This window comes from Streptomyces aurantiogriseus (assembly GCF_014649375.1).
GTDB lineage: Bacteria > Actinomycetota > Actinomycetes > Streptomycetales > Streptomycetaceae > Streptomyces > Streptomyces aurantiogriseus.
Genome location: NZ_BMSX01000015.1, coordinates 170985 through 227652, shown reverse-complemented (window position 1 = coordinate 227652; position 56668 = coordinate 170985). Strand labels below are relative to the sequence as shown.

Below are 56668 nucleotides of genomic sequence, written 5' to 3'. Positions count from 1 at the left end.
TTAACCGCGAAGTCCAAATCGACCGCCCCGGATTCCCCGGCAAACGCACCGACATCCAGATCCAGGCCACCACTCCGCCCACCGAGGGTGGCGACCCGCTGACCGTCGTCATCGAATGCAAAGGGTGTTGGAACAAGGACCTGGCCACCGCGCTGGCCGACCAACTCGTCGGCGACTACCTGCGCACCCCCCGCACCGCAGGCATCTACCTCATCGGGTACTTCGACTGCGACCGCTGGAACCATGACGAGCGAGGGAAGCGACACCGGGCACCACGTGATCACACGATCCTCTCCGTGCAACATGAACAGGATGCACGTGCCCAGGAACAACGCGACCAGCACGGCGCAATCGTCGCGGCGAGAGTCCTCGACTGCCGCCTCCCTGGATCTGGCGAACCGTGGCGTGCCGAGCCCGGCACTCCTGTCGTGTAAGTCTCGGCTCGGTGGCCGATCGGCCACCGAGCGGCCCTTGATCGTGAGATCCGGCCACGCGATTTGGGATCCCATAAATGGTGCGGGACCGCAGTTCGCCCGGGGCAGACAGGAAAGAGCCAAGAAAGACTGGCCAACGAGCGATGGGACATGTCAACGTAGACGACCTTCCCATAAAACTCCAGGTCAGAGAGGTGATCGCCCGTGACCGTGGCTCCCGTGAGCCCCGGATTCTCCACCACCGTCCAGGCCCTGAGGTTGCGCGACTGGCGGCTCGGCCCGGGCCAGCCCACGCTCGTCATGGATCAATTCTCCGCCGACGACTTCCACATGGTTGTGGACGACCGCGCCGACGTGCATGTCAATTCGAAGGATGGCCGTTTCTACTTGGGATGGTTCCCGCTCGGCCGCCCCGGAACCGACGGCGAGGGATGGAAGATTGCCGTCACCGGCACGGCGAAAGTTCCGGGATACAGCATTTTGTTCGACACCGAGACGCCGGCCGATATCGTGGCCGCCGCCGTGACGCGCGTGCTGGGGACCTCCCGGCCCTTGTGAGAGGAAAGTCGAGTCCGTTTCGGGAGACCTGACTCGGCGCCGCACTCCCTGTCCCACCCATCGAACGGCGCGATACTCCGCCGTCTCGTGAACCTGCTTCCCGAACGAAAGGAGACTTTTCGTGCAGCCCTCGGAGATGACCGTCGGTGACCTCATCGACCGCCTTTCCACCTGCGACCGGACCGCGCCCCTGCGGATGGCGATGAACCCGTTCTTCCCCATGGCTCACCGCGCAGCACAGGTCGTCGAAGCCCGGGATGAGGCCGGACGGCCTGTCGTCTACCTGGCCGAAGGGCGGGACGCGGACAGCCAGTTCGGGCATCTGCCGCCCGAGGTAGCCGTCGCCCTGACCTGGCAGGCCCCCGTCCAGGTGCCACCGCGCCGCCCGCGCCGCACCGTCGGCGGCAAGTAGACATGCACCCAGCCCCTGGAGGCGCCCCTGAACCCCAACCCCCCACGCGACGCGTCCACCCCGAACCGTGCCCAGCCCGCGTACTGGGTCGGCCCCAGACACCTGGCCGGTGACGACGGACGTCTCTACGACACCGTCGCCGACACGCTCGCCGACCTCGGCTGGACGAGCCTGGCGATTGTCCGAGGACGCCAGGAACCGGACGAGGCCCCGGAGGATCGGCAGGTCCTGCGCAGCACCGTCCTTCACATGAGCCCCGATACCCTCCGGTGGGCTCAATGGACCCTGGCGGACGAGCCGTTTCGCCTGGGCGAGCTGCCGATTGCGTGGCAGGTCTCCGCCCGCGAGGACGTGACCACTCCGCTTGCGCAGTGGTCCGCCTACTTCACCCCCGACGTCCCGGGCGAGGTCCTCGTCGACTTCCTCCTCGCGCTTGATGCCCGCGACCAGCCCACCACCGGGTTCACCAGGCCTGAGTTGGTCCTCGACGCCGTCACCGCACACGGCTGGCTCCGCGACGTCGACCAGCCCGACGCGGGGGCTACAGACCCGACCTTCACCTCCCACCTCAGCCTCGGCGAGGTGCCGCCCCTCATCCAGGACGCCGACCCCCACGCCCTGACCGTCGAGGCGGACGAGGCGGGACCTGCCGGATGGCAGGCATGGGCAGAGCCTGTCCTGGGTGCGCCCTGCCTGTGGGCCGTGTCCTTCAGCGCCAGCGTGCCGCACGATATCGTCGCCGCCTTCGCTGCCTCCCTCAGCTCCACCGCGCCGGTTCTGCGCCGGGTGCTGCCCGAGAGCACGCGGGACCGACTCCTGCGCGCCCCGGCCGGCTGAGTACCGGCCGACCGTTCGCATACACATGCCCGGCCCTCCCAAAATTCGGGAGAGCCGGGCTTCGTGTTGTGACCACTAGCTTGTGCGCCTCTCGATGGCCGGACATGTCACGGGCGCCCCTGGCCGTTCGCGTGGCCGGGGGCGCCCGTGACATGGGAGGGGGAGCGTCAGCGGGACGCTGTCGCCTTGGCGAGAGCCCTGTCGAGGTTCTGGTCGACGAGGGCGGGTGCGCCGGAGACGATCAACAGAACGTTCCCCGTACGGACCGCGGTCTGCTTGACGACGCTGTCCTGCCCGCCGGCGGAGAAGGTGAGGAGCATGCTCCATCGCTCATCGCCAAGGTGGGGCGCGGACGCCCGATGCGTGGTGACACCAACCGTGCTACTGCCCACCAGGACCTGATACTCCGGGCAGCCGGTCATCGCGTCAAAGATCCGCCCGGTGCCGTCGGAGAGCTTGTCCGAGGTGTCGCTGTACAGCTCCTCGGAGACCTCAGAGTCGCTGTCGCCCGTGTAGGTGAACGACGCCTTCGCCTTGCGGGGGAAGTCCAGCGAGCCCCCGGTGGCCGCCTCGCCGCCGAGTCGGTCGAGGGCGGGGCAGCCGAGGACGGTGACGTCGTCGTGCTGGGCGGTGGGCTCGGGCTTGCGGGTGTAGCTGGTGCCGAGGCCGCTCTCGTCGAGGAGCAGGGTTTGCAGCGCGGCCGACGACAGCGGCGCCGTCTGCCGTTCGCCGTTGGCCGGGTTGCCGGAGCCGGCGGCGGACGATGGGGCGGGCTTCGCTTCGCCGGAGTTGGTGGAGCAGGCGGGCAGGGCGAGGACGGTGACGGTGGTGAGGCCGAGAACGGCGGTGGCGACGCGGACGCGCACGGAGAGACCCCTTGGTGCTTGGTGGCATTTGGGCAGTGCGGGCCCCGTAGGCCCGGTGGGGTCGTAGGGGAGGGGTCAGTGGCCGAGGTGGCGCAGGCAGTCCTCGAACGTCGCGTGCGTTGCGTCCGAGGGGCCGGAGCACCGGTTGAACCAGGCGGTGTCGAGACGTGGTTCGAGCTGCTGGTGCCCGGTGCGGCAGCGCAGCCACACCTGGCCGCGGGTGGAGATGATGAGCCAGTCCCGGTACGTCTCGCACTCGGCGCAGGCAAGGATCTTGTCGTCGAGGACGATCGGCCACGGCCAGGGCATCACCCGGCCCTCGACCTGATCGTGGCTGGGCACCCGCAGCTCCGGTGGCAGGAAATCGTCCACCACGGGCGTCGGCTCAGCGGGCGGCTCCGGGGCGGCGGCCGACTGCGCGAGGTGCGGTGGCATCTGGTTCGCGATCATCCGCGCCTCGAGCTCCGCGTGCCTGCGCAGTATCCCGGCGATTTCTTCCTCCGCGCGGCGGCGCCCTATCCGGTGGAACAACCGTGGTCCTCCTTCGTCTCGTCCTGCACACATGATGATCGTGCCGCAACTGCCTGACCAGCTTCCATTCAAAGAGTCAACAGTCATTGCCTGCGGCTACGAGATCCCGACCGTTCTTGGTCGGGCCGTTGCGCGCGGCGTGTGCCCGGGGCTGCTCCGTGGCCGCCGGGTGCCATGCCGGTGATGTCTGCGGGAAGGCCGGCGGCCCGGCGCAGCCGCCACACGAGTACGTCGCTGACCGACTCAGCGGTGGCCAATTCCCGTTGTCCGGCTGCTTCGGCGAGGAGGACGGCTGGGTCGTGGCCGGCGTTCTCGGCGTCTGCGAGCGTGGCGGCGAGGGCGTACCAGCCGGGCTCGGCCAGGATCCGCTCGGCCAGTTTCGGCAGCGCCTCGCGCAGCGCCGCCGTCTGCCGCTGCTGTAGGGGGCGGTTCAGGTGCCGCCCTCGCTGGTAGAGGGCGCCGAGGGGCTGCGCGGCGGCGGCCTGGTAGGCGGCACGTAGGTGCTCGGCGGCCTGGCGGGCTGCGGCGGCCTGCTGGGCGTGGTTCCTTTTCGCGTGCCAGTGGGCGGCGGCCGTGATCAGGAAGAACAGCATGTCGATCGCCATCGCGGTGGTCGCGCCGTCCTCGCCACGGCCGATCGCGGGACCGCTGCGCACGAGGTCGCGGGCGGCCTGCCGCAGAGCCTGGTTGTGCCCGTGCTCGGCCCGGACGTGGGAGCGGGATGCCCGCTCGAACGCCCAGGCTGCTTCCCGCAGTTCACGGCGGGTGTGGGCGGCGGAGGTCTTCGCCAGCGCGTCCAGGACCTCCCCGGCTGCCGCGATGTACGCGGCGGCCACCGCGTCGTCGCTGTGCTCGACGATCAGCACCGCCTGCCATGCGGCCGAGGCCGTACGCCTTCGGGCGGAGGCCGGGCCGCTCGGCGCAGGCTCCCCTGGCGCGGTGTCCGGGGTGTGGCTGTCGGCGGACCAGCGTTCCCGGATGCGGGGGAGGGACAGGTCCGGCGCGAGCCGGGCGCCGGGGTAGAACACCGGCTCGTCCTGGGCGTTGCGGTCGTCGGGCAGGGCGACCTTATACCCGAGTAGGTCTCCGGATGGGGCGGCCCGCTTGCGGATGAGCAATCCTGCGGCAGCCAGCCGGTCGAAGAACTCCTCCTCACTCTGTGCGCCGGCCACCGCGCGGCGTACGGTCTCGCGCAGTTCCTCACGCGCCGTCCGCTCCCGGCCCTGGCGTTCGGCCTTGTGGCGTTCGGCGCTGGTAGGCCGTTTCGCGGCAGTGCCGTCGCCCTTGTTGAGACGGCGCAGGCCCAACTCCACTTCCAGAGCTCGGGCTTGGGCTTGGACGCGGGCGGCATCGTGGTCCAGGTCGGGCTTGTAGCCGTCCTCCTGGACGAGGGTGGCGACGATGTGGATGTGGTCGTCGGCATGGCGGACGGCCGCCCACCGGCAGCCTGCGCCCTGCTCAGGGTCGTCGACGCCGGCGGCGGCAACCATACGGCGGGCGATGTCGCCCCACTCCTCGTCGCTGAGGATGCGGTCTTCGGCGGCGTTGCGGACGGACAGGTGCCAGACGTGCCTCGTCGGCCGCTCCGCCTCGTCGATGTTTTCCAGGGGCTGGTCGAGGAGTTGCTGGAGCTGCTTGAGGGTGGCGGACTCGTCGCGGCCGGTGTCGGGGGCGTTGTGGTCCCAGGAGGCGACCAGGTGCGGATCGGTGTGTTCCTCGTACTTGCCCGGCCCGTACAGGTAGTAGAGGAGGCCGAGGGTGCGCTGCCCGCGCTTGTGGATCCTGGGGATCACGCTGCTGTCCTAGAACGATTGATCAAGTGGAATCACCGCCTGTCCAGCAGCCGGTCCGTAGCCGCCTGCACGCGGGTCACGGCAAGTTGGACCGCTGCGACGACGGCGTCGACCTCCGTGGGCTGACCACCGGAATTGATGGCACGGGCTACCTGGTTGAGGTTGTTCCCCACGTGACCGAGATGTCGGCGGGCGGCGAAGAGCTCGGCGACCAGTTCGCGATGGCCGGCGATGGCTGCAGCGGTGTTCTCGCGATCATGCGCGGCGGCGAGGCCGCTGCGCGCGAGGAAGGCGGGCAGGCTCGTACGGGCGGCGTTGGCGGCGGCGACGAGGAGGGTCTTCTCGTCGCCGTTCAAGCGGACGCTGCACACGTAATCACGCTTGTTCGCGGGCGGCTTCGGTGAGCGCTTGCGCGAGGTCTTCTTCGCGTCGCGGCGCTTGCGCGGTGACGGCTGCTTCTCCGGCTGCGATCCGCCCTCGGTCGTGGCCTCGTGGACCAGCGCCCCCCGGTGCTGGTCCGCTCCCGCCACCCCTGGGGCGGGTCCGGTCGAAGGCGCCTTCCCCGACGGGGAAGAGTGCCTTGATCGATAACTTGCTCGCCCCGAGACCGAGTTGAGGTCACGATCAGGTTCCGGGGCGTCGCCGTTCTCGTTCGTGTTCGTCATCGGGTGCGGGGCCTCGTGGTGCGGATTCGGTGCTGGATGGCGGCGGCCAGCTCCACGACGTCGGCCGGTCCTGCGAGCACGCGGACGGGGCCGTCGGGCTCGTGCTGGACGAGCCACTGGCCAGTCGGGGTGAGGACCGCGGCGTGCAGGTGCCGTCGGCGGACCAGGACGTCCGCCCAGGCGCCAGCTTCGGCGGTGGTCGGCGCGGACGAGCGCGCCATGAGGGGGTCGATGGTGGTGCCTCCTGGAAACTGGGCGGTGGCCCGGCACTGGGCGGGGCCACCGGTCGCAATAAGGGGCAGTGAGCTGCGGCTTTGCCGGCGTCAGCCACACTCGGGGCAGCGACCGACGTGCTGGCTAAGGGCCTTTGCCATCTGCTGCTTCGCCGACAGCGCATGCTTCGCACTGGCCTTCGCTGCTGGCCTGCCGGCGTGCCGCGTTGAGTGGGCGCTCAGGAAGCCGATCTCCCGCTCAAACTCCTTGCGGATCGTGGTGAAGCGGCGGCAGGTCTTCATCGGGCGGTGCTCCTTGTTGTGTTGGCGGTCGCCTCACTCCGCAGTTGGCGAAGTACGAGGCTGAGTCGGTCGTTCCGGCCGCCCGTCAGGCCCTCGCGCCGAAGGATCTCCCGGAGCTGGACCCTGGTGATCGCTTCGTTGCCGTCGCGTTCCAGGAGGGCGGGGACGTGTGGCAGGACCTGCTGCACGAGCTGGTCCACGGACGCCTGCAGCTCCCGCGACGGGCGCTGCGCCTTTTGGCTGCGGGACCGGCCACCGCGCTTGCCCTTGGGCTTCGCTGTCGGCTTCCGCCGAAGCGGGACTGCATGACTGGGGTCCCCAGCGGGGTCGGTCCCCGTGTTGTTATCTGTCGGTCCCCGGTCCCCGGTGGAGTCGGTCCCCGTCTCGGCGTCGGTCGGTCCCGGGTCCTGTTCGGGGGCCTGAGTAGGCACTTCGTGCGGCTGTTCGCCAGGTCCCTCGCCGCTGCCGAGGGACCTCTCGGTCCCCGTGCCAAACGGTTCGGTCCCCGTTTTTCTGCTCACGGTCCCCACCTCACGGTCCCCGCGCTCGGGGACCGTGCTGACGCCGGGTGCCCGGCCGGTCCCGGGGACCGGTCCCCCCTCTCCCTGCGCGGACCGGTCCCGGGCCGGGCAGGGGTGGGCGTGGGTACCGTTGCTGGGGACCGCGGCTTCCAGTGAGGTGGTCCCGCTGATCGGTTCGGGGACCAGGCCCGCTCTGTTGTAGTGCGGGGACCAGGGAGAGGGCAGGGGCACCGTGGCGAGGGCGAGTGCGTGCCGTCGGGCCGCGAGTTGGTCGAGCAGCTCAGCTCGCTGCGCGGAGTCGGTGCCGACCGAGGCTCGGCCGATCGCCTTCGACAGCCGCCGGGTGAGCCTTCGGCCGCGCCAGCTCGTCCGCTGCTCGGGATTGCGTTCAGCCAGGCGAGCGGCGATGGCGACAGCTCGGGTCGTGGCCCGGTCGCGGGTGATCTGCGCGGCGTCGCGGTCCCGCGCGGCGATGCCGAGGCGGGACAACAGTCGCTCGCGCACCTCCCGCCCCAGCGTGGCGATCAGCCCGTGGGAGGCGGCGCCGGGGGTGCGCAGGCGCAGTTCGATGCCCATGGCGAGGTGCCACAGCATCGCCGCCATGATCGGGCCGACGAACGCCCGGACGGTGCCGCCGATGGGGCCGCTCTCGGCGTAGGCCGGTATCACCTGTACTCCGGTGATGACCCAGACCAGCGTGCCCGGCAGCCCCGGCGCCCCCTGGGTGGCCAGGTTCTGCCGCGCCATCAGGGCGGTCGCGAACAGAGCCAGTTCGGCGGCGGCGAACATGCCGGCCCGCTCGGTGGTGCCGGCCATGTCGAGGTAGTCGGCGGCGAATCGCCAGCTCGTGTCCGCGCTGTAGGCGGTGCAGCCGAGCGCGGCGAGGGCGGCGACCTTGACCGCGGGATTGCCGGAACGTTTCTTCTGGTCGCTGGCTCCCCGGCGGTTGATCACCCAGCCGGTCAGGACCAGGGCCAGGACGGCGACGGGGACGCCTACGGCGAGGAGGACGGGCAGGTCCGGGGCAGCGCCGAAGGACAGGGAGAGGTGGGTCAAGCGGCGGCCTTTCCGAGAGGGGCGTGCGCGGAGGTCGACTGCACCGGGTCCGACACGGGCTGTTCCTGGGTGGGCTGGCCGGTGGCGGGCTGGCTCGTGGTCGGCTTCGACTGCTTCCGCTTCTTCTTCCTCGGGGGCACTCCCAGGGTGAGGTCGCGGTGGAGGACCTTGTGGGCGGCCTGCGTCAGCAGGTCGCGGGCGTGCTTCTGGCTGACCTGCAGGGCAACGGCGAGCCGGTCGGCGCGCCAGCCCCGGGCGTAGGCGTGATCGATGACGACCTGCTGCTCCTTGGCTGTGAGGTGAACGTCGCGGCCGTTGAAGAACGCGATCACGCGGTCGTAGTCGAGCCGCTGGGGCAGCCCGTCGTGCCAGGGGCGGCGTTCGGCCTCGGTGAGCCCGCCCCAGATGCCCTCTTTCAAGACGTTTTCGAGGGCGAAGTTGAGGCAGTCCCGCTTGACCGGGCACACGGCGCACAGCTCCTTGGCGTCGGCGATGGCCTCGTGGTCCCGGGGCAGCGGGAAGAAGGTGGCATTGGCGTCCTCGGGGTCCATGCCGTGGCACACGCCGTGTGCGTGCCAGCTGGTATCGCCGATGCCGCGCAGGCCGGTGTCCGGCGCATTGTGGGTGGTGATGGTGCGCAATTTCTGACTCCGATGTGCTGCCGCGTCGGCCGGTTGGGTCCGGGGGCGGGCGGACGCGGGCGTCGGGGCCGGCTGCGGCGCGGGGCGGGCGCTGCGGCCGGACGGGACGGTGTGCGATGGTGCACCGGGATGGGGTGCACCGAGGGGGTGCGCCGGTCAGGCCATCGCAGGCTGCTGGGCGTGGTGCGCTGCGGCGAGGTCGACGCGGCCGGGGTGCGGGGTGGCGCGGGGCGCAGTGCCGCGTGCGCCGCCGTCGGGGCCGATGCGCCGGCGGCGGCATGGCTCGCCGACCTGTGCGTGGCACCACTCGCAGCGAACCCCGAGGGCGTCGGGCTGGCCCTGGGCGATGGCCGCCTCGCGGGCCGCGCGGGCGGGCCGGTAGGGCGCGAGTTCGGCGCGGACGGCGGGCGGGATGCAGGAGCCGATCTCGCGCAGCCGTGCTTCTAGGTCGGGGCGGACCCGGCCACTGGTGATCTGCCTGTGCGTCGCGGGGGCCGCGGCGCCGGAGGCTACGGCCTGCCGCGTGCCGACCAGCTCGGCCTTCCAGGCGGCGTGGTCGTCAGGGTCGGCGGACGGGGTGGGGTCGGTGTGCCGCTGCAGGCGGTCGCGTCGGTAGGCGCGCCACTTGCGGGCGACGTCCACCGGCAGGATCGGGTACGGCGAGTCGAGGATGTGCCCGCGGGCGACGATGTGGGCGTCCCACCCGTGCACAGTGGCCAGGGGCACGTCGCCGAGCAGCTCGTGCCACTGGGCGATCTGGTCACGGGCCTCGCCCTTGTCGGTGCGGATGAGACGGGGGTCGAGTCGGCCGAGGTAGGCCAGCAGGGCGCCGACTTCGTGTGGGGTCACTGGGGTGCTACTCCGTTCCTGTCGGCTCGTCGAGGGCGGCGAGGAGAGCGGCGGTGTGAGCCTCGGCGCGGGTCATGCCGCCTGCGGGGGCGGGGCCGCTGCCGGGCAGGGCGTAGAGGTTCGGGCGGCCAGGGGTCCGCTCTCGGGCGATCCAGGACCGCCAGTCGGCAGCCCAGGCGCCTGTCGGCCGGGGCTTCCAGGCCGCGCGGTGGGCGCGCCATTTGGCATCGGCGGAGCGCAGGCCGTCCTCGCCGAGGCGGTCAAGGTGACCTTGCTGGCGGGCCCATGCGTTGGTGGCTGGGTCGATCTTCCATTCGCTGGCCGAGGTGACGGCAGTACCACTGCTGTCATTACGGTTCACCTTCGGTTCACTACGGTTCTGGGGGTCGGAATCCGATCCCTCCAAGGGCCGGATTCCGTACCGTCGGGGGGTCGGATTCCGACGCGAGGGGCCGGAATCCGATCCGGTCGGTATCCGGCGGGAGGGGCCGGAATCCGTACCGTCCTTGGGCCAGATTCCGTACTGACGAAGATCCTCGGCCTTCAGTTCGGGCACTGGATCTGCCTCCACTGCCGGCGAGATCTCCGCGGCTGAGCCCTCCTGTTCGGCGGCGTTGACCTTGGCCAGGAACGCTGCGGCGAGGGGCAGGCGGTAGACCGTGGTGCGCTGTGGTCCCTGGAGGTCGTCGCGCTGCTCCAGCTCGCCGCTGGTGATGAGCTTGTCGAGGGCGTCGCGTACCGCGGTCCGGCTCGCGTTCGTGCGCTCGATCAGGCTGGAGAGGGATGCCCAGGCGGCGCACTGCTCGTCGGGCACCCGGTCGGCGATCGACAGCAGGACCAGGCGCGCAGTTCCCCGGCTGGAACTGTGCTCCCACACCCACTCGCGGGCGTCGCTGCTCATCGGCCGCTCCCGGCCGACAGGCGGGAGTCGCGCGTCGGCATGGTGGCCTTGGCGTACTCACGTCCGGGTCGGGGGGATGCGGGAAAGAGGGCGGCTGCCGCGCAGGCCAGGCTGTCGGGCCTTTTGCGCAGGGCAGAGCGCATGCAAGAATCTCCTTCGATGTTGCCACGCTGAGACGCCCCGTGGAAGGGATCAGCGTGGTGATGGTGGCGATATCCGCCCTTGCCGGGGCGGTTTGTGCCGTGAAGCGTTCGGCGTCCGGGAGTTGCACCTCTCGGGCGCCGTCGCTGTATGCGGGCCTACGGGGCCTGAAGCACGCGCATTCCGTTGCTCCTCGTGTTCGTAGTGCCGGGCGGGCGCCCGGAGCGACGACGAACATACGCACGACCCTGCGTCAAGATCCAGACTTGGTTCTTAAACCCTGTAGAAGTCGCGTGGCTGGCGCGAAGTGCGTCGGATCGCTGCCCGCAGCAAGAAGCAGAGCGCATTCTTGTCGGTCGTCGTGCCAGGAAGCCTGGTCGCTGTCTCGATGATCTGTGCGCCCGCTCGTGTCAGCGAGGCTGCGGGCGGGCCCAGAGCATGTTGCCGACCGTCGGGCGGCGCGGTCTGGCCCTCGCCTGGTTACGGCGTCACGGGTCCTCAGTGGCGGTGTCTGCACAGCGCCCCCTCCCCGTCCGTCTGAGCCGCGAAAGCACTGTCTGCGCATTCGCATCAGTCGATGTCGACGCGACGACAATAGACCAGGGAAGATGGGGCGCGTCAACTGGGGAGAATGGAACGCCTGTGTCGGGCGGTGTATCGTTCACGTCAGTCGAAGAGCACCTGTGAGTCATCGAAGGGTGGGCCTGTATGAGCGAAGGAGTGCCGGCGGGGCAGCGCACCCTCGCGGAGAAGCTTGACTACCTCTTCAAGACGGTCCACCCGAAGGGCCGCGGTGAGTACACCTATGAAGAGGTGGCGCAGGCCATCCAGGAGTCGGGGGGGCCTACCATCTCGGCGAGTTACATCTGGACCCTGCGAAAGGGCAAAAAGGACAACCCGACCATGAAGCACCTGGAGGCCCTCGCTGGCTTCTTTGGTGTGGCCCCCGCCTACTTCTTTAATGACGAGTCCTCCGAGCGGATTGCCGAGCAACTTTCATTGCTCGCCTCCATGCGGGACAGCAACGTGCGAGAGATTGCGTTGAGGGCCTCTGGCCTGTCGTCGGAGACCCTCAAGACGATCAAGGGATTCCTTGAGAGGGCTCGCACGCTTGAGGGGCTTCCTGACGATGAGGCGTCCAGTAGGTGAACGGAGGATGGTCGCCGGGCGTTAGGGTGCTGTCCGATGGTGGACGTGGCGCAGGTCACGCTGCGGGGTCCGGCTTTGCAGCGCGTGCGAGCGTCGGCGCGTATTGCCGCCCAATTCAGCCTTGATCAAGTGATGCCGAATCAGGGCATTTCTTGATCGTTATGGGCTTGAGCGTATCTTGAGCATGCTCCTGGCATATTCCCTTGAAGATTGTCGTATCGTTCCTGTGCCGGAATGTTGGATTCCGGTGCCGCCTCTGCCGCGGACATGTACAACGCCACCTGCGGAGCCGAGTTGTCGTTGCGTAGTCGAAGACAGCAGCCGGGCGACGGACGCCAAGAACGCCCGGACATCGGGGATGCACTTGCCTCGATCGACATCCCGGACCCATTCGATGTCCAGGTCTTCTGTGACCGAATCGCGGCGCAGCGCGGTCGTCCGCTCCACCTGCACAGCGTCCCCGGCATCTCCGGCACCGACGCCCCGTGCGGGGTATGGATCGCCACCGAGAAGGCTGACCACGTCTTCCACGAGGCGGCGACCAGCCCGCTACACCAAGAACACATCATCTTGCACGAGCTCGGTCACATGCTCCTGGGCCACCGCTCGATCCTCGACGGCGTTCCGACAGGCGGCGGCGGTTTGTTCCCGGACATTGACCCTGCCACAGTGGTCAGTCTCCTCACCAGGGCCAGCTATGGCACCGAGGACGAGCGGGACGCCGAGCGTCTCGCAGGGCTGATCGCCGGCAAAGCCGCAGCCTCCCGCACCAGCAAGCCTCCGCGCGGCGGTGTCCTCCGGCGCCTGGGCGACGCGCTCAGCGACTCGTAAGAGTGCCCTGGAATGATCGACACACTTCCTGCGGTCCTGTTGTGGCTGGTCACCGCGTGGCGCACCCCGGCCGCATGGCGCAATGCGAGCAAGCGAGTCCTGTGGAGCGCGTTTCTCGCCCTGGCTGTCGCCATGACGCTCAGGGTGTCCTCCGTCGCCGCACCCGTGGACGCCGCCCTCGGGGTCAATAACTTGAGCTCTCTCGGTAAGCATCTTGGCGGCATCGTCGCGGCGCACTCGGTGCTGACCTTCGTTCACAGCATGGCCGAGGAGAAGGCATCCGGTCTTAAGTCCTCCCGCCTCCACCTCGTTGTCCCCAGCGCCGCGGCGGCCATCATCACGGTGCTGTTCTTCGCCACCCCCCAGCCGCACGAAGCGGTTGACCTGCTGACCGAGTACGCCACCGACTGGCGCATCGCTGCTTACGGAGGTGTGTGGACGGCGTACCTCGGGGCGGCACTGTTCAGCGCCTCCCGGCTGTGCTGGCGCTGGGGCCGGCAACCCGGCACCGGCCTCCTCGGGCGTGGCCTGCGTCTCACGGGGATCGGCACGACCATCGGCATCGTCTATGCCGTGCACCGCGTGGCCGCCGTGGTCCTACGATCTCTTGGGCAGAGCCCCCTTCCGGCCAGCATGAGTGAAGCGATCAGCGGTCTGCTGCTCTTCAGCGCGCTGCTCTTCATCGTGACCGGCAGCACTCTGCCCGCCGCCGGACGACTGCTTCGCTGGAGCCGCGAATACCGCGACCTGCTGCAGCTGTACGCGCTCTGGCTCAGCCTCACGGAGGCCGTACCCTCCGTCCGCCTCGACCCGCCACGGCGCAGAACCTCAGAGCTTCTCTACCCCCGCCACGTTCACGACCGGCTGTATCGCCGCACCATCGAGATCCGAGACGCAGTCCTGACCCTCAGCGACCACGCCCCTGGCAGCCTGCGCGACCAGGCCCACGCCCACGTCGCGGCCTCCGGCCTCATCGGCGCCCAAGCCGACATCGCAGCGGAAGCCTGCTGGATCATCGGCGCCCAGAACTCCCGGCAGCGCAACGAGCCCTCGTCCGGCGAACCCCTCCCGCCGGCCAGCGGCGGACGGGACCTGCCCAGCGAAATCCACGCACTCAAACAACTCGCCAGGGCCTACGACTCCGACCTCACCCGCACCTTCGCCGCAGAGCTCGACCTCGCCCAAACGCTGGAGACGACACAGTGACCGAGTCCCGCACGGCCCGCCTCATCACCGACACCCTCGCGCCGGCCAACCTCGTCATCGCGATACTGCTGATCATCGGCTGGCACAGCACGAGCAGCGTCGCAGGGCTCGGCTGGGGCCTGTTGGCCGCCCTGTTCTGCGGCGGTATCCCGTTCGCCGTCATCATGCTCGGCGTCAAGCGCGGTAACTGGACCGACAAGCACGTACGAGTCCGCGAGCAGCGCGCCGTCCCTCTCCTTGCCACGATGGCGTCGGTTCTCATTGGCATCTCACTGCTGGTCGCTCTCCGGGCGCCCCGCGAGGTCTTCGCCCTGGTCGTCGCCATGCTCGTCGGCCTCGTCACCACCATGATCGTGACCGTCTGGTGGAAGGTGTCGGTCCACACCGCCGTGGCCGGTGGTGTAGTCGTGATACTCCTCCTCGCGTACGGCGCGCACGTGGCACCGTTGGTACTCGGCGTCGCGGCCGTGGGCTGGTCCCGCGTCGTGCTCCGTGACCACACTCCCGCCCAGACGGTGGTCGGCGCCCTGCTCGGAGGGCTCGCGGCAGCTGTTGTATTCAGCGCGATGCGCTGACGAACCCTGTTGGGACGCAAGGCGAGTCCACAGGCCCGCACCGCGCCTGAGTCAGAGCTTTTTGCCGTCCCAGTCGAAGACGAGTCGGCTGTGCCGCTTGTCCAAGACGAGCCCCTCGGCGATCCCCCAGACATCCGTCCCGGCGCGGGACTGGGCGTAGACCAGGGCGGCGGCGATGGTGATAGCGCCCAACAGACCCCAGGCCACGGCGGGCGCGGCGTCGGTAAGGAGGGCGGGAACGGGGAGGAGACCTGCGGCCAGAAGGATCACGGCGGTGCGGTGCAGGGAGCGGACCGGGACGAGCCGTGGACGCCGGTGTCCGGCCGGTCAGCGCCGGCCGGATCCGGGGTGCTGCTGGTCGTGCTTGTGGAGCGGGTCGTCGTCCCGGTGGTCACGGCTGTGACCGCCGTGCATGTCCTGGCCGTGCATGCCCTTCATCATGAAGAACATCATCAGCGGGCAGGCGGCCACGAGGGCAAGCCAGACCAGGCTCTCCAACGAGGCGCCGACAATCAGGGCTCCGACGACGACGATCGCGGCGGCAAGCGCGTACATGCCGTAGTTGCGCTGGTTCATCACGAGCCTCCTTCAGCGGAGGGACCGCAGCCGGTGCGGCCGGCTGTCAGGGTTTGGTGAGAGGGCCGGCGTGCAGGGCGTTCAGGCGGCGCCGGTACTCCTTTTCGTCGATCTCCCCGCGGGCGAACCGGTCCCCGAGGACTTGCTCGGGTGTCTGTGGCGCGGCGGGGGTGTGCGTGTGTTCGTGAGGCCGGTTCACAGCGCGGAAGAGCAACACGCCCACTGTGATGATCAGCGCCCAGAACAGGATCATGCTGGCGGACATCGCGAACCAGCCCCATCCGCTGACGTCGTGGCCGTACCAGAACATCGCCATTCACCTGTTTCGGATCGTTCGGCGATCGGGCCCGGGCCCGGGCCCGGCGCCCTTGAGGAGCCTGTGTCCTCATATGCATCGTCCCTCTGCCGGAGGCGGCGCGCTGGGGCCGGATGGTCCCGACCGGGTGGGCCGTTCAGCCCCTACCAGGTAGGGGTAGCCGGGCGGAGGCTGGAAGCAGCGAGCTGGAAGGAGGCGGGCTGCCATGGGTGCCATCGATGTCGTTGTTGTCCTGGCCGCCGCAGGACTGATCGCCGCGCTGGGCTGGTTCTTCTTCGGCCCTCGCCGTGCAGGTGTCGCCCGGGTGGAAGGCGGAGTGCAGCGGGTGAAGGTGACGGTGCGGGGCGGCTACAACCCCAGCCTCATCAAGGTCCGCCAGGGCACGCCCGTGGAGCTGGTCTTCGACCGGCAGGAGTCCGGGGAGTGCACCTCCCGGGTGGTGTTCCCCGAGCTCGAGGTCGGCGCCGGACTGCCCGCCCACACGCGTACTACTGTGCGGCTGGCCCCGGACCGGCCGGGGTCCTTCGGCTTCGCCTGCGGCATGAACATGATCCACGGAACACTGCTCGTTGAACCCGCCGACGGCCCCTCGGCAGCCCCTCCGGCCTCCCTCGACGGCCATGACACCGACGCCGCGCACCCAGCTTCGGCGGGCGGCGAGGAAACGGGGGCCGCCGATGCGGAGGCCACGGATGCCGCCGAGCGGCAGGCGGAGATCAAGGATCTGACCCGCCGGGTTCTGGTGGGCGCGGTGCTCACCGCCCCGGTGCTGTTCGCCGTGATGGCGCACGAGCTCTTCGGCGCCGACTGGGTGCCCGGCTGGATGCTGAACCACTGGCTGCAGCTGGCGCTGATCACGCCGGTGATGTTCTACACGGGTCGGCCTATCCATGTGACGGGCTGGCTGACACTGCGCCACCGCGCCGCCGACATGAACAGCCTCATCACTCTCGGCACCACTGCCGCGTACGGCTACAGCCTCCTGGTCACCCTCGCCCCCGCCCTGCTGCCGGAAGACGTGCGCGAGGTCTACTACGAAGCAGTCGGCGTCATCCTCACCCTGATCCTGATCGGTCGGCTGTTGGAGGCCCGCGCGAAGGCCGGCACCGGCGAGGCCATCCGCGCCCTGCTGGGCCTGCAGGCCCGCACCGCCCGCGTCGTACGCGACGGCAGTGAAACGGAGATCCCCGTCGAGGACGTGGCCGTCGGCGACGAGGTGGTCATCCGGCCCGGCGAGAAGATCCCCGTCGACGCCGAGGTCCTCTCCGGCTCCTCCGCGGTGGACGAGTCCATGGTGACCGGCGAGCCCATGCCGGTCACCAAGCACACCGGCGACATCGTCATCGGGGCCACCGTCAACGGCACCGGGTCCCTGCGCGTGCGGGCGGCCAAGGTCGGAGCCGACACCATGCTGGCCCAGATCATCCGGCTCGTGCAGCAGGCCCAGGCGTCGAAGGCTCCCATCCAGCGGCTCGCCGACGCGGTCTCGGCGTACTTCGTGCCCGCGGTGATCGCCATCGCGATCGGCACCTTCGCGGTCTGGTTCACCGCCGGCCCCTCGCCCGCGCTGACCCTCGCCCTGGTCTCCGCGGTCGCGGTCTTGATCATCGCCTGCCCGTGCGCGCTGGGGCTGGCCACCCCGCTGTCGGTGATGGTGGGCACCGGCAAGGGCGCCCACGCCGGCATCCTGATCCGCTCCGCCGAGGCCCTGGAGACCGCGCACAAGCTGGACACGGTGGTGCTGGACAAGACCGGCACCGTCACCGAGGGCAAACCCGTTCTCACCGACGTTCGCCCGGCCGACGGCATCGACGAAACGCAGCTGCTACGGCTGGTGGCGGCAGCTGAGGCCGACAGTGAGCATCCGCTGGCACAGGCCATCGTCACCGGCACCCGTGACCGCGACCTGTCGTGGCCGGCCGCGACAGGCTTCGACTCGGTCACCGGCAAAGGCGTCCAGGCCACCGTGGACGGGCACGCCGTCCTGGTCGGCACCGCCCGGCTGTTGGGAGACGTCGGCATCGACACCACCATGCTGACGCCCTTGGCCACCGACCTCTCGGCCCAGGGCAAGACCCCCGTTCTGGCCGCAATCGACGGGCGGCCCGCCGGGGTGCTTGCGGTCGCTGACACCGTCAAGGACGACTCCGCTGCCGCCATCACCGCACTGCGGCGCCTTGGCGTCGAGGTCGTCATCATCACTGGCGACAACGCCCGCACCGCCGCCGCGATCGCCGCCCAGGTCGGCGTCACCCGCGTACTGGCGGAGGTGCTCCCGGAGCACAAGGCGGACGAGATCCGCCGCCTGCAGGGCGAGGGCCGCACCGTCGGCATGGTCGGCGACGGCATCAACGACGCCCCCGCCCTGGCCGCCGCCGATGTCGGCCTGGCGATCGGCACCGGCACCGACGTGGCCATCGAGGCCGCCGACATCACCCTCATCTCCGGCTCCCTCAGCGGGGTCGTCACCGCGATCAGGCTGTCGCGGGCCACCATGCGCAACATCCGGCAGAACCTGTTCTTCGCCCTGGTCTACAACGCCGTCGGGATCCCTCTCGCCGCGGGTGCCCTGTACCCGCTGTGGGGCATCCGTCTCAGCCCGATCATCGCCGCGGCCGCGATGGCCCTGTCCTCGCTGTCCGTGGTGACCAACGCCTCCCGGCTGCGCCGCTGGCGGACCAGCCCGCTGCCGTCGGCCACGACGGAATCCTTCGAGCCCCAGGTGGATTCCGAAGCCGACCAGGCAACGCCCCAGCTCGCTGCGGCCGGTGACGGACGGCACCAGCACCACTCGCCGGAGGCCGGTACCAGCGAAGAGTATCGGTCCGGCACCGAGGAGAGGGCGTTGGACCCGGTCTGCGGCATGCACCTGGGCCCGGCAACCGCCGCCGAACGACGCGACACCGAAATTGGCAGCTACTTCTTCTGCTCCGCGCAGTGCGCTGCCGCCTTCGACGCCGCCCCGGACCGCTACCGCGCACCGGCGGCGGGCGGGAAGTATGAAGGAGGGGAGCGCTGATGGCTACTATCGGGGACCGAGCCGACGCCACGGGCCCGGCACCGAGCGCGATCCCGCGCGGCTACGCCGGCCACAAGGACGACCACCTCTCCCGGCTGCACAAGGTCGAGGGCCAGGTACGCGGCATCACCCGCATGGTCGGCGAGGACCGGTACTGCATCGACATCCTCACTCAGATCAGCGCCGTCACCCATGCCCTGCAGGAGGTCGCCCTCGGCCTGCTCGACGATCACATCCGGCACTGCGTCTACGACGCGGTCCGCGCCGATGATGCCGAAGGTGACGCCAAGCTCGACGAACTCACCCTCGCCCTGCGCCGCACCCTGCGGCTGTGACCGCCGCGACGGCACAACGGGCCACCAAAACCCCCGCGGGGGTAGATTGAGCGGACGGCGAGCCCCCGCCGACTGGGCTCACAGAATGCAAGCCCGGGCGGAGGCGATGGCGATGGCGACAGGCCGCACCAGCGCCGTCCGCTGGGCATGCAGCGCCGTCATCGCCCTGCTCGCCGCGCTGGCCGTGCTGATCCACCACGAGACGGCCGCGATCACCCCCACCCCGGTACAACACGCCATACATGCCAGGCATGCCGGGCACGCCATGCCTGGCATGGCATCCCCGTCCGCTGCCGCCGTCCCGCAAGGCCCCGCCGCCGACCACACGGACACACTCGACGCACCCGCCCCCGCGCACGGCGTCGACGGCAGCGCCTGCGGCGATCCCGGCATGCAGCACTGCACCACCGCGAGCATCGACATGGTCGAGCTCGCCCCGCCGCCGCAGCGTCCTGGCCCGCAGGCGGCGAACCCGTACCAGGCCAAGCCCGCACGGTCGCCCGCCGGGTCCATCAGCCGCGCGCCACCCGACCTGTCGGTCCTCTCCCAGCTGCGCATCTAGGCCGCGCCCACGGCACCCGTGTGCCGTCTCCGCCGCGACCACACGCAGCTCGAACCAGAGGACTCCATCGTGAACAGCATCAACCGCCGCTCCGTCCTGCTCGCCGGACTTGGCGCCGCCAGCGCGGGCGCGTTCGCCGCCTGCACCACCTCCGCCACCGCCCCTGCGCTGGTCAGCCCCTCCGGCTCTGCCGTCGCCCGCGTGGAGAACAAGCGGGCAGGCACCGGCAGGGAACAGAAGATCACTCTGACCGCGGCGCCCGCCATGCTCGACTTGGGCGGCGGTATCAGGGCCAAGACCTGGGCCTTCGAGGGCCGGACGCCGGGCAGGGAGGTCCGGCTCTCCACCGGGGACGCCCTGGTGGCCGAACTGTCCAACCAGCTGCCGGGCAAGACCACCACCTCGATCCACTGGCACGGCATCACGCTGCGCAACGACATGGACGGCGTGCCGCCCGCCACCCAGACCGCAGTGCGGGCCGGGAGCACCTTCACGTACCGCTTCATCGCCGACGCCCCCGGCACGTACTTCTTCCACCCGCACGTCGGCGTCCAGCTCGACCGCGGGCTGTACGCCCCGCTGATCGTCGAGGACCCGCGCGAGCCGCTGGCGTACGACGACGAATGGGTGGTCGTCCTCGACGACTGGGTCGACGGCGTCACCGGCACGCCCGACGAGGTCTTCGCCGAGCTCAGGCAGGGCATGGGCGGCATGGGCATGGGCAGCACCTCCGGCTCGGGAATGGAGGGCCACGACATGCACGGCATGGGGGACATGCGTGAGGATGCGGCGTCCCCGTCCCCGTCCTCCTCGTCGGGCGGGATGTCGTCGAGGTTCATGCTCATGGGCGCCGAAAGCGACCTGCTCGGCGGCGACGCCGGCGACGTGAAGTACCCCCACCACCTGGTCAACGGCCGTATTCCGGCCGACCCGCACGTCTACACCGGCAAGCCCGGCCGCAGGGTGCGGCTGCGGATCATCAACGCCGGCTCCGACACCGCCTACCGGGTTGCGCTCGGTGGCCACCGGCTGACCATCACCCACACCGACGGCTACCCGGTCCAGCATCAGCAGGTGGACGCGCTGCTCATCGGCATGGGCGAACGCTACGACGTCCTGGTCACCCTCGGCGACGGCGTCTTCCCCCTGGTTGCTGCGGCCGAGGGCAAGAACGCAGGGGGCTTGGCTCTGGTCCGTACGGGTTCCGGCCGCGCACCGTCGGCGTCCGTACGGCCGAAGGAACTCAGCCGCCTGATCATGACCGCCTCCCAGCTCCGCGCGGCCGACGAGGTGCGCCTGAAGTCCGCCAGGGTCGACGTCACGCACCAGATCAAGCTCACCGGCGGCATGATGCACTACAACTGGGCCATCAACGGCAAGCCCTTCGACATGGCCAACCCGGATGCCAACCCGATCTTGATGGAGGAGGGCCAGCGGGTGCGGCTGGACTTCATCAACGACACCACCATGTGGCACCCGATGCACCTGCACGGCCACACCTATCAGCTCGGCGACCTGGGCCCGCGCAAGGACACCGCGATCGTCCTGCCGAAGAAGAACCTGTCCGTCTTCTTCGATGGCGACAACCCCGGCCAGTGGATGCTGCACTGCCACAACGCTTACCACGGCGAGGCCGGGATGATGGGAATCGTGGCTTACCAGGCATGACCTCGGGGTTGGGTGGCATGCGGAGTGCCTGCGTGCCACCCAACCGCCGTTGCCGGGGCACGCGGCCGAGAGATGCCGGCAATGCCCCAGCGGTGGTGCCGCGCGCCCCGGAACCGAGTGGGGCAGGTCATCGGACCGGTGTGGGAGCGGACGCCCCTGCCGCCGGCCGGGGCATCCTTCCCGTTCCGGATGAAAGGCAGTGCGCCGTAGCGCCCCGGCGAACGCGGGCCCTTCGGCTTCCGCGCGGCCCGCAGGCGCGCGATCGTGAAGGCATGGAGATCGAAGTCCTGGTCGTGCCCGGCTTTCCCAACGAGCAGACCGTCGCCGACCAACTGCGGCGGGCGCTCGACGACATCGGACTGCGCGAGACCGGGTTCACCACGCGCGTGATCGCCGACCAGACCGAGGCCGAGCGCGACGGCTTCACCGGCTCCCCGACCATCTTCGTCGACGGGCGCGATCTGTTCACCGAGCCGGGCCGCCCGCCAGGGCTGGCCTGCCGGGTCTACCGCACCCCCCACGGCCTTGCCAGTGCTCCCGACGCCGGTCAGCTGCGACGGCCCTCGCAGCCGTGGCCGACGCCTCCCCGCACTGAGCGACACATCCCTCCACACTTCCCCCGGGCACTCCCTTCGGAGTTGGGTGCGGCTCCTACACCCGACGAAGAAGAGGGGCGTAGCCGGACGGCGTCCTCAGGGCAGGGCGGTCGCCTCGCCGATCCGGTAGAGCCGTGACCTTCTCAAGCGCCTCCGCGTGGCCGACCGTTGCCGGGTCCGTCTGCCGACGAGTTTGTTGCGGCAGCTGACGCCGCTGGTATCCCGACGCGGACCGTCTTCGCAGACCGGATGCAGTAGTCCGGGGGTACGGCGATTCGGACCTTTGTGGCGCTGCCTTCGGCTTAGGCTCCCAGAGCGAGGCTGGCGCGGGCGGCAGCAGTGCTGGTCTTCGCTGCCCGAGCTGCTTCGCGGAACAGGGCCGTGAGGCGATGGCGAGCGTCGCGGCGCCGACGGGGAGACGTGCATGGAGTGGTTGGTCTCGTTGGCAGGAGCCGGGCTGGTGATGGCCGCCCTGCGGGACCTGTTCCATACGCTCTGGCATCCCACCCGTCACGGCGGTCTGAGCCGCCTCGTCATGACGGTGCTGTGGAGACTGGCCCGGCATCTTCGTGTGCGCGGGCGTGTGGTCGGGCTCGTCGGGCCGCTGGCCATGGTGACGGTGGTAGGTATGTGGGCCGTCACGATCATCCTGGGCTGGGCCATCATCTACTGGCCCCATATGCCGGGGGCGTTCACCTTCACGCCTGGTTCCAAGGCGGCGCAGCAGCCGGCGCTGCTCGACTCCGTCTACCTGTCGCTCGTCACGGTCGCCACGCTTGGGCTGGGGGACGTCGTGCCCGCCGAAGGGTGGCTTCGCCTGGTCTCGCCGCTGGAAGCCCTGATCGGCTTCGCCCTCCTGACGGCCACGGTCTCATGGGTGCTGGAGATCTACCCGGCGTTGTCCCGCAGGAGAGTCCTGGCGATCCGACTGGCGCTCCTCCAGCGCGCGGACCCGTCCGCCCAGCAGCTCGACTGCACTGTGGGCGCCACGCTGCTGGAGAGCCTGGCCACAGAGGTGGCACGTGTCCGGATCGACTTCACGCAATACGCCGAGGCCTACTACTTCCACGACGGTGAGGACCACTCGTCCCTGGCGGCCACGATCGGCTACGCCGCTGATCTTGCCCATAGCGGACAAACGGCCCGTCGGCCGGACGTGCGCCTGACCGGCGACCTGCTCGCGGGCGCGCTGGAAGACCTCGCCGCCATCCTTGACCAGCGCTTTCTCCACACCGGCGGAACACCGACGGAGGTCTTCGCCGCGTACGCCGCCGACCACGGGCGCGGCCTCACCCCATCGTGATCACTGCGCCCGGCCAATGCTGAGGCCCGCGCTGTGCTCCGGGCCGTGGGCGAGCGCCCTACGAGGCACCGCCTGTCCGTTTCCCCAGCATGCGTACGGGGTTCGAAGAATCCACACTGGCCTGAAGGAGGACCGGGCGGGGCTGCCTGGCGCTATGGGCTCTCCCCGCGCAGATCAAGAGGCTCGAAGGAGATGGTCATGACCACTGCACGAGAGATCATGCATCCCGGTGCCACCTGCATCCAGGAGAACGAGACGCTGGAGGACGCTGCGCGCCGGATGAGCGAGCTGGACGTAGGTGCCCTCCCTATCTGCGGGCCGGACGACCGGCTGCACGGGATCATCACCGACCGTGACATCGTGGTGAAATGTCTCGCCAAGGGCAAGGACCCGAAGACCATGACCGCTGGCATGCTCGAGCAGGGCAAGCCGATCACGATCGACGCCGAGGCGGATACGGACCAGGTCCTGCAGGCCATGGAGGAGCACAAGATCCGGCGGCTACCGGTCATTGAGAACCATCGTCTGGTGGGCATGATCAGTGAGGCGGATCTCGCACGCCGTCTGCCGGAGGAGCAGGTGGGGCACTTCGTCGAGGTCGTCTGCGCGACGAAGTGACCGACCATCCCCAAGGCCCAGTCGGCCACGCCCCGCAGAACGACGTAGGGAAGTCTGACCGAGTCGCATGGGTCACGGGTCGGCGGGTACGGACGGCGACGGGGTTGGCACTCGCCGACGTCGCACGATGACGCATCTGCGAGGCGAACGTCCTGATGGAGCGCGACGAAGAGCCCCAGGGCCCGAGCCGTACATCCCTGACCTCGGGCGTGGAGTGGATGCCGAACTGGACCGTATCGCCGGGCACGGTCCTGCCGCGCCGAGCATCGGCCGACGTCGGCCCCTGCGACGAGGTGTCCAGCGTGGCGAAGACCTCCCCGGTGGTCAGGGTCTGCGCTGGACCCCGTGCCTCGATCGGGGCCGTCGCCCCGTGACCGGGCGTCAGTACGGGGTTCAGGTACCCATCGCCGGCCGCGCCGACGGGACGTGGTCATGTCGAGGCCACGCGTACTGCGGTGACCTTGTACTCGGGGCAGGATGTGACGGTGTCCGCGTGGTCGGAGGTGAGGTGGTTCACTCCGCTTGCGGGGAAGTGGAAGGAGCAGAAGACCTGGCCGGGAGCTGTCTGTTCGCCGACCCGGGCGATGAGGCGGGCCCGGCCGTGCCGGCTCTCCACGACGACCGAGGCGCCGTCGCGCACGTCGTACCGGACGGCGTCGTCGGGGTGGAGGTCGAGGAAGTCGACCGGATCGAGGGCGAGGTTGCCGCCGCGGCGGGTCATGCTGCCGGAGTTGTAGTGGGCCCAGCGCCGCCCGGTGACCAGGACCAGCGGGTAGTCGTCGTCGGGCTGTTCACCGGGTGGGAGGTAGGGGGCCGCAGAAAGATTGGCCCGCCCGTCCGGGGTGGCGAACCGCTCTCGGTAGAGCGTGGCCTCGCCGGGGCAGCCGGGGTCCGGGCAGGGCCACGGGACGGCGCCCTCGCGGTCCATCCGGTCGTGGGAGAGCCCGGCGAAGAGGGGGGCCACCCGTCCGCACTCGGCCAGCGCGTCGGCCGGAGTAGCACAGCGCAGGTCGACTCCCATCAGCGTGGCGAGGGCACGTACGACCTCGAAGTCGCTCCGTGCCTCTCCCGGCGGGGGAACGGCGGGACGCACCCGCTGGAACCGGCGGTCGAAGTTGACGAAGGTGCCGTCCTTCTCTAGCCAGGAGGCGACCGGCAGCACGACGTCCGCATGGCGGGCGGTCTCGGACAGGAACAGCTCGTTGCAGACGACGAGCGGACACGCGTCCAGAGCCTGGGCCACCCGGTTCGCGTCGGGGTCGGTGGCACAGACGTCCTCGCCGATGACCCACAGGGCCCGCAGATCCCCCGCACGTGCGGCGGCGAACATGTCCGGGATCCTCAGGCCCGGACGTTCGGGAACCGGCACGCCCCACACCGCCTCGGCCCGGGCGCGCACGGCAGGGTCGGTCACCTTCCCGTAGCCGGGAAGGAGGTCGGGCAACGCGCCCATGTCGGAGGCGCCCTGGACGTTGTTCTGGCCGCGCAGCGGGTTGACCCCGTGCCCGCGGTCGGTGCCCACGGCGCCGCGCAGGATCGCCAGGTTGGCCAGCGACCGCACCCCGTCCGTACCGTGCAGGTGCTCGGTCACGCCCAAGCCGTAGACGATCGCGGGCCGTCGGGCACGGCCGTACAGCCGGGCGGCGGCGACCAGGTCCGCGGTGGGTACTCCGGTGATGTCCGCCACCCGGTTGGGCGGGTAGTCGTCCAGCAACTCGGTGAGTTCCGGCAGGCCGGTGGCTCGTTCGTGCAGGAATTCCTCGTCGGCCAGTCCTTCGGCGAGCAGGATGTGGGCGAGCCCGTGGAAGAGCGCGACGTTGGTGCCGGGGCGGGGCCTCAGATGTACGTCGGCGTGCAGGGCGAGTCCGACGGCGCGCGGGTCGGCGACGACCAGTTTGGCCCCGCGCAGCACGCGCTGGAGCAGGCGCGCTCCGACCACGGGGTGGGCCTCGACGGGGTTGGCGCCGACCACCAACAGGCAGTCTGACCGCTCCACGTCGTCGAAGCTGTCGGTGCCGCCAGAGAGGCCGAAGGAGGCGGTGAGGCCGGCGGCGGATGGGGAGTGACAGAGGCGCGAGCAGTTGTCGACGTTGTTCGTGCCGATGACGACTCGCATGAACTTCTGGACGAGGTAGTTCTCCTCGTTGGTGGCGCGGGCCGAGGAGATCGCCGCCACGGCGTCCGGGCCGCCGACCGCGACAGCCGCATGCAGCCCCCGGGCGACATGACCGAGAGCCTCGTCCCAACTCGCTGGCTCCAAGCGGTCGTCGCGGCGCAGCAGAGGTCGGGTGAGCCGTTCGGGAGAGGTGAGATATCCGTGGGCGAAGCGCCCCTTGACGCACGCATGCCCCTGGTTGACCGGGCTGTCCCGGGCGGGCAGCACCGCCGTGACCTCGCCGTCGTCGGTGACCACATCAAGGGCACAGCCGACGCCGCAGTAGCCGCAGGTAGTACGGGTCACGGCCGCCGCCGGGCGGATCCCGGAAGTGAGGCCTCGTGCCGGACCGGGTTCGGTGATCGCACCGGTCGGGCAGGTGTCGACGCAGCCGCCGCAGGCGACGCAGTCGGACTCGGCCCAGGGCCCGCCGGTGCCGGGAGCGACCACCGTGTCGGCGCCCCGGCCGACCAGGGTGAGCGCGAAGGTGCCCTGCACCTCGGCGCACATGCGGACGCACCGGCCGCAGGCGATGCACAGGTCCCGGTCGAGGTGGACGTACGGGTGGGAGTCGTCCCCGCCCCGGCCTCCGGCTCCCTGGGCCGACTCGGGGCCGATCCCCAGCGACCGGCAGACATGCGCCAGCTCGCTGGGGTTGTCGTCGGCCAGGGCACGGGGCGGCAGGGCGGAGACGATGACCTCCACCGCGTCCCGGCGCAGCTGCCGCAGATCGTCGGCGGCGGCTTCGACGCGGGTACCGGACACGGCCGGGGTCACGCAGGAGGCCGCGATCTTCCCGTCGGCCCGTACCAGGCAGGTGCGGCAGGAACCGGCGGGGCTGAGCCGGTCGTCGGAGCACAGCGCGGGCAGCTCGATCCCGGCCGTCCGCACCGCCGTGAGCAGGGAAGTTCCCTCGGGCACGTCGACGCTCGTGCCGTCGACCTCGACTGTGATGCTGATCATGGACTCCATCCCACCAGTGGGTCTCCGTAGGCGCGGGCGAGGCTGCGCACAGCAGGGGGGATCCGCCGTCCGAAGGCGCACAGGCTCGCCTCGGACAGGACACGCGAGAGCCGGTCCCACTCCCGTCCGGGCGGAGTGCCGGCGGAGGCCAGTTCCAGGCCTCGGCGTGATCCCACCCGACAGGGCGAGCAGGCGCCGCAGCTCTCGGCGGCGGCGAACTGCCAGATGTGCCGCAGCACATCCTCCGGTGCCACGCGCTGGTCGAAGGCGACGAGGCCGGCGTGGCCGAGGGCGGCGCCCCGAGCATCGAGGTCGGCGGCGGTCAGCGGCATGTCCAGTGCGTCGGGGGAGAGGAAGCCGCCCAGCGGCCCGCCGACCTGGAGCACGGCCAACTCGGCGCCGTCCTTCAGACCGCCGCCCAGGTCCGTGACGATCCGTTCCAGGGGTGTGCCGAGCTCGACCTCGTACGCGCCGGGCCGGGCGAACCGCTCGGACAGGCAGACCAGCTTCGTCCCCGTCTCATCGAGAGCCCCGCGGCGGGCGTACGCCTCACCGCCGCGGGAGACGATCCACGGGACGGCCGCCAGGGTCTCGACGTTGTTCACCACGGTCGGCGCATCCCACAGCCCGCGCTGGGTCGGGTAGGGCGGGCGCGGCCGGGCGCAGCCCCGGGCCCCCTCAAGGCTCGCGATCAGCGCGGTCTCCTCACCCGCGACGTACGATCCGGCGCCCTCCACCACCTTGACGTCCAGGGTCGTGGCCGTGCCGTGCACGGACGCACCGAAGTGCCCGTCGGCGTACGCCTGACCGACCGCCTCCCGCATCCGTGCCAGCGCACGCGGATACTCCGAGCGCACGAGCACCACGCCACAGCGGGCACCGCACGCGAAGCAGGCCAGCGCCAGGCCCTCCAGCACCCGATCAGGGTCGGCTTCCATCAGCAGCCGGTCGGCGAAGGAGCCGGGATCTCCTTCGTCTCCGTTGACCACCACCATGGTGTCGGACGCATGGCGGACTGCCTCCCACTTCGTTGCCACCCGGAACCCCGCGCCACCGCGTCCTCGCAGCCCGGACGCCGCCACCTCCAGATGGACCTCGTCGGGAGAGCCTGCCGTCACGATCCTCGGCCACACCTGCCAAGCGGGCTCACCGGCTACCACACCCCCCAGCAGTATGGGGTCGCCGGTGTCGTCGGCCGCCGGGATCTCCGGTGCCTGCGGGGGCTCGCGCCCCGCGAGCTGGCCGGTCAGCGTCGGGCCGGTGCAGGGCGTGTCTCCGTCGAGTGCTGCGGGGCCCGCGTAGCAGTACCCGAGACAGCGGACGGCCTGCAGAGATCTCTCTCCGTCGGGTGAGGCCGTGCCCACGGTGACGCCCAGCTCGTGCTCCACGTCGGTGAGCTGCCGGCCGGCCTGGGCGGCGAAGCATGCTGTCGCCGCGCAGACCCGGACGTGCCGGCGGCTGTGCGGGGCGGCGAGGTCCGCGTAGTAGCCGGCCGGTCCGAGCGCGGCGGCAGCGGGCAGTTCGAGGGCTGCGGCGACAGATGGTGCCCACACCTCGGGGCCGTTCGCCGTTCCCGTTCTGGCCGTGGCCAGCGACTCGATCAGCCCGTCTCCAGGCCGCCCACGTCGGTCGGCGAGGGCCCGGAAGGCGTCGAAGCGGTCCGCGGGGTGTACGGGAGCCATGTCTTCATCGTGGACGCGGTCTCACGCGGCTGCATCCGGGCCGTCACCTGCCGACTCCACAACAGTCGCGGCAGCCGACCTCGCACCGCCTGGGTTCGCCGGGCAGCATCATCACCCGTGGCGGCAGGCGCGTCGCGCGGATGGTCGGGCGGGTACGCAGCAGCATCGTGAGGGAGTCGAAGGGCGGGGCGATCCGTCCCAGGGCAAGGAGGAGTCCCCTTGAGCCGCGTTTCATCGCCGCACGCAGGCGTGGCGGAGGCGTCCCCACGGCCGACGTTGATGCTCGTCCTGGCAACAGTGGGGTTCATGCTCTGCTTCTGGGCGTGGGCTTTGCTCGCGCCACTGGGCCCGACGATCCGCGACGACCTGGACCTGGCCTCCTTTCAGCAATCCCTCGTCGTGGCGGTACCGGTCATCGTCGGCTCGCTGGGCCGGATCCCCGTGGGCGCCCTCACCGACCGCGTCGGTGCACGCCGGATGTTCCCCCTCATCGCGGCACTCACGGCCTTGCCCGTTCTCTACTTGGGCCATCTGGCCGACTCGCTGGTCGAGGTGCTTGTCGGCGGCTTCTTCCTCGGTCTGGGCGGCACGACGTTCGCCGTCGGCGTGCCGTTCGTCAATGCCTGGTACCCGCCCGAGCGTCGCGGACTCGCGTTGGGGATCTTCGGCATCGGCACCGGTGGCACTGCCCTGTCGTCCTTCACCACCGTGCAGCTCGCCGACGCCGTCGGGCGTGCTTTCCCCTTCGACCTGGTTGCCGGCCTTCTCGCCGTGTACGCCGTGGTGGCCCGCCTCCTTCTGCGCGACAAACCTGGCCGCGCCGTACCCGTCGGGTCTCTGCTCGCGCGCACCACCACGACCATGCGGATGCCCGCCACTATGCAGCTGGCCTTCCTCTACGCCGTGGCCTTCGGCGGATTCGTCGCCTTCAGCGTCTACTTGCCCACCTACCTCACCACCGCATACGGCCTCGGACGCTCCGACGCCGCCCTGCGCACCGCGGGCTTCGTCGTCCTCGCCGTCGCCATGCGCCCGGTCGGCGGCTGGCTCTCCGACCGGCTGCACCCCGTGCCGGTGCTCATCGGCGCGTACGCGGCCGTGGCCGCTCTCGCCCTCCTTGCCTCCTTCGAGCTGCCGCTGATCCCCGTCGGAACTCTGGCTTTCCTCTGCATGGCGGCCGCCCTGGGCACGGCCTCGGGAGCTGTGTTCGCACTTGTCGCCCGCCTCGTACCCCCAGAGCAGGTCGGCTCGGTCACCGGTGTCGTCGGGGCCGCCGGAGGCCTGGGAGGCTTCTTCCCGCCCCTGCTCATGGGCGCCATCTACGGGGCCGCAGACGACTACACATGGGGATACGTGCTGCTGGCGGCCACCGCGGGCGCTACCGCGGTGTTCACCGTTACGGCCGTGCGTCGTCAGGTCCGGTGACGTGTCGCGAGCAGTGCACCAGTCACGCCGCTCACGCCGCCGCAGTCCGGGCCGGCTCTCAGACGCGACAGGGTTGCGGGGTGGCGGGGGGCGGAGGCCAGGATGGCCATGTCGTTCGGTATCTCAAGGACGGTCGTCAGGAGTGTTCGTCGCACTCCGCGAAACGACGGCATCCGGATCGGCTCCCCAGCTGAGCTCCTCGCCCGACACAGGCCCCGGGGCAGCGAACCAAGCCTCCGCAGGCGCAATCCCCAGACGCAGAACGAAGTCGGCCTCGCTACGCGCCAGCGCACGGCGGAGCCCGTGCGGGTCCGCATACCCCGCGGCCGCACGTTCCCCGACGGCTCCGCTCTGTCCTGCCACACCTGGCCAACGAACGGCCCGCACCGGCGCAGTGCGCCAGACGGGCGAGCCATCCGTGGCGCAGGTCCTGCTTCCCGGACCATGCTCCGGGCCGTCACGGCTCCTGCGAGGGTGGTTCCATGGAGGGCGGTACGGGTGGTTCCTCGAGGACGCTGCGGGCGACCGGGCCCAGCAGGTCCGCCACCCGCTGGAAGACATCGAGGAGCATGTCGTCCACAGCCAGGATGCCGACGACCTGGTGTCCGTCCAGTACGGGCAGGCGCCGGACGCCGGACCTGCGGAAGGTCCGGTACGCCTCGTGGATGTCGTCGGTCACGTTCACCGTGATCACGGGCGAGGTCATCACCGTGCCCACCGGTTCGTCCGCGTCGAGGCTCCTGGCCAGCGCGCGCACGGTGAGGTCGCGGTCGGTGACGATGCCTCGGAGCGTCCCGCCCTCTGTGAGCACCACGGAACCGACCCCGCACTCGTCCATCTGCCTGGCTGTCTCGCCTATCGATGTCCGCGTCGGGACGGCCACTGCCGGAGAGCTCATCGCCTCGGAGATCTCCATCGGTCCCCGCCGGTTTCTACAGCCCCTGAGAGAGCAGGAGTTCGTGTGCCAGTCGTGCTCCCCGAGCCGCCTGCTTCTCCCTCTCGGTGTCCTGCGACGGGCCCTCCTCCAGGCCTCCAGCGAGGGCTCGGACGGCTTGAGCCAGGACTTGTACCTGGGCTTCCAGGAGGCTCAGGCGTTCTGCCGTGCTGTCGGTCATCGTGGATCTCCTTACTCTGCGGAGGCGATCGACTCGTTGACGACGTCCGGTGCTTCGGTGCGGTTCATGGCTGCTCCGGGTTCTGCAAGAGGCGGTCGACCGTTGTCAGGTGGTGGCCGACGGCGCCGTCCGTGGCTCGGTGGTCTGTCGACAGGGTGGCCGCGACGACGGGCCGTACGCCCAGCAGGCCGTCGACGGCGCACGGTCGGTCGATGACCCGTCCAAAAGCCGACCAGAGTTGTGGGGGTAGAACACGAGACGGCGTTGTCACGGGCGATGCACCGCAGCGAGACCGTGTCTCCGTGCCCCGCGCCCGCCTGCCGGTCGACTGCCTCGTACGCTGCCAGGTAGACCGGCCAGCGCGGTACGCGCCTGTGAACAGGGGAAATCGGAACAAGCCTGGTCGTAGTCGGCAAGATTCGGTGTGACGCCCGGTGCCGTGCCCTTGTGGATCGTCTCCCAATGCACCGGCCCTCCTCCCGACGCCTGCCTCTGCCTCCAGAGTCGCCGAGCCTGACCTGGGCCGCACCGCGACCGGCCCCGATCGAGGAATCGGGACGGGCGGCGCAGGCGTCCGTCGGCCTCAGCGCGGCACATCGATCCGAGGGGCTGGTCCAGCGGCGTGTTCTGCGGGATGAGGACTCGGCCCGATCGGACGGGCAGCAGCATGCTGCAGGTGTCATGGAGCCGAGGGCCGCCCGCTTCTTGCGGGCCCGAATTGCGCGGTGCGCGGTTTCACGCCGCTTCGCCGCGTCTGCCGTTGCCCTCGGCTCACTGCCATAGCACCACGGCTCGCCTGGCGAGTCGTGGGGCCGAACGGTCCCGGTCGAGGGGCCGACCGACCCCGTTCAAGCTGCGGGGCAGTCCCGGCATTCAGAGGCGGATTCAGGATCGCGGTCGCGCTCGGTGTGGGCGCTTCACTCGCGGTGCAGCACGACCTTGAGGGCGCCGGTGTCGGTGCCGTGGGCGAAGATCTCGTAGGCATCCTCCATCCGGTCAAGGGGGAAGGTGTGGGTGACGAGGCGGGAGACGGGCAGGCGCCCGGATGTCACCAGGTCGAGCAGCCAGGGCGTGGAGGAGGTGTCGACCTGGCCCGTGCTGATCGTCACGTTCTTGCGCCACAGGGCCTCAAGGTGCAGCGTGGCCGGCTTGCCGTGCATGCCGACGTTCGCGATGTGCCCGCCTGGACGCACGACACGCGTGCACAGGACGAAGCTCTCCGGATCGCCCGCGGCCTCGATGACCACGTCGGCTCCGGGGCCCTCGGACAGGTCGGCGATCAGCCGCCCCGGCAGTTCGGCGGCATCGGCACCCAGGCCGGCGGCAGCCTCCAGCCGGGACGGAGACAGGTCCACAGCGATGACCCTGAGGGGCGCGTAGATCCGCGCGGTGATCACCGCGGCCAGCCCTACGGGACCTGCGCCCACCACGACGACGGTGTCTCCTGGGCCCACGTGTCCGTTGCGCACCCCGACCTCGTAGGCGGTGGGGAGAACCTCGGCGAGCAGGACCGCGTCATTGAGCGCGAGGGCGGTAGGCCGTCGGTGGGTGGAATGGTCGGCGAAGGGCACGCGTACGAACTCGGCCTGTGTGCCGTTGATCAGATTCCCGAGGATCCACCCGCCACCGAAGCGGCACTGTCCGTACATGTTGTCCCGGCAGAACTGACAGCGGCCGCAGGCCGAGACGGACGACACGATCACTTGATCCCCCGGGCGGACAGCATGCACCTCGCGGCCGACGTCCATCACTTCGCCGACGGCCTCGTGGCCGAGGACCGTCCCCGGTTTCACCTCGGGGAGCTCTCCGCGCAGGATGTGCAGGTCGCTGCCGCAGATGCTGGTCGCGTCGACACGCACGATCGCATCGGTCGACTCCTCGATCGCAGGATCCGTGACCGTGTCCCAGGAGATCTGCCCGGCGCGGTGGTAGACGAGTGCTCGCATCTGCTTCTCACTCCCTGGCTACCTACTCTCCACCGTCGCCCTCGCAGGACTTGCGGGCAACCGGGACCGTCGGGTTCCACCAAGGGACGACGGGCCCGGACTCAAGGGCCGTAGACCTGCTCAAGTTGACGGGGGCCTTCCGGCGTGTGCCGTCCGTTCGGCAACGCAGGCCACCGGTTGCATCGGCGCATCCCTCCTCAGTCCGGCTCCATGTAAGGGCGGCGGAAGACCGGGGCCCGTCCCGTACCCCAGGGGCGTAAGGCCGCCAGCGCCTGGACGACCGCCGACTCCAAGGGGCCGCTGGTGTCGATAGCGACGGCTTCTCTCCATGGCGGCTCCGCAGCCGCCATGGCGGTGGCCACGTCCAGGTCGGCGTCGGACGTCCCGGACGCTCGGCTGCTCAGGCGGGACGCCGATACGTCGCCCGGAACCCGGCAGTGCAGGGCCACCAGGTCGGCGCTGGTGCGTTCGGCCATGCGCAGGGCGGCTTCGCGCTGTCCCGCATGGGACCAGGTGGCGTCGAGGACGACGGACTCGCCAGAGGACAGAAGGGCGGACGCCCGGTCGAGCAGCATCGCGTACGTCCTCTGGGTCCACTCGGGCGTGTACAGGCCCTCGCCGTAGCCGGCCGGTGCGGGCTGGTCTGCGGGGATGCCTGCCAGCTCCTTGCGTAGGCGGTCGCTGCTGAGCAGCGTGACGCCCAGGCGATCGGCCAGCGCGCCGGAGAGTGTGGATTTCCCGCTGCCCGGGAGCCCGCCGACGAGCGTGAGGCCGACGGCGGAGGTACGCAGGTGGCGCAGTGCCGTCGTGACCAGTCGCCGTGACGCGGCCTCCGCGCCGGGTGCGCCCTGGCGTGCCTGGATCAGGGAGACCTTGGCGCGGACGAAGGCGCGGTAGGCGACGTAGTGGTGCCACAGAGACGGTGGTGCGGGGTCGCCAGAGTACTCGCTGTACTGGGCGAGGAAGAACGCCGCGGCCTCCGGGGCCCCGAGCTGTTCCAGGTCCATGGCGAGGAAAGCGGCGTCGTCGAGGCCGTCGACGTAGCGGAGGTGGTCGTCGAACTCCAGGCAGTCCAGGATGCGGGGCCCGTCGTCGAGGCAGAAGATGTCCTCGGCGAGCAGGTCGCCGTGTCCGTCGACCACCCGCCCCTGCTTGATGCGCGTGTCGAACAGCTGCTTGCGGCCGGCGAGGTAGCGATGCACCAGCCGCTCGACCTCCGCCACATCGTCGGGCACGTGTTTGTCGTCAGCCAGCGCGCGGACTTGGGAGAAGCTTGCTTTCCAGCGCGACGACAGCGCGTCCCGGGTGCCCTGTTCGGCCACCTCTCGGCAGCGGGAGGCGTCCGCGTGTCGGGTGGCGAGCTGCCGGGCGACGGCCCTGAGGACGTCGTCGACGGCGGCACCCTCTCGCACCAGGCGGGAGAGGCGGCGGTCCGCCGGCATGCGGCGCATCACGACGATCGGTTCCGGCGTCTCCTCGTGCGGGCTACGGATCTCCCCCACGCCCAGGTAGATGTCGGGCGCGAAGCGACGGTTGAGAGCCACTTCCCGCTCGCACGCGGCCCGCCGAGCCGCCACGGTGGTGTAGTCGAGGAACCCGAGTTCGACCGGTTTCTTGAGCTTGTAGGCGTGGTCCCCGACGAACAACACGACGGCTGTATGGGTCTCGCACACCTCTGCGCGGGGGAGCGGTGGCGTGCCGTGGCCGGTACCGGGCCGGAGCACGGATGCGTCGGACTGACGTACCGCTTCCACCAGCTCCCCGCGGTGACTCGGCTCAGTCATGGGGGACGACGGCGATGGGGCAGCGCGCGTGGTGGATCGCGGCCTCGGCCACGGGACCCACGCGTGGCGCCAAGGCAGGACGGTGCTTGCGGCGGCCGACGACCAGCAGCCCGGCACTCTCGGCCTCCTCTACGACGGCCCTTGCGGGGCTTTCAAGTCGCACCACGTCGACCACCTGCACAGCGGAGAACTTCTCGCGCCAGGGGCGGAGGACCTGGCTCAGGCGCGTCTGCGCATCCTGAGTGATCTCAGTGGTGACGTCATGGTCTACGCCCCAGGGAACGTACGCATGGACCGGCACGCCTCGACCATGGACCACGCGAAGAGGCACGCCGCGCGCTGCAGCGGTGCCGAAGGAGAACTCGAGCAGGCCGTCGCACGGGCCGTGGAGTTTCAGGGCCACCACAACGGCACCTGCCGTACCCGGAGCGGGCGTTGGCCCTGCTTCACGCTTCTCGGCACGCACCAGGACAACTGGCCGCTCGGCCCGTGCCACGACGGGCATGCTGATGTCGCCAAGGAAGTAGCTCTCGACGGGACTCAGCCCCCGTGAACCGAGTACGGTCATCTCGGACTCCGACGCCGCTTGCAGCAGTGCGTCCTGGGCGTCTTCGGCAACCAGGTTGCCGACAATGGAAAGGCCTGGGTGGTGTGCTTGGAGCTCTGCCCGCGCGTTGTGGACGATCCGCTTCGCCCAGTAGTTCTGATCGATCTCCGAGGGGATGTTGGTCGGTTCCGGCACCAGCAGCGGCCATGCGTGCAACAGACGCAGCGTGAGCTTGCGCCGCTCGGCTTCGTCGGCGGCCCAGTGGGCGGCGGCAAGGCTCTCGGGTGAGCCGTCGAGGCCCACGGTGATGACTGGCTCCATGGCGACTGCCTCCGTCTCGTAAGAAGCTGGAGGAAGAACGGTGAACGAGTCCGCCCGTCCCGGACTGCGTCGGCACGCCGAGCACGGTCCCTTCTCCTACGAGGAGTACCCCAAACCTCCCTGCGGCGCATGCGGACCTGGGCATGGCAGGACTCGCGAAGGCGGGGAGTCCGGCACGCGGAGGAGGTAAGAGCATCATGCGAGCTCAACTCGGCGATCAACTCGTGGTCGAAAGCCCTACCACCGGCGCCACCAGGCGCGACGGCGAAATTGTCGGTCTTCACCACGCGGACGGGACCCCTCCCTACGACGTGCGCTGGTCGGATACGGACGATGTGACGCTCGTGTTCCCTGGCCCCGACGCGCATGTCCGTCACGTCGAGCATGGGCCGGGGAGTCCTCACGAGCGTCCTCGGCCGACCGTGGGTGAGGCAGGTGAGCAGACCGGTGCCGTGTCGGGCACGACCCCGCTGCATGGGGCGCCCAACCCTGGCGACATCGGCCGGCGTGTGGCCGCCGAACGCGAACGACAGGGACTGGCCCGGGAGGAAACAGCCCGCCGCGCCAGAATGGCGCCGGACTACCTGGCGTACCTCGAAGAGCAGCCGGCCGACCCGAGCCTGGCGACTCTCATTCGGCTGGCCGATGCTCTGGGCACCAGCGTCGCCGCTCTGCGCGGTGGTGGTATTGATCTGCCGCCCGGACAGGGCTACGCGCTCCTCCACCCTCAGTTGCGGGACCTCGGCCCTGACGAATGCCGCGCCCGGCTTTCCACCCACGGAGTGGGGCGCGTGGCGGTATCGACACCGGATGGCCCGGCGGTCATTCCGGTGAACTACGAGGTCGTCGACGATGCGATCGCCTTTCGGACCGCGCCGGACTCGGCCCCCGCGTCGGCCGTGGGGACGGAGGTCGCCTTCGAGGTCGATCATGTGGACGAGGCCATGAGCCAGGGCTGGAGCGTGCTCGCCGTCGGCCCCGCACGGGTGGTCACGGATCCTGACGAGGTGCGAAGGCTGGCCCAGCACGCCCACACCACACCGTGGGCAGGAGGCGAACGCGAGATGTGGGTGTCTATCCAGCCAACGCGCCTCACGGGGCGCCGGATCAGTCCGCGCGATCAGTGAGTGGCCGCGGACTGCCGCTCGCTCAACGTGCATTCCACGGCTGGGAGCCCGCGCCATGGGCCACCTTGCGGACTGCTCCGCAAGGTGGCCCTGCTCCACTGACTCTCCGCGACCGTTCCCCAAGCTCTGTGCCAGGGCACGCTGAACGTCGCCCTGGCCAGTCCGAACCCGTGGGGCAACCGTCATCGCCAGGACAGGACGACCGGCCGGAGACGTCGGGACCTGTCGGCCGGCTCGACGCCCGACGCCGGGACCTTCGGCCCCTGACGGGTGCACTCGGACTGCGGAAGCATCGGGTGACAGCAGACCCGGGAGGCTCACCATGTCCGTCACCCCTGCCCCGCAGCGCCGTACAGTGCCCGGTCACCAGTCCCGCGGTGCGGCGATCCGCATCGCGGGACTGGTGAAGACGTTCGGACTGACCCGCGCCCTGGACGGGCTGGACTTGACAGTGGCCACGGGGGAGGTGCACGGGTTCCTCGGGCCCAACGGCGCCGGCAAGACCACGGCGATCCGTGTCCTGCTCGGCCTGCTGCGGGCCGACGCGGGCGAGGTCGAGCTGCTGGGCGGCGACCCGTGGCACGACGCCGTCGCACTGCACCGGCGGCTGGCCTATGTGCCGGGCGATGTCAGCCTGTGGCCCAAGCTGTCCGGAGGCGAGATCATCGACGTCTTCGGCCGACTGCGCGGCGATCTCGATCCGGCCCGGCGCGACGAACTACTGGAACGGTTCGAGCTGGATCCGACGAAGAAGGCGCGCACCTATTCCAAGGGCAACCGGCAGAAGGTCGCTCTGGTGGCGGCGCTGGCCTCCAGTGCCGAGTTGCTGATCCTGGACGAGCCGACCTCGGGGCTCGACCCGCTGATGGAGACCGTCTTCCAGGACTGCATCCGCGAGGCGAAGGCCGAGGGGCGCACGGTGCTGCTGTCCAGTCACATCCTGGCCGAGGTCGAGACCCTGTGCGACCGGGTGAACATCATCCGGGCCGGCCGGACGGTGGAGAGCGGCACGCTGGCTGAGTTGCGACACCTGACCCGCACCTCAGTTGACGTCCAGACCGTCCGCCCGCCCGCCGGACTGGAGACGCTGCCTGGAGTGCACGCCGTACGCGCGGACGACCACCGGGCCCGCTTCGACGTCGACACCGACCACCTGGACGGCGCCGTACGCCATCTGACCGCGTTCGGCATCCGTGCTCTGACCAGTCAGCCACCCACGCTGGAGGAGCTGTTCCTGCGCCATTACGGCGACGAACTGGCAGGAGAGCGCAGGATGACGGACGGCCACCTGAACGGGGCCCGCGCGAACGGCGGGGAGGACCGATGACCCGGCCGACCGCGACCGAGCTGACCGGCACCGCCACACTCACCCGCCTTGTCCTGCGCCGCGACCGGGTCCGGATCCTGGTCTGGACCGTGGCGGTCCCGCTTCTCGTGATCCTGACCGCAGCGAGTGTCAAGGGGCTCTACCCCACGCAGGCCGACCTCGACGAGGCGGCCGCCACCAGCGCGGACAACGCAGCGGCCATCGCCTTCAACGGACCCGTTCAGGCTCTCGACACGCTCGGGGGCCAAGTTGCCTTCCAGACCGGCTCACTCGGGCTGGTCGTGGTCGCCTTGATGAGCATGTTCATGGTCGGGCGACAGACCCGCGCCGAGGAGGAGGCCGGGCGCACCGAACTGATCCGTTCCATGGCGGTCGGCCGTCACGCGCCCACCGCCGCCGCGCTGCTCGTGGTGGCCGGTATGAACGTGGTGGTCGGCGCCCTCGTGACACTCGGACTCGTCGTCCTGGATCTGCCCGTCGTGGGCTCGGTCGTCTTCGGGGTCTCCTTCTGCGCGCTCGGGATCGTGTTCGCCGCGATCACGACCGTGGCGGCGCAGATCACGGAGAACACCCGGGTGGTGCACGGCGGCACGGGCGCCGTGCTGGGACTGGCCTTCGTGCTGCGGGCCGTGGGCGACATCGGGGACGGTACAGTGTCGTGGTTCTCGCCCATCGGGTGGGTGCAGAAGAACCGGCCGTTCGCCGGCGAACGGTGGTGGCCCCTGCTCGTCGCGGCCGCGTGCACCATCGCCCTGATCGCCGTGGCCGACGCGCTCGCCGACCGGCGTGACATCGGTGCCGGTCTGGTGGCGCCCCGTCCCGGTCCTCGGAGCGCGGCACCCGGGCTGGGCCGCCCGCTGGGCCTGGCCTTCCGCCTCCAGCGCGGCAGCCTCATCGGCTGGAGCACCGGGGTGTTCCTCACCGGAGTCGCCTACGGCTGGGTCGCCGACGACGTCGAGGAGTTCATCGGCGACAACGAGGCCATTCGGGACGTGATCGCCCAGTACGGCGAAGTCAGTCTCACCGACTCCTACCTCGCCCGCTCGCTCCTCACGATGGCCCTCATCGCCACGGGCTATGCCATCCAGTCCGCCGTGCGTCTGCGCGGGGAGGAGGCCGGGCTGCGGGCCGAGCCCCTGCTGGCCACACCGGTCTCACGCCACCAGTGGGCCGCCAGTCACCTGGCCGTCGCGCTGGCCGGAAGCGTGATCGTGCTCGCCGCCGGGGGCCTGGGCACCGGGCTCGCGTACGGGATCGTCGGCCACGACCTGGGCCAGGTGCCCCGGCTGCTCGGCGCCGCGCTCGTCTACACACCGGCGCTCTGGCTGCTGGTGGGGCTCGCCACCGTGCTGTTCGGACTCGTACCGCGCGGCGTCGTCGCCGCCTGGGCGGCCCTCGCGTTCTGCCTCGTCATCGGGGTGCTCGGCGAGGTCCTCGACGTCCCTGCCTGGGTCGGCGACCTCTCCCCGTTCCAGCACACGCCCCTGCTCCCGGCGGACGACCTGGCCATTGCCCCGCTGGCGCTTCTTGCGGTGATCGCCGTCGCCCTGACCGCGATCGGGATGCTCGGATTCCGCCGCCGGGATCTGGGCGGCGCAGCGGCGCCCTGATCGCCCGCACATGACGGTGGGGCCTCCGCTGAAGGGCGGAGGCCCCACCGTCATGAACAGGCCGCTGTCAGCGCTTGACGGTCAGCGGCACCGTGTCCTCGATCACCGCCCGGCCGTCCTCCGGCGAGTCCCAGTACGCCGTGAGCAGGCCGGCGCCCGACCGGGTCGCCTTGTAGGGGATCGTCACGTCGAACGTGCCGCGGGTTCCGGTGCCCGAGGTCGCTGTGACGTACGGGTTGGCCACGGTGCGCCCGGCGGCGTCGGTGATCTTCAGCCGGAGGGTCGCCTCGAACGTGTTGGCGGTACCCCACACCCGGACCGGGGTGCGGATGGTGTCGCCGATCATCGGCGACTCGACCAGGACGAGCGGCGACAGGTCCTCGAAGTCGGCCCGGCCCACCGGCTCGTCGAGGACAATGCCCTCGCCGCCGAAGGCCGTCACCGGCTTGCCGTCCAGTTCGAACTGCACCTTGTGGATGGATGGGAAGCGGGTCGCGGTGAACACGACCTGGGCGAGCCTGGCCTGCATCGACAGGCTCCCCCCGCCGTCGTCGTACCGTCCGGACAGGTCCACCGTCGCGATGTGGCGGTCGACCACGACCGAGTTGAGCTTCGTGCCCGACGGGATGGCCGTGGTGCGGCTGTGGCTCCGTTCGTAGCGGTTGGGTCCGTCCAGCAGGGCACGCAGGGCGCCGGCCGCGGTGGTGGGCGCGGTCACGGTGCGCGGCGCGGGCGAGACCTTCTCCCCGTGCAGGAAGTACACAGCGGTCCGCACCTGGCGCGGGCCGCCACTGGGCGTCGTCGGTGTGGAGGGCGTGCTGGGCGTTCCCGAGGTGGACCCGGGCGAACTGCCCTGCCCTGGAGTGGTGTTGCCGTTTCCGGCGGTGCCGCCGGTGGTGCCCCCGGTGCCCGGCGCGCTCGGCCGGCCAGTATCGGAGGACGTACCGGATGCGGCGGTCTCGGTTCCGCATGCGGTCGCTGTGGACGACGCCAGCAGGGCCGCTGCGGCGAGAACCATCGCACGACGCAGCCGGTGGGACGGACGCCTGGCGGAGATCTCTGTGCTCATGTCAGCCTCCTCCAACGATCCCAGGCAACACCCGCTGGAGCAGGTGCCCCAAGTGCCATACGGGCATAGGCGGATGGGCCGTACGGCACCGGTCCCGGGCCAGTCGGCCGCAGGTGACGCGGGATCAGGAATGGGCTCCCGTTCGTGGCCACAGGCGCGGTGGGCGTTTGGCCGCCACGTCCTCGGCCCAGCCGACCACCAGGACGGCAACGCCGATCAGCGGCCGGGCGTGGAGGATCGGCACAACGTGTTCGCCGTACTCTTGCTCGTTCGGCGACGCGCAGGTGCCGACCCGCGAGTCGTACGGAGCCCCCGCGACAGCAGGGGCGTCGTCCGTCGGCCTGTCGCGGGTCGGCACCAGGGCGGGATGACGCGGACCCGCCCCCTCCGAGGAGCCGCCGTGGCGGCCTGCGCCGGTCCCCACACCGACGCCGCCCACGAGGCGAATTCCGCCGCTCTGTGGCCGCCTCCCTGAACGGCCACCAGAAGAGCGGGCGCGAGGTTCCGTGAGGGCGGAACCCCGGCGCTTTTCGCCCCGCAGGCTCACTTCTCACCCTCACACCCCCGGCGGCGCCGGGGCAGGGGCCGAATGGCCCACTCGACGGGACCGGTCAGCCCAACTCATCTTCCGCCACAGGGTTTTGGCCAGCTCCGCAAGAACGCCGATCGGCGCGCCGAGGATCCTGCCAGCCAGCGCCGGCGCTTGCCCTCCGCTTCCTTCACGGACGGCGTGCACCACTGTTCCGGCTGCTTACGGCCAGCCGGCGGTTCAGTCATCACATGCTTTCCGGGCTGGTCGGAGGGGTGGACTCGCCGGTGAGATGGGGTTCGACGTCCACGACGCCCTCCACGGCGCGGACGAGGCGCACGGCGACCGAGACGAGCGAGGTGTCGCGGACGTGTCCGCGGAGGGTGACGACTCCCTCGTGGACGTTCACGTGGATGGCGTGGCTGAAGGCCGGGAAGAGGTAGGCCACCACCGTGCGGCGGACCTCCTCCTCGATGTCCTCGTCCGGCCGGAGGAAGACCTTCAGCAGATCGGCGCGGCTGACGATGCCTTGAAGCATGCCCTCCGGCAAGAGACCCCGTCCGAGCCGATCGGCATGTCGCGGTGGACCCAGGGCGGTGCGACGGTATTCAGAGAGGGATTCTCGCAGTGGCGGGAAGGAAGGCGGTGAGGATGATGGGGCTCCCGCTGGTCGTGGGTGTCGATGGATCGGATTCCAGCCTGCAGGCGGTGGACTGGGCGGTGGACGAAGCGGCCCGCTGCGGGCTGCCCTTGCGGCTCGTCTACTCCTCTCTGTGGGAGCGGTACGAGGGAGCACGGCCGTCCTTCAGCACTGATCGTCCCGCCGAAGAGGTCATGGCGGAGCACATCACTGCGTCCTGCGCGGAACGCGCCCGGCTGCGCAATCCCGAGGTGAAGGTGTCGACCGAGGTACTCCCGGACGACGCCGTGTCCGTGTTGCTGCGCGAGGGGCGCGAGGCCTCTGCCCTGGTCACGGGCTCGCGTGGCCGTGGCGGGCTCGCTGGGCTGCTGCTGGGCTCTGTGAGCCTCTCGGTGGCGGCTCGCGCTGTGTGCCCGGTCTTCGTGGTGCGCGGCTCGGAGCCGAACCGGCAGGGAGCCTTCGGGCGGGTGGTGGTCGGGGTCGGCGACTCGCCCGAGGGCTCGGGCGCCGTCAGGTTCGCCTTCCGCGAGGCTGAGGCGCGCGGCTGCGCACTCCAAGCCGTACGGTCCTGGCGCCACCCCGCCCATGAGCACGTGGACCACCCCCTGCTCGCGGACGATGCCGTCCGTGCTCAAGAGGAACGGGCCTCGACCGTCCTCACCGACATGCTGCGCGACCCTGTGCGGGATCACCCCCAGGTTGACGTACACCGCCAGCCGGTCGAGGGCCCCGCCCACAAAGTCCTCCTGGACGCATCGGCCGACGCCGACCTGCTGGTCGTCGGCGCTCTGAGGCGGCACGGCCACTTCGGTCTGCAGCTCGGCAGGGTCGCCCACGTCCTGCTGCATCATTCCGAGTGCCCGGTCGCCGTCGTCCCTCAGCGAGCTTGAGTTTCGGCACGTGGGCCGTATGCACCCCGACAGGCGGCTGCTTCGCCACCTGTGGGGCGGTTCCCGAGGGCAAGGCGGGCCGGGTGCACTGTCCCGGGACGTACGCCGCCGGATGCCACAACCGTGTGGTGTCGACCGTGGAGGACGGCCCAGGCCGCGCAGGATGCCCACGCCACCATGGACCCTCGGCACGGCTGGTGCGACGTGCACGGTCCGAGAGGCCGGTACATCTCCGGACGGCCGCACGTGAGTACAAGCCGTGGGAGCGTCGCGTCGGTGTCCCGGGCGCAGATCGCCTCGGCGGATTTCTTCGCCTCGTACTCAGCGACGCGCACGCGGCGCGGTGGGCAGGGTCGGCCGCGCCCCGGACGACGGTGCCCAGAACTTGGGGCCGACTGGCCCTCGGACCGGCCCGGACAGCCCATGGGACCGCCTTCCAGTCCGCTGGATGCTCAAGGTGCCGACAGGGTGGGAGGCGAGCGGCCATGACGGACGACGTGTTCAGCCAGCCCACCGTCCACGTTGAGCTCGCGGATGGCACCGTCATGGGCATGCACAACGGCGGCCACCTGGGTCCTGCCGCGCTGACCCTGTGGCGCGTATCCGCGCCGGCTCCGCTGAGGAGGGAACAGACATGAAGCACAACAAGGTCAGCTCCGTGATGACCGAGGAGGTCGTCCGTGTCGGGTACAGCACCCCGTTCAAGGAGGTGGCCCGGCTGCTGGCCGAGCACCGGATCAGCGGGCTGCCGGTCGTTGCCGAGGACGAGAAGGTCATCGGGGTCATCTCCGAGACGGACCTGATGGTCCGGCAGGCCGAAACTCCCGACCCCTATGAGCCGAAGCGCCGCTTCCGGCTTGCCGACCTGACGCGCAGCGCCAGGAAGCAGGCCGCGAAGGCACAAGCCCGAACCGCGGGACAGTTGATGACCGAACCGCCCGTCACTGTGCGCGCCGATGCCACGATCGTCGAGGCGGCCCGGACCATGGCCCAGCGGCGTGTGGAACGGCTGCCCGTGGTGGACGAGGAGGAGCGGCTCGTCGGCATCGTCACCCGCCGCGACCTGCTCCAGGTCTTCCTGCGGCCCGATAAGGGGATCCGCTCTGAGGTGATCGAAGAAGTACTGGTCCGCACGCTGTGGCTGGCACCCCAGACCTTCGACGTCTCCGTTGTGGAGGGCGTGGTCACGCTCGCCGGGCACATGGAGCGCAAGAGCGAGACGGAGATCGCCGTCGCCATGACGCGTCAGATCGATGGCGTGGTCGGGGTGGTCGACAAGCTCACCTACCGGCTGGACGACTCCCGTCTCCAGCCCGACGAACAGGCGCTGCACGGCGTCGCGGACGACTGGCTGCGCAAACTGTGAGAGGAGGCGGACCGCCATGCCCACCAGCGTGTTGGTCGCCTACGGGACGACGAACGGATCGACCGGGCAGATCGCCGAGGCCATCGCCGAGGTGCTGAGCAAGGAGGGACTGACGGCCGAGGCGCTGCCCGCCCAGTCAGTGGCGAGCGTCGCGTCGTACAACGCCGTGGTGGTCGGAGGCGGACTGTACGCCGGGCGTTGGCAGAAGGACGCCCGCCGGTTCGTTCGCCGTCATCGACATGCACTGGCCGAACGCCCGGTGTGGTTCTTCAGCAGCGGTCCACTCGACGCCTCGGCTTCGGAGCGGGATATCCCGCCCGCGCCCGGGGTGAAGAAGGCCATGGACCGACTCGACGTCAGGGAGCACGTCACCTTCGGCGGCTGCCTGGAGGAGGGTGCGAAGGGCTGGGTCGCACGGATGATCCTCCGCAATGGCAAGGGCGGGGACTTCCGGAACTTCACCGCGATCGAGGAGTGGGCGGGGCGTATCGCGACCGAGCTCGCGGGCACGCCGGGGAAGACGAACTGACGGGGAGGCGAGGAGACGGGGATTCGAGGAACGGGCGCGGCGGGCGGGAGGTGCTCGCCGCGCTGTGTTCGCCCGTATTCCGTTCGTATTCGGTTCACCCGTATTCACCGTGAAACCGGTACGTCGCCTCACGGCGCCAGCGAGAAGTAGTTCTCCTCCTCCTGCGTGAAGTGCAGGCGCAGGACGCTGTACAGCCCGTACAGGCAGGCCCGCAGGTCGTCGAGGTTCTCCGGCCGTAGGCGGCCTTCGGTGTCGGTGAGGGTGAGGTGGGTGGCGATGCGTCCGGCGAGGCGGTCGATCTCGGCGTGGGCTCTGCTCATCGTGGCCGTGGTCTCGGGTCCGCCGAGGGAGTCGGCGAGCGCGGGATAGAGCTGATGCTCCTCGGCGTGCTCGTGGGGCAGCAGCCGGTCGGTCAGCAGACGGTGCACGTGCTCGACGGCCGCCCTCGCCTGTTCCTCCGGCGCACCGGAGAGCCGGTCGGCGGCCGTGCGCACCGCCTCCACGACTTCACGGAGGTCGTCGTGCTCGGCGGCGAACCGGTGGACGAGGTCCTCCGCGGTGGGCGTGAGCACCGGCCGGGTGGCGCGGTCGGTGAGCAGGGCGCGCAGGGCGTTGAGGATGACGGCGACATCGATGCCTTCTTGAAGCAGGGCTCCGGCCGCCGGAGGCAGCAGTCCGAACGCTGCCGCCACCATCGCGGCCAGGGACATCAGCATGCCGCCCAGCGCGCTCTGGACGGCGATGTGCCGGGATCGTACGGCGATGCCCATCGCGTCGGCCAGGCGGTCCACGCGGTCCGTGGTGAGCACGATGTCGGCGGCCTCCGAGGAGGCGGTCGAGCCGCGGGCGCCCATGGCGACGCCGATGTCGGCGGCGGCGAGCGCTGGGGCGTCGTTCACGCCGTCGCCGATCATGACGGTGACGGCGTGGGCGCGCTCGGCACGCACCGCTGCGACCTTGTCGGCGGGGCTCTGCCCGGTTTCCACGGCGTCAAGGCCGAGGACGGCGGCGACCTCGCGAGCGGGTTCGGCGCGGTCCCCGGTGACCATCAGGAGCCTCTGGACGCCGGCCGAGCGGAGGCGCCGCAGTGTCCTGGGGGCGTCGGGTCGCAGCGGGTCGCGCAGCAGGACGGCGCCGGTGACCGTGCCGTCGGCGGTCACCCAGACGACGGACGCGCCGTCCAGGACCGCCCGGTTGTCGACCGCGCGGACCCACGCGGGGCTGTCCGGTCCGACGCGCATACGGCCGACCGAGAGCCGGTGGCCCTCCACGGTTCCCGTGGCGCCGTGTCCGGGCTCCTCGCGCACGTCCGCCGGCAGGGACAGCTCCAGACCGCGCCGGTGGGCTTCGTCGACGAGTGCCTGGGCCAGGACGTGCGGGGAGAGCTGGTCGAGGGAGGCGGCCTGCCGCAGCACCTCCGCCGTCTCGCGGCCCGGCGCGGCGGTCACGTCGACGACGCGCGGGCGGCCCGTCGTGAGCGTGCCCGTCTTGTCCAGCACGAGGGTGCGCGCCCGGCCCAGTGTCTCCAGGGCGCCGCCGTCGCGGATCACCACGCCGCGGCGGGCCGCCCGCGAGAGCCCGGAGACGACCGCCACCGGAGCGGCGAGCAGCAGTGGGCAGGGCGTGGCGACGACCAGGACCGCGACGGCCGACGTGGCCGACCCGCCGACCAGCCAGGCGAGACCTGCCACCACCAGGGACAGGGGCACGAACCAGGCCGCGTACCGGTCGGCGAGGCGCACCACGGGGGCGGTCTCGGCGCCGGCCTGCCGGGCGAGCCGGACGATCTCCGCGTACGCGCTGTCCTCCTCGGTGGCGGTAGCGCGGAGCTCGAAGGCGGTGCCCGCGTTGACGGCACCGCTGCGCACCAGCTCACCGCGGCCGTGTTCCACGGGGAGCGACTCACCGGTGAGCACCGATTCGTCCAGGAGAGCCGTATCCGTGCCGACCCGGCCGTTCACCGGAACCACCTCACCCGGCCCGACCACCAGCAGGTCGTCCACGGAGATCTCGGCCAGGGGTACCGTGCGCACGTCGGACCCGGTGCGCCGGCGGGCCGACCTCGGCGCGTGCCGCAGGAGTGCGCTCAGGTCGCGCGAGGCCCGGCGCTGTGCGGCCGCCTCCAGGGTCCGGCCGGTGGCGAGCATCAGGGCGATCAGGGATCCGGCCAGGTACTCCTGCACGGCGAGTGTGCCGGCCAGAGCCAGTACGGCGATCACGTCGACGCCCGCGTGGCCGCGGTGCAGGGCGCGCAGGATCCAGACCACCGCCGGTACCACGGCCGCCAGCGTCCCCGTGGCCCAGCACATGTCCGCCACGCCAGGGGCATCCGCCAGCCAGGCCACTCCGCCGGCGGCGAGTGCCACCGTGGTCACCAGGAGCAGAAGGGAGTCCGTCCTGCTCCGCACGAGACGCGCACTCATGGGCCTGCCTCCTGGCCTCACCCGAAGCCGGTCCGCCTTACGGCCGCGGTGTCGACGATGTCGACGAAGGGCGGCAGGTCCAGCATGCACGCGCGCATGGTGCCCGGCACTGGGGCCGCACAGACCAGAGCGGGGGACTGTCGGCCCCTACCACGGGGTCCTGCGGGCCACGGACGCTGGGGGCAGATGGTTCACGAAGGGCGGAACACCATGTCCGTGTCGTACGAGAGTCCCAGCCACGCAGCCTTCCACCTCGCCCGCGCCGCCGCCTTTGCGCCCTCGCTGCACAACACCCAGCCCTGGCTGTTCGTCGCCGATGACGAGAGCTTCGGATTCGAGGTGCACACCGACGCCGGGCGACGGCTGCCTCTGACCGATCCGGGCGGCCGGGAGATGGTGATCAGCTGCGGGGCCGCGCTGTTCAACACCCGGGTCGCGGTACGGCATCTCGGCTTCCGGCCGGCCGTGTCCCTGCTTCCCGAGCCCGGGAACCCGGCGTTCCTAGCCCGCGTCGGTTGGGGAGCGTTCCTTGCGGCCACCCGCGAGGTGATGCTGATGGAACACACCATGGCCCATCGGCACACGCACCGCGGACAGTTCGAGGCCGAGCCCGTGCCGCCGTCGCTGATCGACGAGCTGCGCGACCACGCCATGGCTGAGGGCGCCCTGCTGCACATCGTCGACCATCCGGAGCAGCTGAGACTGCTCGCGGAGACGGTGCGGGTGGCGGAGGCCGTGCACCGTGCCGATGCCGGTCATATCGCGGAGGTGACCGGTTACTCGGGGCCCGCCCGGCGGTCGTGGCTGGAGCGGGTGCCGGCTGAGGCATGCCGCCGCCAGCCGGTCCGCGAGCTCCTCGCCGGACGCGACTACACGGGCCTCGCAGGGGGGTGCGACTCCCGACCTCGGCGCTGGTCTCCGAGGACGGGCACCGTCGCCGTACTGACGACTGCGCACGACACCCGGCTGGACTGGCTGCGCGCCGGACAGGCGCTCCAGCGGGTGCTGCTGTACGCGGCGGCCCATCGGGTCATGGCGGCCTTCCACACCCAGCCCCTCGAACTGCCCGAGCTGCGCGCGGAGTTGCAGGCGAGGCTCACCGGAGACCACTTCCCGCAGATGATCCTGCGCCTCGGCCGCCCCGCGCACACCTGGACCACGCCGCGTCGCCCGCCTGCCGCCGTGCTTCTCAGGAGCCGTCCCGGCCGGGCGGTGACGACTGCGACACCGGCAGGACGCTGAACGGGGCCCGCGGGATGCGGGAAAACGGACCCGGAGGTCCCACTGAGGGAGCCCGGTCGGCCCATCCCGTCTCCGTGGCCGGGCTGAGAGTTTCGAAGCGGAAGGTGTTCAGGCCGACTGTGCCACGGTGAGAGCAGAGGGGGTGCCGAACGATGGCGCGGACACGTCGCGGGAAGGCGACGAAGGTACGGCTGTGGCGTTGGCGGCGCAACCCGCTCAGGCGCCCTACCGATGTCGTCGAGGCCTGGCTGCTGCTCGGGGCCTGGTGCCTCGCGGCCGCCGCCGGCACCGCCGCGGGCACCGCGACCGCCCACGCGGTGGAGCAGAACCTGGACAGCCGACGAGCCGAGCGGCACGCCGTCCCGGCCGCGCTCACCCAGGACGCTCCCTTGGCCACGTCCGAGGCGGCCGGAGCCGGCGACCAGGTGTGGGCCAGGGTGCGCTGGACATCGGCGGACGGCTCGACCCGGACGAGCCTGGCCCGGGTCGACCCCGGCGAGAAGACCGGAGCCAGGACGCAGGTGTGGCTGGACCGAAACGGCAAGCTGGTGCCCGCGCCCGTGCCCAGTGCGGAAGCCGAGTTTCAGGTCGTAGCGCTCGGCACGACGACCGCAGTGGGCGCCGGCGCGGCCGTACTGTCCGTCGGATGGGTTGTGCGCGGACGCCTCGACCGCCGACGCATGCAGCAGTGGGACAGGGAGTGGGCCCAGTTCGGTCAGCAGTGGGGTCGCAGGACCGGCTGACGCCCAGGCGCTCCGCGGGAAGTGCGGTACGAGATCTACGAGAACTGCGGGCCGTCCGCAGCTGGGCGCACCGTACTTCGCCGATTCCGCTCAGCCCCCGCGGCCGTTCCCGAGGTGCCGGGGATGGCGGACGGTCGGACGGCCGGAATCTGCCGCTCGCTTCGGCCGGCGGCTCAGGGCCCGTCCCCTTCGCTCGAACAACGGTCAGCAGATCCGCGGTAGTTGCTCACCCAGCGGCATCTCCACGATCCGCCGGGCGCCCACCAGGGTCCGCAGCGTCACCCGCCCACGCCGCCCCTCCGGAAGCACCTCGCCGATGCGCACGGCCTGGGCCCCCTCGGGTACGGACCGCATGATGGCCAGGGCCTCGTCGGCCACGGAGGCGGTGACAAAGGCGACCAGGCACCCCTCGTTGGCCACGACCAGCGGGTCGAGGCCGAGCAGGTCACAGGCGGAGGCGACAGCCTCGGGGACCGGGATCGCGCCTTCGTCGATCTCGACGGCGACCGACGAGTCGCGGGCGATCTCGTTGAGGGCAGCTGCGAGCCCGCCCCGGGTCGGGTCGCGCAGGACGTGGACATGCGGGCCGAGCGGCGACATGGCCCGCACAAGCCGGTGCAGCGGCTGGGTGTCGGACGCGATGTCGCTGTCGAAGCCGAGGCCCTCCCGCGTGCTGAGCACGGTCGTGCCGTGCAGCCCGATCGGTCCGGACAGCAGCACCGCGTCGCCCGGACGGGCCAGGACGGCGGACGGGTGCAGCGAACCGGATCGCTGCCCGATGCCGGTGGTGTTGATGAACAGCTTGTCGGCCGCGCCACGCCCTACGACCTTGGTGTCCCCGGTGACGACGGGCACGCCGACGGCCTTCGCGGCCTTTCCCAACGAGCCGAGAACGGACCGGAGTTCGCTCAGCGGCAGCCCCTCTTCGACGATGAGGGAGACGGACAGGGCGAGAGGCCGGGCGCCGCGCATGGCGAGGTCGTTGACCGTACCGTGGACGGCGAGGGACCCGATGTCCCCGCCGGGGAAGAACAACGGGCTGACGACGAAGCTGTCCGTACTGATCACCAGGTCGGGGCTCCCCGGCAGCAGCGCCGCGTCCTCCATCGGGCCCGGTGCGCCGTCCAGGGCGGGCAGGATCAGCTGGTCCAGCAGTTCCGCGGTCAGGCGCCCGCCGGCTCCGTGGCCCAGCAGGACGACCTCGTCCTTCGTCGTCGGCCGACGCGTCCGTCGCTCGCCGTTCGGCGCCCACATCGGACCCATCACCCACGCCGTCCTGCATCACGCCACCGCCCCCGTCGCCGTCGTCCCGCACGACTGACAGTGATGCCCTGGGCGGCTCAAGTCTCGTTGCGCGCGGTATCCGGGGCAAAACGAGACACCGTTCTCGCGTGAGACCGGTGGATCATCTCCAGGCGGTTGGCGGTTGGCGGTTGGCGGATGGCAACACGCACACGAGCGGGCACCGCCGCCTCGCTGCGACGGTACCCCGGTCCTGGGAGCTGGTCTGGCCAGCCGAGCCGGTCAGAGCAGCCAGCGGTTGCGGCTGACGAACGGCAGGCGTGTCCACGCCTTGCCCAGTCCCCAGGCGGCGTCGGCCCCATCGGCCGCGAGGGCTATTGATCTTGCGGGGATCAGCCCGCGCCACAAGGGGCTTCGCCCTTCTCCGCTTCGGCCAGTGAGTCGAATGGGCGCAACCGCTACTCGTGGCACTGTCGTTGATGGACGCGCTGAAGGCTCCGTCGGTCACCTCAACAGGCGCACCAGTGCCCACCCGGTGACGGCAGCGACCGTGCCCGCCATCAGCAACCCGGCGAGTACGCCGATGCCCGCGATCAGCAAGGGAGACTGGCCCGGTTGCCACAACGGCATCGTCACTGAGAAGAAGACAGCCAGTCCGGCCAGCCAGGCTGCCGCAGTGGCCGGAATCCATTTCCAGGCGTCGGTGACGTGTCGGTGCAGCACCCACCACTGCGCGGTGCCCAGGCTGAGCAGCACAAGCACCCCGTCGACGGCTGCCAGGCCGGCGACAGCGGGCGAGAAGCCGACCCGCGGAGCCACAAGAGAGGGCAGCAGCCCCAGCATCCAGGCGAAGCCGGCGGCCACCGCCGTGGCGGCCACCCAGCGGCGAGGCCGCAGATCGGGCATCACCCGGGCGAGCACATGGGCCTGAGCCGCGCCCAGCAGCGCTCCCTCTGCCGTCCCCGCCGCCACCAGCATCGGCCAGGCGATCGCCGTGGAGGCGTCGCTGGCGATGGCCCCCGCGGCCGCAGGGACGCAGAAGCCCGCAGCCTCTCCCAGTGTTGTCCATCGCCACCACTGCCCCCAGAGCCGCAGCCCAGCCGGCGCTGACGGCTCGCCGACAGGGCCTGAGCGCTTGGGCTCCGCACTAGGGACACCGTCGGACGACAAGGTGACCACGATCAGGGGATCATCCCTGCTGATCCGGACGTGTGGATGTCGCCGACCGTAAGCCCTTTCCGCTGCGATACGGCCGGGATGACCAACTGGCACCAGGCGGCCGATGCCTTCGTAGGTCACTCTGTCGACCAGAACACCGACCTCATGGGGCTGGGTGAAGTTCCGCCACCACTGTTTGTCGGCAGCGCGACCTGCGAGCACGACGAGTTGATCGTCCTCGCGCGCATACTGCACAGGCAGTGTCACAGGGCGCCCGGTGCGACGCCCCAGGAATGCCAGTGCACACAGGCCGGGCACTGCCGCCTGCCACCGCGATCGGAGCAACGCCAGGACGATGCGGTTCACCCACCGGGTCCGGTGCACCGCTATGGCTGAGACAGCCGCCGGTCTGTTCTCTGCATCCATACCTCAAGGCTCTCTGCGGTCGGAGTTACGTACGCCAGGGCCGAACGGCCCTGGCGTACGTACGGTCGGCCCTACGTGCCGGGCGTGTTCACACGGCCGTAGTAGGCGGTGCGCATGATCTCTTGCATGTCGTCGAGCATGGGCATCCGCGGGTTCGCGGGTGCGCACTGGTCCTCGTAGGCGTTGAGCGCCTGCCGGGGCAGGGCGTCCAGGAAGGTCTTCTCGTCGATGCCGAGGGATTCGAAGGTGGGCTCGATGCCGACTGCGTCGCGGAGGCGTTCCACAGCGGTGGCCAGGGATTCGACACCCTCTGCCGGGGTGGCGGCGGGCAGGCCCAGGGTGCGGGCGATGTCCTGGAAGCGTTCGGGGGCGCGGTAGTTCTCGTACTTGGGCCAGCCCGTGAGCTTGGTCGGGACGGTGCCGTTGTAGCGGATGACGTGCGGCAGCAGGACTGCGTTGGTGCGGCCGTGGGCGATGTGGAAGGTGGCGCCGAGGGTGTGGGACATGGCGTGGACTATGCCGAGGAAGGCGTTGCCGAAGGCCATGCCTGCGATGGTGCCTGCGTTGTGCATCTTCTCCCGGGCCTCCGACGAAGCCTCGCGGTGGTTCACCGCCGACTCGATGTTGTCGAAGATCAGGCGGATAGCGTGCAGGGCGAGGCCGTCGGTGAAGTCGTTGGCGTACACGGACACGTACGCCTCGATGGCGTGGGTGAGGGCGTCGAAGCCGCTGTCGGCGGCCAGTGCCGGGGGCAGCTCGGTGGTGAGCAGCGGGTCGACGATGGCCACGCTGGGGGTGAGCGCGTAGTCGGCGAGTGGGTACTTCTTGCCTGTCGCGGGGTCGGAGATGACGGCGAAGGGGGTGACCTCGGCGCCGGTGCCTGAGGTTGTGGGGACGCACACCAGGCGGGCGAGCTTGCCCAGGACGGGGAAGCGGAAGGCGCGCTTGCGGATGTCGGAGAACTTCTGCCGCATGTCGGCGAAGTCGACGTCCTCGCCGTCGGCCTGCTGCTCGTACAGCAGCCACATCACCTTGGCGGCGTCCATGGGCGAGCCGCCGCCCAGCGCGATGATGGTGTCCGGGCGGAAGTCGCCCATGAGGCGGGCGCCGCGTCGGACGGAGTCGATGCTGGGTTCCGGCTCGACATTGTCGATGATCTGCAGCGTCACAGGCTCGGGACGGCGCTTGAGGACGCGGTTGATGCGGTCGACGAAGCCGAGGCGGGTCATGGTCGCGTCGGTGACGATCGTGACGCGGTGGACGTCGGGCATGGAGGCGAGGTAGCGGATGGCCTGCGGCTCGAAGTAGATCTTCGGCGGGACCTTGAACCACTGCAGGTTGTTGTGGCGGCTGCCGACCCGCTTGATGTTCAACAGGTTTGCAGCGGACACGTTGTTGGACACCGAGGTGCTGCCCCAGGAGCCGCAGCCCAAAGTGAGGGACGGCAGCAGGCTGTTGTAGATGCCGCCGATGGCGCCCTGTGAAGAGGGCGAGTTGACGATGACGCGTACGGTCTTCATGCGCTTCCCGTATGCCTCCGCGAGCGCCGGGTCGCCGGTGTGGATGACCGCGCTGTGGCCCTGGCCGTGGAAGGCGACCATGTCGGCGGCCAGGTCGAAGCCCTGGTCCTCGGAGCCGGCGCGCAGCACGGTGAGCACCGGGCAGAGCTTCTCGCGGGTCAACGGCTCGTCCGGGCCGACCCGTTCGGCCTCGACGAGGATGAGGGACGTGTCTTCGGGCACGCTGAACCCGGCCTGCTGCGCGATCCACGCCGGGCTCTGGCCGACGGCCACGGCGTTCACCTTGGGCTCGCAGCCGCTGCTCGACGCGTTGACGGGGAACAGGTACGTCTCCAGCTTCCGCTTCTCCTCAGCGGTCGCCAGGTGGGCGTGCAGCGTGCGGAACTCGGCGAGTGCCGCGTCGTAGATCTCGGTGTCCAGGATGACTGCCTGCTCGGAGGCGCAGATCATGCCGTTGTCGAACGACTTCGACAACACCAGGTCGTTGACGGCCCGGCGCAGCTTCGCGCTCTTGTGGACATAGGCGGGGACGTTGCCAGCTCCCACGCCCAGGGCGGGCTTGCCGGCTGAGTAGGCGGCCTTGACCATGGCGTTGCCGCCGGTGGCGAGGATCAGAGCGACCCCCGGGTGGTGCATGAGCGTGCCCGTCGCCTCGATGGACGGGGTCTCGATCCACTGCACGCAGTGCTCGGGCGCACCCGCGGCGAGGGCCGCGTCGCGCACGATGCGGGCCGCCTCCGCGCTGCAGCGCTGGGCCGAGGGGTGGAAGGCGAAGACGATCGGATTGCGGGTCTTCAGCGCCATGAGGGCCTTGAAGATCGTGGTGGAGGTCGGGTTGGTGACGGGAGTGATCGCGCACACCACACCGACGGGCTCGGCCACCTCGATCACGTCGTCGATGTCGTCGCGGGCGACGACCCCGACGGTCTTCATCTTCCCCATGCTGTGCGTGACGTGCTCGCACGCGAACATGTTCTTCGCGGCCTTGTCCTCGAAGACGCCGCGACCGGTTTCCTCTACGGCGAGCAGGGCGAGTTCGGTGTGCCGGTCCAGGGCGGCGACGGAGGCCTTCTTGACGATGTGGTCGACCTGTTCCTGGTCGAGGGCCTCGTAGTCGGCGAGCGCCTTCAGCCCGTTCGTGACCAGCCGGTCCACGGCGATCGCGGTGTCGGAGGGCCCGCCCTCGGAGTCCTTCGGGGCAGCGGTCCGGTTGCGGTCGTCCTTACGGGACATGGAACTACGCCTCCTTGGTCGGAATTGCCGAAGCCGGGGCTTCGGCCCTCGTACCGGGAGCGGCACCGCGAGGGTTCGGTACCGCTCCCATCACCACTGTCGCTCCTGGCATGCCCGCCATTGCGGTGCCGAAGGTCCCCGCTGGGGTCCCGGTCGGCCCCCATTTGGTGGACCGGACCGTCCTTGGTTCCCGAAGGGAACGGACGGAGCGCCGGGGCTGGCATCCGGCAACTCCGGGGGAGAAGGCCGCGCTGCCGGCGCCTGCGGAGCTACGCCGAGTGGAGCCGCCGCGGGCGTCGCGCGGCGGCTCCTTCCCTGTGGATCAGGCTGCTGCCTTGTAGGTGTCGGGCAGCCTGTCCGCCGCGGACGTCTCCGCGCCCGCCGTGGTGGCTGGGTCTTCCGACTCGTCCTTGCGCATCCCCTTCAGGGCGATGACCAGACCCGCGGTGACCGCCGTACCGGCGGCGATCGCCACCAGGTAGAGCAGCGGGCTGCCGATCAGCGGAACCACGAAGGCGCCGCCGTGCGGGGCGCGCAATGTCGCGCCAAAGGCCATCGACAGGGCGCCGGTGACCGCGCCGCCCGCCATGGAGGCGGGGATGACGCGCAGTGGGTCGGCGGCTGCGAACGGGATCGCGCCCTCGCTGATGAAGGAGGCGCCGAGCACCCAGGCCGCCTTGCCGTTCTCCCGCTCAGCCGTGGTGAACAGCTTCTTGCGCAGGGTGGTAGCGAGCGCCATGCCCAGCGGCGGGACCATGCCCGCGGCCATGACGGCAGCCATGACCTTCATGGCGGAGTCGCTGGGGTCGGCGACGGTGATGCCGGCGGTGGCGAAGGTGTACGCGACCTTGTTGACCGGTCCGCCGAGGTCGAAGCACATCATCAGGCCGAGCAGGACGCCCAGCACGATGGCGTTGGTGCCGGACAGTCCGTCAAGCCAGTCGGTCATGGCTTCCTGGGCCTCGGCGATGGGCTTGCCGATGACCACGAACATCAGGAACCCGACCACGATCGAGGAGATCAGGGGGATCACGACCACCGGCATGATGCCGCGCAGAGCCGCCGGGATGTCGATGCGCTGGATCGCGAGGACCACACCACCGGCGATCAGACCGGCGGCCAGGCCCCCGAGGAAGCCGGCGCCGATGGTCGACGCGATCATGCCGCCGACGAAGCCGGGGACGAGGCCTGGCCGGTCCGCCATGCCGTACGCGATGTAGCCGGCCAGCACCGGGACCAGGAACCCGAAGGCCACGGCGCCGATCTGGAAGGCGAGCGCGCCCCAGCTGTCTACCTGGCCCCAGTCGAAGTGTTCCGTGACCGGCTTGGCCCCGTTGATCTCGTAGCCGCCGATCGCGAAGCCGAGGGCGATCAGCAGACCGCCCGCGGCGACGAACGGGACCATGTAACTCACGCCGGACATCAGCCACTTGCGGAGCTTGGTTCCGTAGCCGTCGCCGGGTTCGCCGGCCCGCTCCACCGGGGTCCCGCCCTTCGCGGCTGCTGTGACCTCTCCGCGCGCGGCCTTCGCCCTGACCTCGGAGATCAGCTCACCCGGCCGGTTGATGCCCGCCTTCACCCCGACATCCACGGTCGGCTTCCCGGCGAAGCGTTCCTTCTCCCGGACCGGCAGGTCGTGCGCGAAGATGACGCCGTCGGCGGCGGCGATGACCGCCGGGGCGAGCCGGGTGAATCCGGCCGAGCCCTGCGTCTCGACGACGATCTCGACGTCACCGGCGTCACGGCCGGCGTTCTCCAGCGACTCGGCGGCCATGTAGGTGTGCGCGATGCCGGTGGGGCAGGAGGTGACGGCGACGATACGGAAGGGTTCCCCTGTGCCGGGTTCCTCGGAGGAGGCCGTTCCAGCCGACGCCGCCGCGGATTCTTCGGTGCTCGCGGGACTCGTGCTGCTCTCGGTGCTCTGGGTGTCCTCGCCGCGGATCAGGGCTGCGGCGGTGGCCGCGTCGTCCACGGACCGCAGCGTGGCCGTGAACTCGGGGTTCATCAACTGCCGGGCCAGCGACGACAGGATTGTCAGATGGGCGTCGTCCGCGCCCGCCGGGGCGGCGATCAGGAAAATCAGATCCGCCGGGCCGTCCGTGGCGCCGAAGTCCACGCCGCGCGGGCTGCGCCCGAAGGCCAGGCTCGGGTGGGTGACGTGGGTGGAACGGGCGTGCGGGAT

At 70.5% G+C, this 56668-nt stretch carries 53 protein-coding genes and 1 pseudogene (2 of these 54 only partly in view); 26 read left to right on the top strand and 28 right to left on the bottom strand.

The genetic code is table 11. The annotated features are described in order from the left end of the window. The 4 genes from IE263_RS29520 to IE263_RS29505 all read left to right on the top strand — a co-directional run. On the top strand, positions 1-434 hold the final stretch of the coding sequence (locus IE263_RS29520) for an NACHT domain-containing protein (RefSeq protein ID WP_189940865.1). Its footprint begins 3730 nt before the window's first position; the window shows 434 of its 4164 coding nt (coding positions 3731-4164); its start codon lies off the left edge, out of view; the stop codon is at positions 432-434. Positions 435-638: 204 nt separating this feature from the next. After that, complete coding sequence (locus IE263_RS29515; RefSeq protein ID WP_189940864.1) at positions 639-992, top strand: SPDY domain-containing protein; 354 nt, start codon at positions 639-641, stop codon at positions 990-992. Between the two features lie 121 nt (positions 993-1113). Next, positions 1114-1404: a hypothetical protein gene (locus tag IE263_RS29510; protein WP_189940863.1), complete on the top strand. Its 291-nt coding sequence runs from the start codon at positions 1114-1116 to the stop codon at positions 1402-1404. A gap of 15 nt (positions 1405-1419) precedes the next feature. Beyond that, positions 1420-2241, top strand: a complete 822-nt coding sequence (locus IE263_RS29505; RefSeq protein ID WP_189940932.1) for an SPDY domain-containing protein — start codon at positions 1420-1422, stop codon at positions 2239-2241. A 167-nt stretch (positions 2242-2408) separates the two neighbouring features. On the opposite strand, the gene IE263_RS29500 is transcribed toward IE263_RS29505, so the two are convergent. The 10 genes from IE263_RS29500 to IE263_RS29455 all read right to left on the bottom strand — a co-directional run bounded on the left by IE263_RS29500 (position 2409) and on the right by IE263_RS29455 (position 10579). Next, on the bottom strand, positions 2409-3107 hold the full coding sequence (locus IE263_RS29500; RefSeq protein ID WP_189940862.1) for a hypothetical protein: 699 nt from the start codon (positions 3105-3107) through the stop codon (positions 2409-2411). A gap of 75 nt (positions 3108-3182) precedes the next feature. Continuing rightward, the gene (locus IE263_RS29495; protein ID WP_189940861.1) at positions 3183-3638 is read right to left on the bottom strand and encodes a hypothetical protein; all 456 of its coding nucleotides are present in this window, start codon (positions 3636-3638) and stop codon (positions 3183-3185) included. 83 nt (positions 3639-3721) lie between these two features. Continuing rightward, the gene (locus IE263_RS29490) at positions 3722-5431 is read right to left on the bottom strand and encodes a relaxase/mobilization nuclease domain-containing protein (protein ID WP_189940860.1); all 1710 of its coding nucleotides are present in this window, start codon (positions 5429-5431) and stop codon (positions 3722-3724) included. A gap of 32 nt (positions 5432-5463) precedes the next feature. Continuing rightward, positions 5464-5961, bottom strand: a complete 498-nt coding sequence (mobC, locus tag IE263_RS29485; RefSeq protein WP_189940859.1) for a plasmid mobilization relaxosome protein MobC — start codon at positions 5959-5961, stop codon at positions 5464-5466. 131 nt (positions 5962-6092) lie between these two features. Then, entirely contained in the window at positions 6093-6317 is a 225-nt protein-coding gene (locus IE263_RS29480; protein ID WP_189940858.1) for a hypothetical protein, read from the bottom strand. A 102-nt stretch (positions 6318-6419) separates the two neighbouring features. Further along, complete coding sequence (locus IE263_RS29475; RefSeq protein WP_189940857.1) at positions 6420-6611, bottom strand: hypothetical protein; 192 nt, start codon at positions 6609-6611, stop codon at positions 6420-6422. Further along, positions 6608-8188 carry a hypothetical protein gene (locus IE263_RS29470; RefSeq protein WP_189940856.1) on the bottom strand — a complete coding sequence of 527 codons (1581 nt, stop codon included), beginning with the start codon at positions 8186-8188 and terminating at the stop codon, positions 6608-6610. The genes IE263_RS29475 and IE263_RS29470 overlap by 4 nt, the downstream gene beginning before the upstream one ends. Further along, on the bottom strand, positions 8185-8829 hold the full coding sequence (locus IE263_RS29465) for a WhiB family transcriptional regulator (protein ID WP_189940855.1): 645 nt from the start codon (positions 8827-8829) through the stop codon (positions 8185-8187). The genes IE263_RS29470 and IE263_RS29465 overlap by 4 nt, the downstream gene beginning before the upstream one ends. Positions 8830-8985: 156 nt before the next feature. After that, positions 8986-9678, bottom strand: a complete 693-nt coding sequence (locus IE263_RS29460) for a zinc finger domain-containing protein (protein ID WP_189940854.1) — start codon at positions 9676-9678, stop codon at positions 8986-8988. 7 nt (positions 9679-9685) lie between these two features. After that, the gene (locus IE263_RS29455) at positions 9686-10579 is read right to left on the bottom strand and encodes a helix-turn-helix domain-containing protein (protein ID WP_189940853.1); all 894 of its coding nucleotides are present in this window, start codon (positions 10577-10579) and stop codon (positions 9686-9688) included. Between the two features lie 849 nt (positions 10580-11428). Here IE263_RS29455 and IE263_RS29450 point away from each other — a divergent pair. The 4 genes from IE263_RS29450 to IE263_RS29435 all read left to right on the top strand — a co-directional run bounded on the left by IE263_RS29450 (position 11429) and on the right by IE263_RS29435 (position 14481). Beyond that, positions 11429-11869, top strand: a complete 441-nt coding sequence (locus IE263_RS29450; protein WP_189940852.1) for a helix-turn-helix domain-containing protein — start codon at positions 11429-11431, stop codon at positions 11867-11869. Between the two features lie 267 nt (positions 11870-12136). Next, the gene (locus tag IE263_RS29445; RefSeq protein WP_189940851.1) at positions 12137-12700 is read left to right on the top strand and encodes a hypothetical protein; all 564 of its coding nucleotides are present in this window, start codon (positions 12137-12139) and stop codon (positions 12698-12700) included. 12 nt (positions 12701-12712) lie between these two features. Then, the gene (locus IE263_RS29440) at positions 12713-13906 is read left to right on the top strand and encodes an MAB_1171c family putative transporter (RefSeq protein WP_189940850.1); all 1194 of its coding nucleotides are present in this window, start codon (positions 12713-12715) and stop codon (positions 13904-13906) included. After that, complete coding sequence (locus IE263_RS29435; RefSeq protein ID WP_189940849.1) at positions 13903-14481, top strand: phosphatase PAP2 family protein; 579 nt, start codon at positions 13903-13905, stop codon at positions 14479-14481. Before IE263_RS29440 ends, IE263_RS29435 begins: the two co-directional genes overlap by 4 nt. A gap of 51 nt (positions 14482-14532) precedes the next feature. On the opposite strand, the gene IE263_RS29430 is transcribed toward IE263_RS29435, so the two are convergent. Genes IE263_RS29430 through IE263_RS29420 form a run of 3 tightly spaced genes read right to left on the bottom strand, consistent with a single transcriptional unit; the run spans position 14533 to position 15367 of the window. Further along, the gene (locus IE263_RS29430) at positions 14533-14751 is read right to left on the bottom strand and encodes a hypothetical protein (RefSeq protein WP_189940848.1); all 219 of its coding nucleotides are present in this window, start codon (positions 14749-14751) and stop codon (positions 14533-14535) included. Between the two features lie 57 nt (positions 14752-14808). Continuing rightward, positions 14809-15057, bottom strand: coding sequence for a DUF2933 domain-containing protein (locus IE263_RS29425; protein ID WP_189940847.1), 249 nt, complete (start codon positions 15055-15057; stop codon positions 14809-14811). Between the two features lie 46 nt (positions 15058-15103). Then, a complete protein-coding gene (locus IE263_RS29420; RefSeq protein ID WP_189940846.1) occupies positions 15104-15367 on the bottom strand; it encodes an SHOCT domain-containing protein in 264 nt (87 codons plus the stop codon). A gap of 211 nt (positions 15368-15578) precedes the next feature. Here IE263_RS29420 and IE263_RS29415 point away from each other — a divergent pair, with 211 nt between their 5' ends. The 8 genes from IE263_RS29415 to IE263_RS29380 all read left to right on the top strand — a co-directional run bounded on the left by IE263_RS29415 (position 15579) and on the right by IE263_RS29380 (position 23848). Further along, complete coding sequence (locus tag IE263_RS29415; RefSeq protein ID WP_189940845.1) at positions 15579-18392, top strand: heavy metal translocating P-type ATPase; 2814 nt, start codon at positions 15579-15581, stop codon at positions 18390-18392. After that, positions 18392-18727: a metal-sensitive transcriptional regulator gene (locus IE263_RS29410; RefSeq protein ID WP_189940844.1), complete on the top strand. Its 336-nt coding sequence runs from the start codon at positions 18392-18394 to the stop codon at positions 18725-18727. Before IE263_RS29415 ends, IE263_RS29410 begins: the two co-directional genes overlap by 1 nt. An 85-nt stretch (positions 18728-18812) precedes the next feature. Then, positions 18813-19289 (top strand): hypothetical protein, encoded by a 477-nt coding sequence (locus tag IE263_RS29405; protein WP_229911224.1) that lies wholly within the window; start codon positions 18813-18815, stop codon positions 19287-19289. Between the two features lie 69 nt (positions 19290-19358). Next, a complete protein-coding gene (locus tag IE263_RS29400) occupies positions 19359-20957 on the top strand; it encodes a multicopper oxidase family protein (RefSeq protein ID WP_189940843.1) in 1599 nt (532 codons plus the stop codon). Positions 20958-21229: 272 nt separating this feature from the next. Continuing rightward, positions 21230-21691: a DsbA family protein gene (locus tag IE263_RS48855; RefSeq protein ID WP_229911223.1), complete on the top strand. Its 462-nt coding sequence runs from the start codon at positions 21230-21232 to the stop codon at positions 21689-21691. Positions 21692-21977: 286 nt separating this feature from the next. Then, positions 21978-22856, top strand: a complete 879-nt coding sequence (locus IE263_RS29390) for a potassium channel family protein (protein ID WP_189940842.1) — start codon at positions 21978-21980, stop codon at positions 22854-22856. A 198-nt stretch (positions 22857-23054) separates the two neighbouring features. After that, positions 23055-23474, top strand: a complete 420-nt coding sequence (locus tag IE263_RS29385) for a CBS domain-containing protein (protein ID WP_189940841.1) — start codon at positions 23055-23057, stop codon at positions 23472-23474. Between the two features lie 155 nt (positions 23475-23629). Further along, positions 23630-23848 carry a hypothetical protein gene (locus IE263_RS29380; protein ID WP_189940840.1) on the top strand — a complete coding sequence of 73 codons (219 nt, stop codon included), beginning with the start codon at positions 23630-23632 and terminating at the stop codon, positions 23846-23848. Between the two features lie 56 nt (positions 23849-23904). On the opposite strand, the gene fdhF is transcribed toward IE263_RS29380, so the two are convergent. Next, the gene (gene fdhF / locus IE263_RS29375; RefSeq protein ID WP_189940839.1) at positions 23905-26592 is read right to left on the bottom strand and encodes a formate dehydrogenase subunit alpha; all 2688 of its coding nucleotides are present in this window, start codon (positions 26590-26592) and stop codon (positions 23905-23907) included. Beyond that, the gene (locus IE263_RS29370; protein WP_189940838.1) at positions 26589-28274 is read right to left on the bottom strand and encodes an NAD(P)H-dependent oxidoreductase subunit E; all 1686 of its coding nucleotides are present in this window, start codon (positions 28272-28274) and stop codon (positions 26589-26591) included. The genes fdhF and IE263_RS29370 overlap by 4 nt, the downstream gene beginning before the upstream one ends. Positions 28275-28553: 279 nt before the next feature. On the opposite strand from IE263_RS29370, the gene IE263_RS29365 reads away from it, so the two are divergent. After that, complete coding sequence (locus IE263_RS29365) at positions 28554-29699, top strand: MFS transporter (protein WP_189940930.1); 1146 nt, start codon at positions 28554-28556, stop codon at positions 29697-29699. A gap of 457 nt (positions 29700-30156) precedes the next feature. Here the strand turns inward: IE263_RS29365 and IE263_RS29360 are convergent, their stop codons facing one another. The 6 genes from IE263_RS29360 to IE263_RS29335 all read right to left on the bottom strand — a co-directional run bounded on the left by IE263_RS29360 (position 30157) and on the right by IE263_RS29335 (position 35412). Further along, entirely contained in the window at positions 30157-30597 is a 441-nt protein-coding gene (locus tag IE263_RS29360; RefSeq protein ID WP_229911222.1) for a CBS domain-containing protein, read from the bottom strand. Between the two features lie 34 nt (positions 30598-30631). Continuing rightward, positions 30632-30814: a hypothetical protein gene (locus IE263_RS29355; RefSeq protein WP_189940836.1), complete on the bottom strand. Its 183-nt coding sequence runs from the start codon at positions 30812-30814 to the stop codon at positions 30632-30634. Positions 30815-30878: 64 nt separating this feature from the next. Further along, positions 30879-31085, bottom strand: a complete 207-nt coding sequence (locus tag IE263_RS29350) for a 2-oxo acid dehydrogenase subunit E2 (RefSeq protein ID WP_189940835.1) — start codon at positions 31083-31085, stop codon at positions 30879-30881. A gap of 646 nt (positions 31086-31731) precedes the next feature. Beyond that, complete coding sequence (locus tag IE263_RS29345) at positions 31732-32760, bottom strand: alcohol dehydrogenase catalytic domain-containing protein (protein ID WP_189940834.1); 1029 nt, start codon at positions 32758-32760, stop codon at positions 31732-31734. Positions 32761-32957: 197 nt separating this feature from the next. Then, positions 32958-34433 (bottom strand): bifunctional aminoglycoside phosphotransferase/ATP-binding protein, encoded by a 1476-nt coding sequence (locus tag IE263_RS29340; protein WP_189940929.1) that lies wholly within the window; start codon positions 34431-34433, stop codon positions 32958-32960. A 103-nt stretch (positions 34434-34536) separates the two neighbouring features. Continuing rightward, positions 34537-35412 (bottom strand): universal stress protein, encoded by an 876-nt coding sequence (locus tag IE263_RS29335; protein WP_189940833.1) that lies wholly within the window; start codon positions 35410-35412, stop codon positions 34537-34539. A gap of 197 nt (positions 35413-35609) precedes the next feature. On the opposite strand from IE263_RS29335, the gene IE263_RS29330 reads away from it, so the two are divergent. From IE263_RS29330 to IE263_RS29320, 3 genes are all read left to right on the top strand, one after another. Beyond that, positions 35610-36539, top strand: coding sequence for a pyridoxamine 5'-phosphate oxidase family protein (locus IE263_RS29330; protein WP_189940832.1), 930 nt, complete (start codon positions 35610-35612; stop codon positions 36537-36539). Between the two features lie 322 nt (positions 36540-36861). Continuing rightward, on the top strand, positions 36862-37866 hold the full coding sequence (locus IE263_RS29325; RefSeq protein ID WP_189940831.1) for an ABC transporter ATP-binding protein: 1005 nt from the start codon (positions 36862-36864) through the stop codon (positions 37864-37866). Beyond that, positions 37863-39476 (top strand): ABC transporter permease, encoded by a 1614-nt coding sequence (locus IE263_RS29320; protein ID WP_189940830.1) that lies wholly within the window; start codon positions 37863-37865, stop codon positions 39474-39476. Before IE263_RS29325 ends, IE263_RS29320 begins: the two co-directional genes overlap by 4 nt. A 67-nt stretch (positions 39477-39543) precedes the next feature. Here IE263_RS29320 and IE263_RS49575 read toward each other — a convergent pair whose 3' ends face one another. Further along, on the bottom strand, positions 39544-40545 hold the full coding sequence (locus IE263_RS49575; protein ID WP_189940829.1) for a GerMN domain-containing protein: 1002 nt from the start codon (positions 40543-40545) through the stop codon (positions 39544-39546). Positions 40546-41321: 776 nt separating this feature from the next. Beyond that, positions 41322-41615: pseudogene (locus IE263_RS29310) on the bottom strand (BON domain-containing protein); the annotation flags it as partial. A gap of 113 nt (positions 41616-41728) precedes the next feature. On the opposite strand from IE263_RS29310, the gene IE263_RS29305 reads away from it, so the two are divergent. From IE263_RS29305 to IE263_RS29290, 4 genes are all read left to right on the top strand, one after another. Beyond that, positions 41729-42604 carry a universal stress protein gene (locus tag IE263_RS29305; protein ID WP_189940928.1) on the top strand — a complete coding sequence of 292 codons (876 nt, stop codon included), beginning with the start codon at positions 41729-41731 and terminating at the stop codon, positions 42602-42604. Positions 42605-43089: 485 nt separating this feature from the next. Beyond that, positions 43090-43242, top strand: a complete 153-nt coding sequence (locus IE263_RS29300; protein WP_189940828.1) for a hypothetical protein — start codon at positions 43090-43092, stop codon at positions 43240-43242. Next, positions 43239-43970, top strand: coding sequence for a CBS domain-containing protein (locus IE263_RS29295; protein ID WP_189940827.1), 732 nt, complete (start codon positions 43239-43241; stop codon positions 43968-43970). The genes IE263_RS29300 and IE263_RS29295 overlap by 4 nt, the downstream gene beginning before the upstream one ends. Positions 43971-43986: 16 nt before the next feature. Further along, on the top strand, positions 43987-44499 hold the full coding sequence (locus IE263_RS29290) for a flavodoxin domain-containing protein (RefSeq protein WP_189940826.1): 513 nt from the start codon (positions 43987-43989) through the stop codon (positions 44497-44499). 128 nt (positions 44500-44627) lie between these two features. Here the strand turns inward: IE263_RS29290 and IE263_RS29285 are convergent, their stop codons facing one another. Further along, entirely contained in the window at positions 44628-46922 is a 2295-nt protein-coding gene (locus IE263_RS29285; RefSeq protein WP_189940825.1) for a heavy metal translocating P-type ATPase, read from the bottom strand. Positions 46923-47132: 210 nt separating this feature from the next. Between IE263_RS29285 and IE263_RS29280 the strand changes: the two genes are divergently transcribed. Continuing rightward, complete coding sequence (locus tag IE263_RS29280) at positions 47133-48164, top strand: Acg family FMN-binding oxidoreductase (RefSeq protein WP_189940824.1); 1032 nt, start codon at positions 47133-47135, stop codon at positions 48162-48164. Positions 48165-48316: 152 nt separating this feature from the next. Beyond that, complete coding sequence (locus tag IE263_RS29275) at positions 48317-48907, top strand: Rv1733c family protein (RefSeq protein ID WP_189940823.1); 591 nt, start codon at positions 48317-48319, stop codon at positions 48905-48907. 204 nt (positions 48908-49111) lie between these two features. On the opposite strand, the gene hypE is transcribed toward IE263_RS29275, so the two are convergent. The 4 genes from hypE to IE263_RS29255 form a co-directional block, all read right to left on the bottom strand. Beyond that, complete coding sequence (gene hypE, locus IE263_RS29270) at positions 49112-50170, bottom strand: hydrogenase expression/formation protein HypE (RefSeq protein ID WP_308430777.1); 1059 nt, start codon at positions 50168-50170, stop codon at positions 49112-49114. A 483-nt stretch (positions 50171-50653) separates the two neighbouring features. Next, entirely contained in the window at positions 50654-51673 is a 1020-nt protein-coding gene (locus tag IE263_RS29265) for a nitroreductase/quinone reductase family protein (RefSeq protein WP_189940822.1), read from the bottom strand. Between the two features lie 131 nt (positions 51674-51804). Further along, the gene (gene adhE, locus IE263_RS29260; RefSeq protein ID WP_189940821.1) at positions 51805-54486 is read right to left on the bottom strand and encodes a bifunctional acetaldehyde-CoA/alcohol dehydrogenase; all 2682 of its coding nucleotides are present in this window, start codon (positions 54484-54486) and stop codon (positions 51805-51807) included. A gap of 322 nt (positions 54487-54808) precedes the next feature. Continuing rightward, positions 54809-56668: the 3' portion of a PTS fructose transporter subunit IIABC gene (locus tag IE263_RS29255; protein WP_189940820.1), read on the bottom strand. Its footprint extends 198 nt past the window's final position; the window shows 1860 of its 2058 coding nt (coding positions 199-2058); the start codon falls outside the window, past its right edge; its stop codon occupies positions 54809-54811.

Bases quoted from the DNA above. Each gene is read 5' to 3' on its own strand.
- IE263_RS29480 (WP_189940858.1), bottom strand. From the start codon at position 6,317: ATGGCGCGCTCGTCCGCGCCGACCACCGCCGAAGCTGGCGCCTGGGCG.
- IE263_RS29475 (WP_189940857.1), bottom strand. From the start codon at position 6,611: ATGAAGACCTGCCGCCGCTTCACCACGATCCGCAAGGAGTTTGAGCGG.
- IE263_RS29455 (WP_189940853.1), bottom strand. From the start codon at position 10,579: ATGAGCAGCGACGCCCGCGAGTGGGTGTGGGAGCACAGTTCCAGCCGG.
- IE263_RS29450 (WP_189940852.1), top strand. From the start codon at position 11,429: ATGAGCGAAGGAGTGCCGGCGGGGCAGCGCACCCTCGCGGAGAAGCTT.
- IE263_RS29445 (WP_189940851.1), top strand. From the start codon at position 12,137: ATGTACAACGCCACCTGCGGAGCCGAGTTGTCGTTGCGTAGTCGAAGA.
- IE263_RS29440 (WP_189940850.1), top strand. From the start codon at position 12,713: ATGATCGACACACTTCCTGCGGTCCTGTTGTGGCTGGTCACCGCGTGG.
- IE263_RS29425 (WP_189940847.1), bottom strand. From the start codon at position 15,057: ATGAACCAGCGCAACTACGGCATGTACGCGCTTGCCGCCGCGATCGTC.
- IE263_RS29420 (WP_189940846.1), bottom strand. From the start codon at position 15,367: ATGTTCTGGTACGGCCACGACGTCAGCGGATGGGGCTGGTTCGCGATG.
- IE263_RS29415 (WP_189940845.1), top strand. From the start codon at position 15,579: ATGGGTGCCATCGATGTCGTTGTTGTCCTGGCCGCCGCAGGACTGATC.
- IE263_RS29410 (WP_189940844.1), top strand. From the start codon at position 18,392: ATGGCTACTATCGGGGACCGAGCCGACGCCACGGGCCCGGCACCGAGC.
- IE263_RS29405 (WP_229911224.1), top strand. From the start codon at position 18,813: ATGCAAGCCCGGGCGGAGGCGATGGCGATGGCGACAGGCCGCACCAGC.
- IE263_RS48855 (WP_229911223.1), top strand. From the start codon at position 21,230: ATGGAGATCGAAGTCCTGGTCGTGCCCGGCTTTCCCAACGAGCAGACC.
- IE263_RS29390 (WP_189940842.1), top strand. From the start codon at position 21,978: ATGGAGTGGTTGGTCTCGTTGGCAGGAGCCGGGCTGGTGATGGCCGCC.
- IE263_RS29385 (WP_189940841.1), top strand. From the start codon at position 23,055: ATGACCACTGCACGAGAGATCATGCATCCCGGTGCCACCTGCATCCAG.
- IE263_RS29380 (WP_189940840.1), top strand. From the start codon at position 23,630: ATGGAGCGCGACGAAGAGCCCCAGGGCCCGAGCCGTACATCCCTGACC.
- fdhF (WP_189940839.1), bottom strand. From the start codon at position 26,592: ATGATCAGCATCACAGTCGAGGTCGACGGCACGAGCGTCGACGTGCCC.
- IE263_RS29370 (WP_189940838.1), bottom strand. From the start codon at position 28,274: ATGGCTCCCGTACACCCCGCGGACCGCTTCGACGCCTTCCGGGCCCTC.
- IE263_RS29365 (WP_189940930.1), top strand. From the start codon at position 28,554: ATGCTCGTCCTGGCAACAGTGGGGTTCATGCTCTGCTTCTGGGCGTGG.
- IE263_RS29360 (WP_229911222.1), bottom strand. From the start codon at position 30,597: ATGAGCTCTCCGGCAGTGGCCGTCCCGACGCGGACATCGATAGGCGAG.
- IE263_RS29355 (WP_189940836.1), bottom strand. From the start codon at position 30,814: ATGACCGACAGCACGGCAGAACGCCTGAGCCTCCTGGAAGCCCAGGTA.
- IE263_RS29345 (WP_189940834.1), bottom strand. From the start codon at position 32,760: ATGCGAGCACTCGTCTACCACCGCGCCGGGCAGATCTCCTGGGACACG.
- IE263_RS29335 (WP_189940833.1), bottom strand. From the start codon at position 35,412: ATGGAGCCAGTCATCACCGTGGGCCTCGACGGCTCACCCGAGAGCCTT.
- IE263_RS29330 (WP_189940832.1), top strand. From the start codon at position 35,610: ATGCGAGCTCAACTCGGCGATCAACTCGTGGTCGAAAGCCCTACCACC.
- IE263_RS29325 (WP_189940831.1), top strand. From the start codon at position 36,862: ATGTCCGTCACCCCTGCCCCGCAGCGCCGTACAGTGCCCGGTCACCAG.
- IE263_RS29320 (WP_189940830.1), top strand. From the start codon at position 37,863: ATGACCCGGCCGACCGCGACCGAGCTGACCGGCACCGCCACACTCACC.
- IE263_RS49575 (WP_189940829.1), bottom strand. From the start codon at position 40,545: ATGAGCACAGAGATCTCCGCCAGGCGTCCGTCCCACCGGCTGCGTCGT.
- IE263_RS29305 (WP_189940928.1), top strand. From the start codon at position 41,729: ATGGGGCTCCCGCTGGTCGTGGGTGTCGATGGATCGGATTCCAGCCTG.
- IE263_RS29300 (WP_189940828.1), top strand. From the start codon at position 43,090: ATGACGGACGACGTGTTCAGCCAGCCCACCGTCCACGTTGAGCTCGCG.
- IE263_RS29295 (WP_189940827.1), top strand. From the start codon at position 43,239: ATGAAGCACAACAAGGTCAGCTCCGTGATGACCGAGGAGGTCGTCCGT.
- IE263_RS29290 (WP_189940826.1), top strand. From the start codon at position 43,987: ATGCCCACCAGCGTGTTGGTCGCCTACGGGACGACGAACGGATCGACC.
- IE263_RS29285 (WP_189940825.1), bottom strand. From the start codon at position 46,922: ATGAGTGCGCGTCTCGTGCGGAGCAGGACGGACTCCCTTCTGCTCCTG.
- IE263_RS29280 (WP_189940824.1), top strand. From the start codon at position 47,133: ATGTCCGTGTCGTACGAGAGTCCCAGCCACGCAGCCTTCCACCTCGCC.
- IE263_RS29275 (WP_189940823.1), top strand. From the start codon at position 48,317: ATGGCGCGGACACGTCGCGGGAAGGCGACGAAGGTACGGCTGTGGCGT.
- hypE (WP_308430777.1), bottom strand. From the start codon at position 50,170: ATGGGTCCGATGTGGGCGCCGAACGGCGAGCGACGGACGCGTCGGCCG.
- adhE (WP_189940821.1), bottom strand. From the start codon at position 54,486: ATGTCCCGTAAGGACGACCGCAACCGGACCGCTGCCCCGAAGGACTCC.